Here is a 54,464-nt window from a genome sequence, read left to right on the forward strand (position 1 = left end):
TCGTCTTTACCGGTGTCGGTGAGACACGAGGGAACCCCACGACGGGCACGTAGCGCCAGCTTGCGAACCACGACTAGAGTGGAACCGCGTCATGGCTACCTCGGTGTCGTTCGCTGTCCGTCGTTCAGGACGCTGGCTCGGCCCGGACGTTCACGTGAAACCGTGCTGTCTCGGTCGCAGCATTGACCGACCGAGGCGAGTGTTCCGGAGTGAGACGTGTGTTCTGCGGTTACCACACGACGACGGCCACGACGAACCCAGCGAGCATCGAGAGGGTAAGGACGACCTGCACGACGACGCTGGCGAGGATGCCGACGGTGGTGTAGGCGGCGGCCCTGGCCGCGTGTTCGTGGTCGCCTTTCTGGTAGAACTCGACGAGGAAGACGGTCCCAGCCACGCCGACGATGATGCCGATTGGGCCAGCGACGAACATGAGGACGAAGCCAGCGAGCCCAGCCAGTGCGGTCGTGGTCCACGACGCGCCGCTGGCTTTCGTCGAGACGATGTCCGCGAGTTGGTCGACCGCCACTGCAAACAGGCCGACGGCGACGAGGGCACCGGCAGCGAGCGTGCTCAGTTCGTCGCCGAACCACCAGTAGCCGAGGACGCCCGCGACAGAGACGAGCGGGCCGGGCAGCGACGGAACCGCGCTACCGACGACGCCGAGGACGAGCAGCGCGAGGGCGACGAAGAACGCGAGATCGAAGCCGCCGAGAATCGCGAGTGGCATGCTCGCCAGTATTCGTCTTCGACGGATGACTCTTTCTCCCACTGACAGACCGTGTGCATTTCGCCACGCGAACCACCTTCTCGGCAGATGCCTCACGCCGGTGAAAACCGCAGGCGAGCGCGGTCTTTCACGGACGTACATTTAAGTTACTGCCGTCGGTTGTGACTAGGTGACAATGGCCATAGACCCGAACTTCGAGGACAACAGAAGTGTCGTCGACGAACACAACGGACACGACGTGTGGGGGCCGGTAGACGAGCCGGAGGAACTGGGTATCCACGGGACCCACGTCGCGGTCGACTTCGACATCTGCATCGCCGACGGTGCCTGCCTCGAAGACTGTCCAGTGGACGTCTTCGAGTGGGTGGACACGCCGGGGCATCCGGAGTCGGAGATAAAGGCCGACCCGATGCACGAGGCGCAGTGCATCGACTGCATGCTCTGTGTCGACGTCTGTCCGGTGGACGCCATCGACGTGGACGCCGGTCGACAGGGACGGGCGTGAGGTGATTCTGGGATGCACATCGCAGTTCTGACGAAAGGCGTACCGGACTTCCGCGAAGGGCAGGTGTCGTTCGACGAGAACGGCCACCTCGAACGCGGGAAGACACCGACCGTGATGAACCCGAACGACAAGTTCGCGCTCCGTGCCGCCTTGCAGACGAAGGTGCGCCACGGCGGCGACGTGACACTGCTGTCGATGGGGCCGCCGGGGTATCAGGGCATCCTCGAAGAGGGGATGCGCGACGTGTACGCCGACGACCTCGTACTGGTGTCGGACCGCGAGTTCGCCGCGGCTGACACGTGGGCGACCTCCATCACGCTCTCGGCGGCGCTGGACCACATGGACGAAACGCCGGACATCGTCTTTGCCGGGTTCAAGACGGCCGACGGCGAGACGGGCCACACCGGGCCACAGACGTGCTGGTGCATGGACTGGCCCATCGTGACCCACGTCATCTCGCTGGACGTGGACGAAGCGGAAGGCACGCTCCGGGCGAAGCGACTCGTCGAGGGTGACGTGGACGAAATCGAGACGGTCGAGGCACCGCTGCCGTGTTTCGTCGTCACCGACCCCGACTTCGAGCCGTCGTATCGGCGTGCCGAACACCGTCTGATTCACAAAGACCTCCGCGCGGAGACGAAAGCGCGGGCCGAGGACTACGAGGACCACTTGGAGATGTGGGACCACGAGGCGCTGAACCTCGACCCGGACTTCGTGGGCCTCGACGGTTCGCCCACCATCGTCTCCTCGGTAGACCCCATCCCGAAAGCGCCCGCAGAGCGCGAGGCGACGATGGTCACACCGGACGACGAGGCGGGCATGGAATCGGTACTCGAAGAGCTGACGCCGTTCGTTGCGGGTGACTGAGCATGACAGATTTCGACCCTGGGGAGTACGAGATTTCGGAGTTGGGACCGGCACTGAAAGACATCGAGGACGTGGAAGAACTCGAAGCTATCCTCGAAGCGGAGGCGGCCGGAGAGGACCGCGTCGCCGCGAAGAAACTCATCGAGAGCCGCATCGAGAAGTTCACCGCCGACGGCGAGGAAGTCGACGCCGACGCGCTCGACCCCGGCGACATGACCGTCGCCGACATCGGGAACGCGGTGCGTGACATCGACGAGATTGCAAAACTCGAAACACTCCTCGAAAAGGAGGAGAGCGGCGAGGACCGAAAGAGTGCGAAGCGCCTCATCGAGAAGCGCATCGACGACCTCTCCGAGAGCGACGGGGAGGGAGACGGCGAAGAAGCCGAGGTCGAACCCGACCTCCCGCCCGAGGAGAAGTACCCCGAACTGCACCACCCGACCGCGGACAAGAAACACGTTCGCGCACTGGACGACGGCACCTACGGCGACATGTGGGTGTACTGTGAGACCCAGCGCGGCGAGTTGCTGGACGTGTCTCGCGAGATGCTCGGGAAGGCTCGCGAGCTGATGGACGACTACAACGACGACTACGGCGAGGACGAACGAGTCGTCGCCGTCCTCATCGGTGAGGAGGTCAGACCCCACGCCGAGGACTGCATCGCCTGCGGTGCCGACGTAGTCGTCTACACCGAGGAAGAACGGCTGCACCGGTTCCGACACAAGCCGTACACCGAGATCTTCTGTGAGATGGCCCGCTGGGGCGGCGACCCCGGCGAGGGCAACCCCGAAGACTCGGACTGGCGGGACTACGAAGAGCCGCGCTACACGCTGTTCCCGGCGACGAACAACGGGCGTGACCTCTCCGCGCTCGTACAAGGCGAACTCGACTCCGGCCTCGCGTCGGACTGTTCCGGCCTGTACATCGACAGTGCGGAGATTTCGAACCCCGTCAAGACCGGCGCGCCCGGGACGACGCGGACGTTCGAGCGCATCCTGCACATGAAGCGCCCGGACTTCTCCGGCTTCGAGTACTCGACCATCCTTTGCATCGACAACCCGCACCGCGAGTTCCATCCGCAGGGTGGCTCGGTCATCCCCGGCAGTTTCGAGATTCCGGAACCGAACCCCTCGCGCGACGGCGAAATCATCGAGCGCGAGGTCAGCCTCGAAGATGGCTGGTTCCAGGTCGAAGTCGAGGACGCGGACGTGCTCGACACCGGCGTCGACCTCACCGGGAACGACGTCATCGTGGCCATGGGCCGCGGTATCGGCGACGACCCGACTCACGGCATGGAACTCGGCCTCGACCTCGCGGACTGTTTCGAGGACGCCGACGTGGGTGTCACTCGGGGCATCGTCACTGGCTCCTACGAGTTCGACGGTCACGTCGAGGAGTACACGAAGGAAGAACGCCAAATCGGCGAGACCGGCCAGGTCGTCGCCCCAGACCTCTACATCGCCGCGGGCATCTCCGGGGCGGTCCAGCACAAGGTCGGGATGGACGAATCGGAGGTCATCGTCGCCATCAACACCGACCCGGACGCGAGAATCAGAGACTTCTCTGACTACTTCATCGAAGGAGACCTATTCGACGTGTTACCACGACTCATCGAAGCCGTCAAGACCGGAGAGTTGAGTGCCGCAGTTGCCGACGCCGCCATCGCCGGAGGTGACGACGATGACTGAGCGAGAACACTACGAGGCGGTCGTCGTCGGCTGCGGTCCCGGTGGGGCTGCCGCCGCGGCGCGACTAGCCGACCACGGTGTCGAGACGCTCGTCCTCGAACGTGGCGTCGACGCCGGTTCGAAGAACGTCTCCGGCGGCCTGCTGTACGCCGAGGACTCCGCGCCGTACACCATCGACGACCTGTTCCCCGACTTCCGCGAGGAGGCCAGCGAACGGGAAGTCACGGAGTACTACATGGACAACCTCGCTGGCGGCCGGGTCAAGACGTACGACCTCACGCGTCTGCACGAGCACGACACCCAGTGGTGTGACGCCGTGTTGCGCCGCAAGATGGACTCGTGGCTGGCCGAGCAAGTCCACGAGAAGTGCCGCGAGCACGGCGGCGGTGTGCTTACGGAAGTCCGTGTCAACGGTCTGCTGCGCGAGAACGGCGAAATCATCGGCGTCACCTGCGACGAACTCGACGACATCGAGGCCGACGTGGTCATCGCCGCCGACGGGGTAAACTCCGAACTCGCCCGCGAAGCTGGCTTGATGGACTGGGAAGACCCGGACGAGTACTTCCAGGGCGTCAAGGCCGTCGTCGACCTGCCCGACGGCTTCGTCGAAGAGAAATTCGGCATCGGCGAAGAGGAGGGCGTCGCGCGCCTGTTCTCCGGTGACCTGTTCCAGGACGTGCGCGGCGGCGGGTTCATGTACACGAACCACGACACGCTCTCGATCGGGACGGTGTTCCACCTCGACAGTCTCGTCGCCGAGAACGCCGAGCCACACGAACTGCTGGACGCGTTGCTCACGCACCCGCACCTGTCGCAGTGGATGCCCGAGGAGTACGTCGAACTGGAGTACTCCGCGAAGTTGGTGCCGGACTCGAAGAAAGCCGCCCTGAAGAAGCCACATCGCGACCGTCTGCTGGTCGTCGGCGACGCCGCCGGCCAGATGCAAGCGCAAGGGCCCATCATCAAGGGGATGAACCACGCGGTCACCGCTGGCGCACTCGCCGCCGACGGGTTCGTCACCGCACGCGGTCGCTCGAACGTCACGGCGGGCCAGCGCTACACCCAGATGCTCGAACGTGAGGGCGTGATGCAGAAGCTGAAGCCACGGGCCTACAGCGCGACGAGCAAGGTGAGCGAGCGCGACGCCGTCTCGGGAATCGTCGAGACGGTCGCGAAGTCGCCCGTCGGCAAGTTCGTCCTGAAGCGTGGGTCGAGTCAGCGACTCGTCGGCCGCGCGTTCAACTCCCCACGGATGATGTCGATGTTGCCCGACATCCGGCCCGCCTACGTCACCCTGCCGACGCTCATCGGCGAGGTGCAGGGTGAACCAATCGAGGGCGAGAGCCACGTCGAACCGCCGAGCCTCGAAGAGCGCATCGGTGACCTGACGTACGACACCGACGTTGGGAACCCGCACATCCGGGTGACCGACGCCTCCTTCGAGGCGAGTGGGTCGGCCGTCACGGCCTGTCCCGTCTCCGCCGAAGGCTTCGGTGGCGGCTGCTATCGCTCCGAGACGGTGAAGCGAAACGGCACCGAGGAGAAGGTCGTGAGCCTCGACACCCAGCCCTGCGTCGAGTGTGGCACCTGTGCAGTCGTCGCAGAGACCGAGTGGGAACACCCGCCCGGTGGCAAGGGCGTCGAGTTCAAACAGGGCTGAGTCGTGGCTGGACCTGCTGGCGGTGAACCAGCCGATGGCTGCGAAGGCGGCGGCACCCGCGTAGCCGAGGCCGACGTGGACGAGAGCCCGGCCGTTACCGTCCGCGTCGACGAACTGGTCGCCGACGTGGCTGCGGCCGAGTCGGCGTTTGAACCGCCAGCCGACGGCGAGGCCGAGGCGCAGGCTCTCGACTACTGCCGGGAGGGCGTCGGCCCGACCGTCTTGCTGTACGCCGACTGCCGAACCGGTGGCCCACACCTGCCCGCCGCAGAGTGTCGGCGACTCGAATCGGTCCTGAACCGCTGGCTCGACCTCTACGCCCGCTGTTACGGCGTCGAGATGGACTGCGCGTTCGCGCTACAGACCGCGGCTGAAGTGTTCGTCCAGACGCACAACGCCCGCGACGTGGCGCAGTTGTTGACGACGGTGCCGGACCGACACTGACGGCGAGGGAACTGTCGCAGCGACCGTCTCGACGCTCTTCTTGGTCGAGTAAGGGAGTTGCTTATTCCCGACAATCGCGTACTCGTTCCGATGACATTGCGTGAGAGAGTCGACCGAATACGGGTGTTCGTCCTCTTGCTGGTCGCGTTCACCGCGTTCTCGCTCGTCGGACTGGTCTTCTCGCTCGGAATTGGCGGCGTCGTCCTCGCGTTCTGCTGTTCTCTGCTCGTCGTCTATCTGTGGGAACGACGCCGAATCACCCGAAAGCCAACTCTCGCGGGCCCGATGACCGAGGAAGAAGAATTCGCTTACGCCGGAGCCACGCTCGAAGCCGGTCTCACGTTCTGCTGGCTGGTCGTCCTCTTCGTCGGCTTCGCGGTCGTCCTCTCGGCCCTGACGACGAACGTCCTCGTCGTCCTCGGTGGCGCACTCGCGCTCTCGTTCGCGAGCGTGTTCTGGTGGCAGCGCCGGGTCGCGATTCGCACGGCACGCGGCGCAAACGTCGGGCGCTGACGGCGCGACGGACGAAATTCTCACACATGAAACTCACGAACAACCATTAAGTATTGGGGGGTGGTAACAGATACCATGAAACTCACCGACAAGCTGAGCTTCGACCACGAGGACCGCCAGCAACTCTACGAGTACGTCGAGAGCCACGGAACGGTGAAGCGAAAAGACGTCGAGAAGGCGTTGAAGCTCGACCCACGTGCGGTGAGACACCACGTCGCCATCCTGAAGCGTGACGGCTATCTGGTAGACGAAGACGGGGTACTCAGCGTCGCCTTCGAAGACGAGTCCGCGGCCGAGGAGCACCACGGGGAGAGCGTCGACTTCATCATTCGGCAAGCACACCAGTCGGACCTCTCGGGGCTCATCGGCGCGATTCGTCACGTCGCCGACGAGGGGACCTACATCGAGGCCGAAGAGGTCGCCGACATCCTCGACCACGAGGAAGTCCTGCTGCGGCACAACGAACTCGAATCACGGATGTTCTTCGTCGCCACGGTGAACGACGAGGTCGTCGGCTGGGTCCACATCCGTGCCCCGGAACTGGCGAAACTGCACCACACTGCCGAGTTGACCGTCGGCGTCCTCGGCGAGTACCGGGGCAACAACATCGGGAGTCACCTGCTCGAACGCGGCGTCAACTGGGCGCAACAGAACAACTACGAGAAGCTGTACAACAGCGTCCCGGCGACGAACGAGACGGCCATCGCCTTCCTCGAAGAACACGGCTGGGAGACCGAAGCGGTCCGGGCGGACCACTACAAGATCGACGACGAGTACGTCGACGAAGTGATGATGGCCGTCTCCGCCTGAGCGACGACACCTCGATTTTTCCGCGACCGCTTAGGGCCACGCCGAGTCGCAGCCATCGAGCGGTTCCGCAACTACGCCGTCCTGTTGCACCTGTGCCCGAGCGTGTGCCACGCAGACGTCGCGGTTCGCTGCCCACGGGATGTGCAGTCGGACCGCAGCGTCCTCGTCACAACCGTCTGTTTCGCACTGCATGGCTGTGGCTACGACGCCGACGCTAACAAGTCATGCCCCGTCTGCACGGTGGAACGTCAGTTTCACGCCCAGTCCACCGAGGCTACTCTCCTCGAAGGAGAACCGGCCGCCAGCGACGGTGACCAGCCAGTAGACGAACCAGAGACCGAGACCGCTCGTGTGTTCGAGCGGCGTCTCCTCGCCGGAGAGGAGCGCGGCCTGCTCGTCCTCGGGCATCCCGTCGCCGTCGTCTTCGACGAGGAGTTCGACCCACTCGTCGTCGCTAGTCACGCTAATCCGAATTTCCACGCCGTCGTCTTCGACGCCATCGTGACTCCGTTCACGACCGGACCCGTCCGCACTTGGTGCCGTGGCTGTTGCCCGCTGGTCGCCCCCACTGCTCGCACGGGAGGTGGTCTGTTCGACAGCGCCGCCGGACTGCGTCTGGTGGGCCGTCGACCCGTGTTCTACCGCGTTCTCGATGAGTTCCGTGACCGCGGTTCCGAGGTGGACGGTCGCGTTCGCCATCGCGTTCGGTTCGAGGTCGGTGTGGATGTCGACCGCGGGGTAGCGCTCACAGACTGCGCCGACGGCTGCACGGACGACCTCAGTCACGTCGATGGGTCTGTCCGCGTCGTCCAGCGCTTGCTGGATGTTACGGGCTTTCTCGCTCGTGTCGACCAGTTCCTCGGCGTGCTGGATGATGCGGTCGAGGAGGTCTCGGTCGGTCGGGTCGGTCGCCCCCTCGCGGAGTTCGTGCGCGTAACTGATGACGACGTTCAAGCGGTTACGCAAGTCGTGGCGGAGGACGCGGTTGAGGACCTGAATCTGCTGTTCGCGGTTTCGTTGCTCGGTCACGTCGCTGGCGGTGACGACGACCCGCTGAACCACGCCGCCGTGGACGACTGGGTGGGGCTGGATGTGGTAGATACCGCCGTCGACGTCGACCGTAACCGACTGTGAGTGCCCGCGAAGGGCCCGACGACAGCACTCGACCAGCGGTTCGTACTCGGCGAAGTGTTCGTCGTACCGTTCGCCAAGGGCGTCGTCGAGGGCGAAGGTGCCGGTCGGCGTGTGCCCTTCGACGGTCGAGAACCGCCCGTCAGCGCCGATGACGAACAACACGACGGGCAGGTTCGTGAGCAGTCGCTGGAGGTGTAGTTCGCCGCGCTGTGCCTTCGTTCGGGCGACTTCCAGCGCCGCGATACGGTTCCGGAGCGCGTCTCGCATCTGACTCATCTGGGTCGCGAGCGTCCCGAGTTCGTCCGAACGAGTGAGGTTCGGTTCGAAGTCGTAGTCGCCTTCGGCGTAGGCCGTCGCAGTCTCGGTGAGCCGACTGACTGCCCGGGTGGTGTTTCGCCCGAACGTCAGTGCCACGAGCAACACACCGAGGATACCGAGACCGGCCACACCGGCGATACCGACCTTGATACGGTCGATGACGGCGTACGCACTGGCCGCTGGCGCGTGCTTGATGACGACCCAGTCGGTCCCTTCGACGGGGGCGTACGCCGTCACCACGTCGTAGCCGAGTTCACGCTCTTTGAGCGAGTCGTACTGGAAGCCAGAACGGCCGTCGATGCCGCTGACGAGTGCTTCGGGGATGGCGGTCTCGTTCTGCAGGTACGGCTGGAGTCGTCTGTCGGGGTCCTCCGAGAACACCACGGTACCACGCGAGTCCACCACTGTCGTGGTCGTCCCCGGGATGGGCGACCGGAACGTCTCGGCCATGTCGCTCACGTCGACGAGGACGACCAGTGCCCCGTTCACGTCGCCGGTCGGACTGACGAAGGCGACGACGGTCCGGCCACGCGGCGTGACGTACGGCTCCGAGACGAACACGTCGTCGAAGCTCCGATACCGTAGCCGAGAACTCCACGGGCGGTCCCCGAGACTCTCGTTCTCGGCCCCGGCGACCGTCGTCGCCACGATTCGCTGGTCACGGGTGTCGATGTAGTGTAGCCCGACCACGTCCGGGTCTGAGGCGTCGAGCTGTCGTTCGAGGTAGTCGGTCACCTCGGTGGTGTTCCCCGTCCGGAAGCGACTGTCTTCGGAGACGAGTCGTGCGTACTGCCGATTGCTTGCGAACCACTCTGTGAGGCCGTCGGCCTCGGCTTCGGACTGTGCGACCATCTGTGAGCGCACGTCGTCTCGCACGGCGTCGGCCGTGACGACCCACACACCGACGCCGAGAGCCGCGATGAGCAGGACGACGATGCCGAGAATCACCGCGAGTCGGAGCGAGAACGACTTCTCGATGCGGTCGAGCGGATGCAGTTTCACGGGACGATTCCCTCCGTTCTGAGGACGGAGAGCGCCACGTCGCGTGGCCGCTCACCCTCGACGACGACCCGAGCGTTGAGTGCTCGCATCTCTTCGACGCTCTCGATAGCGGGCCCAAGCCGGTCGAGGACGTCGTCCAGGCCATCGACCCGCTCGACGACGGTTCGGTGTACGACGGGAAGTGGACTGTACAGCGGGAAGAAGTCGCGGTCGTCGTCGAAGACGTGCAGATCGTACTGCGATATCTGCGGGTCAGTCCCGAACCCCATCGCGACGTCGATTCGTTCGGTGACGAGGAACTCGTAGGCGAGGACGAGGTTGACGACTTCGACGTGTGGGTCCCAGCGGTCTCTGACCGACGCTTCGACCTCGTAGTGGTCGAGAAAGCCCGGCCAGCCGTCTCGGCGCTGGTAGAACGACGGACCGACGGCGGTCGGAACGGTGGCTCCATCGGAGACGTACTCCACGAGGGCAGAGTGGTCGGTTACACCGGTCTCTTCGACCCACTTCGGACGGGCGACGAAGACGTAGGGATTGTCGAACGAGGCCGGTGAGAAACAGCGCAGGTCGTTGTGGTCGGCCATCTCTGTCCGGACGCGTTCGTACAGAACGTCCGGGTCGTCGATTCGGTCGGTTCGGTCGTGTACTGGTGGATGGACGTGCCACAGGGTCCCGGTGTACTCCCAGTACGTGTCGACACTCCCGTCGACGAGGGCGGTCCAGATGTCGCTGGTCTGTCCGTAGCCGATTTCGTGGACGGGCTGACGGTCGAGGACTCGATTCACCGCCTCGTAGGTCATGAATCCCAGGATGCGGTTCTCGACGAAGTTCTTCGACCCGACGCTGAGCCGTCGCATGTCCGGTGGACTGCCGGGAGTGCCCTCGCTCACGCACCCACCGAGTGCCGGAACGACGACGGCGCTCGACGAGCGAGCAATGAACGCTCGCCGCGAGCAGCGCACCATTCGAGAGGCTAGGGAGTCACAGCGTTAGTACTTCTTGGGGAAAATGGCAGTATTCGAGTCTAATACGTCGATACTCCCCAAAATTACGTTCGGAGCGACAGTCAGTTCTCGTCGTCGTGTCGCCGCCGTTCTCGCTGGGCCGTCTCGTCGCCGTACGCGGCGACCAGTGGCCGCAGCGCCTCGCCGAGGGCGCGCATCGCGAGCCGCGATGAGTGATAGCCGAGGTCGGCCGCGACCGTCTCCGCGTCGTGGGCCTGCAGCACCCGCGAGACGAGGACGCGCTCGTGTTGCGGCGACAGGTCGGGTGCACCCGGCTCGGGGTCGACGAGGTGTTTCACGACCAGTTCGCGGAACGGGCCGGGGGCCACGTCGTACAGGCCCGCACCGTAGGCGGTCCCAGCGACGGCTCGCCAGGCCATCTCGTCGAGGTCCAGCGAGACTGTTGCCTCGCAGGCGGCGAGTGCGACCCGACCCTCGTCCGGAGCCATGTCCCGTAGTGCGTCCGTCAGGACGCCCGAAATCCGCCGTGCGAACCAGTCTGCGTGCCGGTCGTGTAGGGTCTCGCCGTCGGCCGAACACGGGGACAGCATGACCGCGGAGTACTCGCCGCTCACGTCGTTTCTGGTCGTCGAGAGGTGGACCGTCCCGTAGTCGTTTCGCGACCAGAAGTCGAGGAGTTCGGGTGTCGCGCCGTAGCCGACACCGAGCCAGTCCACGTCGGCGGCGAACTCGTCACGGATGGCCGACAGCAGGTGCGAGCCGAGGCCAGCCGAGCGAACCGCGTGATGGGTCGCGATGCGGACGACGCGCTGGCCGACCGTCTTTCCGGCGGCTTCGTCGCGCAACTGGCTCGTCAGCACGTCGGGAATCATGTTCCCGTTGATGCGACCGCCTTCGTAGCAGTCGGCGCGGGTTTCGGCGTCGAGGCCTCCTTCTCTCGCGAGGAGTGCAACAGAGACGACGTGCCCGTCGTGGGTCAGGGTTCGCACGGCGAGGTTCGGCGCGTCGAGCAGACGGGCGAGGTCGTCCGGCGCGGTCTGGTAGTGTGCGAGGACGAGCAGACCGAACGTCTCGCGGAGGAGCGTCGGGTCGGCGAGCAAGTCCTCGGCACTGGGTCGGCCGTATTCGACCGAGTCGGGCGTGGCGTCGACGACGAGCGGGTCGACCGGCGGACTGGCCGCGAGGCCGAGTGCATTGAACGACCACACTTCGACGGGGTCACCGGCGGCGTAGCGAATCGGGTCGGTGAGGAACGCCTCGCGGACTTCGTGGTCGCTCTCGTCGAGATGGTCGCGGAACCGGACCGCGAAGCCGCGACCGGCTCCTTCGTAGCCGTGGACCGTGGAGGCGTAGGCGACTCGGTCCGCGGCGAGCGTCTCGTCGAGCAACCGAACCGAGATAGCCGCGGCTTCGTCGACGACGAGGAGGTCTGGTTCTGCGGCAGTCTCGGCGGCGACCTGCGGCGGTTCGTACCTGACCGCACCGCCGGTCGTCGTCACGAGGTGCGTGTTCTCGTCCGAGTGGTCGCCAGCGACACCCAGTTCTTCGAACAACTCGCGAGCACGGTCGAAGCCCTCCGCGGCGTTCTGGTAACTGGGTGCAGTCACGAGTACGTCTTGGCCCGCGGCCGCGTACGCTCCGGCGGCGATGCCTGCGGCGCTCGACTTCCCGCGGCCGCGGTCGGCTTCGAGAACGAGTGCGCGTGGCTTCGAGTCTCCAGCGAGGAACTCGAAGTCGTGGACTGCTTCGACCTGGTCGCCGGTCAGGCAGGCGTCGTAGGCTTCGTCGGGGAAATCGTGGTCGGCTGGCGTCGGGAGTTCCGCGTCTACTCGGCTGCCATCACCTCGGCCCTGGCGAACGAGTCGTGGTGCTGGATGGGTCAACCCGTCAGCTTCGACCGTATCCGTGTCCACGTCCACGATTGCGATGCCGCGATGTCCCCGCAATGTCTCGACGAATCGCGCTCGGAAGTGACCCGTCACGTCGTCGGTCGAGAACGGCGGGACGGCCATCCCGGCGTCGAAGCCGTCGCGGTGGACTGGCCAGTCGTCGAGTGGCGGTGCGAGCAACACGAGCAGGCCGCCACCGTCGACCGCACCGACGACCTGTCCGAGCGCGTTCGGCCGAAACTCGTCGTGGGCGTCGACGACGATACAGTCCGTGGTCGTTCCGAGCAGTTCACTCGCTCGCCGCGGCGCCACCTGTCTGCACCGGAGGAAGTCGCGTTCGCCCACCAGTGCGGTCGCGGTGATGGCGACTGGCAGCTCGTCGAGGACGGTCGATACGGTATCGTAGCACTGCTCGCGCTCGCCGGTGAGGACGAGCAGCCGTCGCTCGTTCTCGGCCCGTGCCTCGTCGTGTAGCGCGGTCGCCGCCGCGACGACCGCCGTCGCCTCGCCCGAACTCATTGCTCGCGGATTGGCGTCGGCGCGAGAAGTGCGTTGTCGTTGGATGCTGGCGGTGAATCGAATTACTGTCCGCTGGTCACCACGTGTACACATCGCTGGCTGCTACCCGAAAGCAGCCCTCCGAGACCGAAAACCCAGACAATTGATGTGTTCCCGAACCGCCCCGAACCCCGTCGTCTGGCGGCCTAAATCGTGGATAAGGTTATATCTCCTCGCGCCTACTCTCAGTCATGCCTGGGGGGCAACAGAACCTGAACAGTACCGACTACGAGGCCATCGCCCGGCGACTCGTCGATGAGGGGCACGACGGCGGTAACCCGACCGTGTTCTACGAACACATCGCAGCGGACTGCGTCCTGATGTCCGACCCGAGTCGCTATCTCGGCGCGAACGAACTGGCCGACCGCATGCTCCGGTTCCACCGCGCGGTGCCGGACGTGGAAGAGACCATCGACAGCGTCCACGTGGACGGCGACATCGTCGTCGTCCGAACGACGCGCACCGGGACGTTCGAGAACGAGTGGCGGCTCGTCGTCGACGACGAAGAACTCGTCTTCGACCCGACCGGCCAGTCGTTCACCGCAGACCTCGTCTACACCGGCCGCTTCGACGGCGACAAACTCGTCGAAATCGACGGCTCCGGCCACAACGACCTCTGGTTCGCGATGGGCATCGTCCCGGACCCGTTCTCGTTCGCTCGCTGACCACCTGCTGTAAGCGGCACCGTCACGCTGATTCTGGCCGCGTGCTGGCGTTTCGCATACCTGCGAACGTTTGAACACCCTTATAACGGACCGTCGAGTATGGACGTGATACGCCCTACGCGGGGTTGATGATGCTCCTAGCCGCACAGGAATCCGGCCGCCTCCGTCCCAGCTGGCGGCCATGCGGGATTCACCCGCGACGGCAGGGGAGCGCGAGCCCACGCGTGGGAGTAGGTGAGCAACCATGCCAGTATACGTCAACAAAGAGATCCCAGCCGACCTCGCCGAGGACGCCCTCGAGGCGCTCGAGGTCGCCCGAGACACAGGAACCGTAAAGAAAGGAACGAACGAGACGACGAAAGCCGTCGAGCGCGGCAACGCCTCGCTCGTCTTCGTCGCCGAAGACGTCACGCCGGAAGAGATCGTCATGCACCTCCCCGAGCTCGCGAACGAGAAGGGGATCGGTGTCGTCTTCATCGAGACGCAGGACGACGTCGGCCACGCCGCCGGTCTCGAAGTCGGTAGTGCCGCCGCGGCAATCGTCGACGCTGGTGAGGCCTCGAACGACGTCGAGGACATCTCCGGCAAGCTCGAGGACCTGTAGAGGTAATCCATGAGTGCCGAAGAGTCCGAAGACGGCTCCACCTCCGCGGAAGTCATCGAGATAGTCGGCAAGACCGGCATGCACGGCGAAGCCATGCAGGTCAAGTGCCGCATCCGCGAAGGGGAAAACCAGGGTCGCATCATCACGCGAAACTGCCTTGGCCCCGTGCGCGAAGGCGACGTCTTGCAGCTGCGCGAGACCGCCCGCGAGGCCGACTCCATCGGAGGTCAATAAATGGTAAAAACGCGAGACTGTGAGTACTGTGGCGACGACATCACGCCCGGCACGGGCACGATGTTCGTCCACACGGACGGCACGACCGTCCACTTCTGCTCCGCGAAGTGCGAGAAGAACGCGTCGCTCGGTCGCGAACCGCGCGAACTCGAGTGGACCGCACAGGGCGCGAAGTCAGACGCACCGACGGAGGAATCCGAAGAATGAGTGACCACGAGCGCACGTTCGTCATGGTCAAGCCCGACGGCGTCCAGCGCAACCTCACCGGCGAGATCATCTCCCGCTTCGAGGACCGTGGCCTCAAACTGGTCGGCGCGAAGTTCATGCAGATCGACCAGGAACTCGCCGAGGAACACTACGGCGAGCACGCCGACAAGCCGTTCTTCGACGGCCTCGTCGACTTCATCACGTCCGGTCCGGTCATGGCGATGGTCTGGGAAGGCCAGGATGCCATCCGCCAGGTCCGCGGCATGATGGGCGAGACTGACCCGGCCGACTCCGCCCCGGGCACCATCCGTGGTGACTTCGGGCTGGACCTCGGTCGCAACGTCATCCACGGCTCGGACCACGAGGACCCCGGGTCGAACGAACGCGAGATTTCGCTGTTCTTCGACGAGGACGAACTCGTCGACTACGAGAAAGAGACGGCGACCTGGCTGTACGAGTAAGCCAGTCGTCGGTTCTGCGTTTCTTCGTTCTTTTTCGGTCGCTAGCGGTTGCTGTGGTGTGTTCGGTCGTGACTTCCTGGTTGGGTTCTGTTGTTCGTGGTCGTAGTGCATCAGTTGGGCAATCGTCGACGATTGCCGACGAAACATGACCGCCGTGTGTGGCTGTCGTCGTCGCTGACGGTCGGTTCGAGAAGCAGTTCACTAGCGCCGGCGGAACATGACCGCCATGTCCTAGTGTCGTCGTCGCAGGCGGTCGGTTCGGGAACCAGTTCACAACTCCCGACAGTACATGACCGCAGCCACGCCCTCCCCAACCGATTCGCGGTGTTTCGGTCACTCCGTTCCCTCTACACCGCTCATCCCTCGCGCGATGTCGAGTCGCGGTCTTCGACACGCGACTCAGCGCGCGCCAAAGTGTTCGCGTCTGTCCTTCCGCACCCCACGAACAAACTATAAATGTCCCGCTCGTTCGTGTACGTTATGAGCAGAGAGACGACCCGTCGCGCCCTCCTGACGGCCGTCCTCGGTGCCGGTGTCGGTGGGATGACACTCACGGAGGCACGGAGTTACCTCGCCCGGTTCGCACCGGGGTCGGGGACGGTGTGGGGAGCGGCAGATACGGGTAGCGAGGGGACGGTAGACAGTCCCTATGGGGCGGCAGCGGTGAGCTACGACGACGACGGGGTACCACACGTCGAGGCCGACTCGGAGGAGGCGGCCTACTACGCCGTGGGGTACTGCCACGGGACGGACCGCTACTTCCAGATGGACCTCTACCGCCGGCTGATGGCGGGTGAGCTGTCGGCCGTCGTGGGCGATGTCGCACTGGACTCGGACGTGTTCCACCGACAGCTCGACTTCCGCAGCGCCGCCGAGGCGACGTGGGAGCGCGTGCAGGGGACCGAGACGGGCCACGTCGTCGAGGCGTACGTCGAGGGTGTCAATCGTGCGCGAGAGCGCGAGGAGACGCCCATCGAGTATCGACTGCTCGACTTCGAGCCGAGAGAGTGGACACCAGTGGGGTCGCTGCTCGTCGAGAAACAGATTTCGTGGGGCCTGACCGGGACGTTCAGGACGCTTCGGAAGGCACTCGCTCGCGACAAACTGGGTGGGGCAGCCGCCGAACAGCTCTATCCCAGAATCATGGACCACGACGTACCCATCATCCGGGACGGTTCGCCCGAGTCCTCGGTCGACGCCGCGGACGCCACGGTACCGGATTCGGAGATGGTCTCGTGGCTGGCCGAATTCGACACCCGGCCGGGCATCGGGTCGAACTCGTGGGTCGTCTCCGGCGAGCAGACTGCGTCGGGGACACCCATCGTCGCGAACGACCCACACCTGCAGTTGACCGTGCCGCCGGTCTGGTACGAACAGCACGTCGTCGGCCCGGACCCGGTCGATGTGCGCGGGGTGACGTTCCCGGGCGTCCCGTTCGTCATCATCGGGCAGAACCACGGCGGGGCGTGGGGCTTTACGAACACCGGCGCGGACGTCATCGACTTCTACAGCTACGAGAAATCTGGTGACGGCGGCTATCGCTACGGCGACGAGACGCGCCAGTTCGACAGTCGCACGGAGACCATCGAAGTGGCCGACGGCGAGGACCGCGAGATTACGGTGAAGCAGTCGGTTCACGGCTCCGTTCTCACTCAGTTCCCCGACGGCGACGGCTTCCGCGTGGCGGACGAAATCGGCGTCGCGTGGACCGGACTCTCGGGCACCCGGACCGTGGAAGCGGTCCACATGCTGAATCGGTCCGGCGGGATGGACGAAGCGAAAGAAGCCCTCAAATTGTTCGACGAGCCGACGCAGAACTTCGTCTACGCCGACGAGGCGGGCAACACGCTGTACTGGGTCACCGGCAAGATTCCCATTCGCACGACGGAAGGCGTCGAAGTGATGGGGACGCGAATCTTCGATGGCTCCGCCAAAGAGGGCGAGTGGGGCGACGGCTACACGCCCTTTGGCGAGTCTTCGTGGGACGGGTTCGTCCCCTTCGACGAGAAACCGCACGTCGAGAACCCGGACTACCTCGCCACGGCGAACCAGCGCCTGACGAACGACCCCGAACACTACCTCTCGGAAGGCTACGCCCCGCCGTTCCGCGGCGCGCGCATCTACGACCGACTGGACGCCCGAGCCGAGAGCGACGAGTCGATGGACCCCAGTTTCTGCAAACGGGTCCAACTCGACGTCGTCGACCCACGTGTCGACCTGTTCCGGCCCGTCCTCGCCGACGCGGCGGCCAGCGCCGACACGGATGGACTCACCGTCGGCGACGACGGGCGGAACCCCTTCGAACTCCTCCGGTCGTGGGCAGTGGGGATGCAACCCGACCAGCTCGCGCCGCTCGTCTTCGACCGGTGGCTCCGGGCGTACCGCGAGACGGTGTTCCGAAGTCGATTCGACGAGGCGGGCTTGCCCGAGGACTTCTCGCTCCCGAACGACTGGGTGCTCGGCACACTGCCCGAAGACGGCGACTGGTTCGCCGAGACAGATGGTGACAGGACCGCACTCGCCACCGATGCGATGCGCGAGGCTGTGACCGAAATCGACGACGAGGGCTGGCGCGACTACGGCGACTGGAACCGCGTCAGGTTCACGCATCCGTTCGACCAGGACTTCCTGAACTACCCGAACCTGCGCACGGCAGGCTCGCCCGGCACGGTCAGAAACTTCCACAGCGAGGCGAGTACGGGCGCGAGTTGGCGGATGGTCGCCACGTTCGACGGCGAGTCACAGGCCATCCTCCCCGGGGGCAACTCGGGTGCGTACTTTTCGGACCACTACGACGACCAATTGAAACGGTGGGCCAACGGCGACTACAAGTCGATGACTCGGTCGGTGCCCGACGGGACGACGCTCCGGTTCCCGGCTGCCGGTGGGACGGGGTCGTCGGGCCGCGACGAGAGCGACGAGGCGGCGAACGACCTCGGTGCTGGCGAATCTGCGGCCGACGTGGAGGTGCGTGACCGATGAGTGCTACCGACGACGAGCGACGCGGTTTCGAGGACCTCTCGCTCGCCGCCCTCCGCGAAGATAGTTCGTACCTGCAGAACGTCGTCTGGGTCTTGCTCGGTCTCACACTCGTCTGGTTCCACTGGCTCGGGCTGGTCGTCGCCGGGGCACTCGTCGCCCTCCCACAGCGAACGTTCGCCCGGGGCGTCGGTGCTGGCGTCGGATTCGGCGTCCTCGTCGTCCTCTTGTTCGTCGGTCAGTTCGCACTCGTGGGGGCTACTGAGGCGTACGTCGACATGGGTGTGGTCGCTGTCCTCCCGGTCGCCATCGGTATCGCCCTGCCGACGCTCGGGTCGTTGGTCAGGGGCATCGTCTAGCCCAAAAGCGTGCACGAACTGTTTCATCGAGTCGGTATGTCACATTTCCGGCAAACAGAGCCAAGTCCCCCGCCACACACCTCTACACCGACCGACAGGTATCCGTGACGGGTCACGCCGTCAACCACCGCCGATGACGACCGGAAACCCGTACACGGTGACGCTCATCCTCGTCGCCGTCACGACGCTCGTGCTGGCTGGCTACGCCTATCGAGCGCGGGCAGTCCCCGGGGCCGTCCAGTTCGCCGTCCTCTGCATCGGCATCACCATCTGGACCGGTGCGAACGCGTTCCGAATCGGTGAGACCGAGTTCTCGACGTTCAGATTGCTGGCGAACGTCGAGTGGGTCGGTATCTTACTCGTCGGCCCCGCGTGGCTCCTGTTCACGCTGTCGTACACCGGCCACCGGGAGCGAATTTCGGGGAGACTGCTCGCACTGCTCGCGGTCCAGCCAGTCGTGACGCTCCCACTCGTGTTTACGAACGGTCGCTACCACACCCTGTTCCGCACGGTGAACGGGTTCGAACCGGCCGGCCCGGGACTGGCGGCGTGGGACGTCACCCACAACGTCGCTTACTGGGCGGCCATCGTCTACGTCTACTGCATCGTCTTCGTCGGCTCTATCGTTCTGATTCGGCTCTCGATGCGCGCCCCGCAACTGTACCGCGGCAGGATGAGCGCACTGCTCGTCGCCGTCGTCGCGCCGGCGCTCGGGACGATCCCGACGCTGCTCGACGCCCGGCCAATCGAGGGACTGAGTATGGGGCCGCTCTCGTTCAGCCTCTCCGTCGTCGCGCTGGCAGTTGCGCTGTTCGGGCATCGACTGTTCGGCGTCGTCCCAATCTCGCCCTCGGTCGTCACGGACGCGGTCGTCGAAGAGATGACTGCAGGCGTCATCGTCCTCGACGCACAGGGGCGAATCGCCGAGACGAACCCTGCTGCCGACCGCGTCCTCGACGCGAGCGACCCGACGGGTGCGTCAGTCGAAGCGATTCAACCCAACCTCGCCGCAGTGCTCGACGACGACGGCGAAGACAAACTCCTCCTCGACGACGTCGCCGGCCGCGAGCGGTACGTCACCGTCGAGGCGACGCCCGTCCATCGGGCCAGTGGCCTCCTCGTCGGCCGCCTCGTCACGCTGCACGACGTGACCGACCGGGTGCTTCGCGAGCAACGACTCGACGTGCTCAACCGCGTCTTGCGACACAACGTTCGCCACGAGACGAACATCATCCTCGGTCACGGTGACCTGCTCGACGACGGCCTCGACGCCGAAGACCGAATCCACCTCGCCGCGATGTGTGATGCGGCCGAGAAACTCGTCGACTGGTCCGACCGCGCTCGCTACGTCGAGCGAGCACTGGACGACGTGGCTGCGAAACGGCGGGACATCCCGGTCGGGGCGACCATCGACCGGGCGGTCGAACGGGTGCGCGAACGCCACCCGAACGCGACCATCGTGACGCCCGTCAGTGCGACTCAGGAAGTCCTCGCCCACACCACGCTGGAGTGGGCCCTGTACGAACTCATCGAGAACGGCGTCGAACACAACGACAGCACAGACCCGGCCGTGACCGTGAGCGTCGACGCGACGCCGACGGCGGTGACCATCTCCATCGCGGACACCGGCCCGGGGCTGCCGCCGGAAGAACGTCGGGTCGTCGAATCCGGCGAAGAGACGCCACTCGAACACGGCTCCGGGCTCGGCCTCTGGCTCGTGAACTGGACCGTTCGGGCCGTCGGCTGCCAGATAGACTTCGCGGAGAACGACCCGCGCGGCACCGTCGTCCACGTCACGCTGACTCGTGCCTCCTGAAGGCTTATGACCCGGTGTGGGCCACACACCTGTATGAGCGACGAGTTAGAAGCGAACCGGCGGATGTGGGACGAGCGCGCCGCGCATCATCCCGACACGGACTACTACGACGTCGAGGGCTTCCTCGACGGCGACACCTCGCTGTGGGATCTCGAACGTGATGAACTCGGACCCGACATCGACGAGGGCACGACGATGCTCCACCTCCAGTGTCACTTCGGTCTCGACAGTCTCTCGTGGGCCCGCAAGGGAGCCGACGTGGTCGGCGTCGACTTCTCGGAAGAAGCGGTCCGAAAGGGAACCGAACTCGCCGAGCAAGCCGGTCTCTCAGAGCGCGCCGAGTTCGTCGAACACGACGTGTTGACGCTCGACCTCGACAGAGAGTTCGACGTGGTGTTCACCTCCTACGGCGTCCTCGTCTGGCTGGACGACATCGACGCGTGGGCCGACACGGTCGCCAGTCACCTCGCCCCCGGTGGGACGTTCTACATCGCCGAAGGCCACCCGCTCGCCGGGACGTTCGAACACGTCGAGGGTGACACCGCGACGCTCGCGTACTCGTACTTCAAGGGTGAGGCCGAGCACTTCGACGTGCAGGGGAGTTACGCCGACTTCGACGCCGAGTTCGAACAGACGGACATGTACGAGTGGGGTCACTCACTCGGCGAAGTCGTGACCGCACTGGCGAGTCGAGGGTTACAAATCGAGTTCCTCCACGAGTTCCCGTGGTGTACGTGGAAGCGCTTCGAGGGCATGACCGAGGACGAACGCGGCCGCTGGTGGCTGCCCGACGACGTGCCGGTCGAACTGCCACAGACGTTCTCGATAAAAGCGCGAAAGTAGTGGCGGTAGCAGATAGTGCCACACCTATTTAACGTGTCGATAAATAGACTTTTTCGTGCGCTCCAAAATCAAAGACGTCGTCTATAGCGAACCTGCTGGGAGGCTCACTGCGTTCGGAATGTTGGCTGGCTCACTCGTACTGGCGAGTACCTACATCTACTACGACCTTCTACACGATGTTTCCTCCATTCATCTGCTCGTCATGGCGGTCGGATTCGCGCTGTCTGGATTCGCCGAGGCCATTTCAACAGAGCGCCGACAGGTAGCAGGTGGATTGCGTGTCACCGCGATTCTCCTGTTGCTCGGTCTTCTCAGCCTCACTATCTTCGCTCCCGACGTTATTTTCGGGCCGTAGTAGGGGAACCTCGTCGCCGCTCACCAGGAACCTGCTACACAGAGGTACTCGCTTTCGAACGAAGACCGTCGCAGTAGTCCACAAAAAATCGGTAGACAGAATCGGCTCGTCTCGAATCGACGCGCTCAGTCGTCCGCGCTGGGTGCGGCACCGGGGGCCGAGACCTCTATCTCACCAGCGTCGAGTTCGGCCTCGATTTCGCGCGTCGCCTGCACGAGGTTCGCCATCTTCCCGTAGGCGACCTCGCGGGGCAGGAGCTTCAGGCCGCAGTCGGGCGAGACGATGAGGCGTTCCGGCGGAACGACTTCGAGACCCTTCCGGATGTTCTGCTTGATCTCCTCGACGGACTCGACCTCGGCGACGTGGGCGTCGACGACGCCGAGTGCGAGGTCCTTCGTGAACTCGTCGTTCGTGAACACGTCGAGTTGGTCGTAGTCACCGTTACAGAGTTCGAGGTCGAACTCGTCTACCGGATAGTCGAGAATCTCGGGGTAGATACGCGAATAGTCGCCGTAACAGACGTGCAGACCGATACGCACGTCTTCGGGGATATCGTCAGCGATGCGTTCCAGACACTCACCGACGATGGCGTGGTCGTCCGGCGTCGTCGCCAGTGCCGGTTCGTCTATCTGGATGTAGCGCGCGCCAGCCTCGACGAGTTTCTCGATCTCCTCGTTGACGAGGTCGGCGAGGTCGTAGGCGAGTTGCTCGTCGTCGTCGTACGCCTCGTTGAACGACCAGTTAGCGAGGGTATAGGGGCCGGTGATGGGCACCTTGACCGGCGCGTCCGACACCTCGGCGGTGAACTCGTACTCGTCGACCAGCCAGGTCTCGTCGTATTCGACCTCGCTGACGACGGATGGCTTGTCGAAGTAGTTGTGTCCCCACACCTTGACGGGTCCGTTGAACTCGTAGCCGTCGATGCGGTGGGCGAAGAACTCGACCATCTCGGTGCGGCGCATCTCGCCGTCGACGACCACGTCGATACCGGCGCGCTCGTGCTCGTCCGTGATGAGCCGGGAGGCGTCGTCTTTCGCCTCCTGCCAGTCGTCTTCGTCGAACTTCGAGTCGGGGTCTTCGAACTGTTCTTTCGCGCGGTTCAGCCACTTCGGCTTGGCGTAGCTCCCGACGACGGTGGTCAGGATGTAGTGGTCGTTCGGGTGGTCCTCGGGTTTGAACTGGTCTCTGTTGGGGTTGGCTGTCGGGGTCGTCATGCTGTCACCTCCGCGTCGGCGAGGGCGACTGCCTCGGCGACGGCGGTCACCTTGTCTTCGAACTTCGCGTAGGGCAGGTGGAACAGGCCGGTGTTGGGCGTCACGTAGGCCGTCTCGAAATCGGTGACGGGCAGGTTGTCGAACACCCAGTCGACACGGTCCCGAACCGCTTCGGGCTCTTCGACGAGCGTGTTCTGACCGTCGAGCAGGCCGAGCGCCACGTCGTCGGTGGTGCCGTACTCCTGTGCGTTGTAGAGGTTCTGTTCGTGGTCGGAAACGAAGTCGTAGCCCACGGCGTCCACGTCGGCGTCGAGCAGGTGGGCGTACACCTTCTCCTCCAGTGCGCCCCAGTACGGGAAGACGACGACCTCGGTGTCGATGGCGTCGGCCACGGTCGTGACGGCCTCGGGTACCTCCGCGTCGAGTCCCTCACCGGGCGCGTTCTCGACGAGCGAGGGTTCGAGCAGGAACAGCGTGTCGACCTCGGGGAAGGCCTCGGCCTCGCCCGCGAGGAAGTCAGCGACGGCGTGCAGGAACGCCGTCTCGTCGCCGTAGTACTCGTCCGTGGCGAGGTCGGCCAGCGAGTACGGGCCGGGCAGGACCGCCTGCAGGCCGTCGTCGACGAGTTCTGCGGTCGCGTCGAGTTCGGCCGCCACGTCACCGTCGAAGGTCAGTTCGTCCTGCACGACGGGTTCGCGGTAGAAGTTGTTGTTGTCGTAGTAGCGCACGATGCCGCGGGTCTCTACGCTGTCGTGTACCGTGAGCGGGTGCGCGAGCATGTCGTCCCAGCGGGACTGGCCTTCGCCGACGAGGTCGAGGCCAGCCTCTTGCTGTGCCTGGACGACCTCGGCGCGCGTCTGCTCGTAGACGGACGTAATCTCCGGCCCTTCGTCGCCGGAGATGAGGTCGTGCTTCTGGTGGCCTTTCAGGTCGGACAACTCGGACTTCGCCCAGTCCGGGAGCGGGAACAGTCCGGGTGTCGTCGAGACGAGTTCAGTCATTCGTACCCGTCGCTTGGAAATGCGGGCCTATAATATTTGCGAACCCAACAAATGCACAGTGGTAATTTCTCAGCGAACCAGCTTGAGGACGGTCAGCGTCTCGAACGGGAACGACTCGTCGCGCAAGGCGACGGCGCTGAATCCGTTCTCGGCGGCGCGGTCGACGACCTCGTCGACGCCGGTCAGACTCGATACGAGGAGGTACACCGCACCGTCGGATGAGAGGACGCGACCGACCGAATCGAGGAACGGGTCGACGACCGCGCGGCCGTCCTCGCCGCCGGTCAGCGCGACTTCCATCCAGTCGTCGCGAGCGGCTGCGGCGTCTTCGGGCAGGTACGGCGGGTTGAACAGGACTGCATCGAACACGCCGTCGGCGAACGGAGAGACGAGGTCGGCTCTGACGACCGACACGCCGTGGGTCGAACGCTCACGCGCCTGTCTACACGCGTGCGGGTTCAGGTCCGAAGCGACCACGTCGCAGTCGGTCTCGGCGGCGACCTGTTCTGCGACGTAGCCCGACCCGGTGCCGACTTCGAGCGCGAGGCCGCCCGAAGCTGATTCGTCACTGCACGCCGCCAGGTCTGCGACCGCCGTCTCGGCCAACAGATGTGAGTCCTCGGCTGGCTGGTACACCTCGGTCTCGACGCCACGACGTTCGGCGAGGTCTTTCGCCACTACTCGTCACCCCCGCGTCCGCCGTCGCCACCGTCGGGCGAGGCGGTCGCCTCCTCCGCAGTGGCTGCTTCTACCGACTCACCAGCGACCTGGAAGCCGCCGGTCTCTTCGCGCCCGGACAGTTCGCGCTGCGGGTAAGGAATCTTGATTCCCTCGGCGTCGAACGACGTCTTCAGCGCGGTCACGGTCGCGGTAATCGCGCGCCATTTTCGCCGCGCGCTGGGCTTGTCTATCCAGACTCGCGCACCCAGCACGACCGAGGAGTCGGCGAACCGTTTCACCACGACCTGTGGCGTCGGCACGCTGAGAACCTCGTCGATGTCCGAAAGCGCGTCGCCCGCTACGTCGACCGCGTGGTCGACATCGCTGGCGTAGTCGACGCCGACCTCGATTTCGAGCCGTAGTCGGCCCTTTCGCGAGCGGTTCACGACCTTCTCGCTACTCACGATGTCGTTGGGAATCATCACGTACTCGCCGTCGAACGTCTGGATGCGCGTGTTCACGATGGAGATGTCGCTGACGATACCCTCGCTGTCGCCGACTTCCACCCAGTCACCGATTTCGAACGGACGCGCGAACATCAGGACGAACCCGGCGAGCACGGCACCGAGGGTCTGGCGCGCGGCCATACCGACGACGATACCCGCGAATCCTGCACCGACGAGCAGGCCGGTCAACTCGATGTTCCAGATGCCGAGGACGACGAGCAGCGCGACGATCCACAGCATGACCTGGCTGACCCGGTAGGTGAGCCGACGCTGGTGGTCGGTGACGGCATCCGAGGTCTTCAGGAACTGCTCGACGACTCGCTTGACGACCCGAGAGACGAGGTGGGCCGCGAGCAAGACGACCAGCGTGATGGCGATTCTCGGGATGTCGTCTCCTGAGATCAATCGCGTGTCGCGCAACGCGACGGAGACGTCTTTCGCCATCGCCCACACCCCGATGACGACAGTGGCCGCGGTCAGGAACGTCGCCGCGATGATGACGATGGTCAATAGGTCGGCGGCAGTGTTGCCGAAGGACGCTCGCAGTCGGCCCTGCACTTTCGTCGTGAGATAGCCGATGCCGACGAGGACGGCGACGGCGACGAGCGTGACCGCGATTTTCAGTACTGGATTGTCCACGACGGTCGCGAGCGAGTCGATTGGCTGGATGAGCCACTCCCAGTTCGCCCCCGTCTGTACCACGGTGGCTGGGACGATGGCTGCCTCAGGCATCGGTGTCATCACGCCCGACATCGGCCGCGAGCGTCGCCAGTTCGGCGAACGTCGCCGGTGGCAGTTTGCCAGCCCGTTTCCCCATCAGTTCCTCGTCGGCGGCCGCGACGACCGCGTCCGCGTCGTCCAGCCCGGAGATGTGCGCCGTGTTCCGAATCGCGTTTCGCATCGTCTTCCGACGCTGGGTGAACACCGCCTTGACGAAGTCGAAGAAGAACTCCTCGTCGTCGACCTCGTAATCGGGGTCGCGTGGGACACAGCGGACGACCGCGCTCTCGACCTGCGGCGGCGGCGAGAACGCTTCTTTCGGGATGTTCTCGACGATTTCCACGTCGGCGTAGTGCTGCGTGGTCACCGACAGTCGGCCGTAGTCGCTGGTCCCCGAGTCGGCGACCATCCGCTCGGCGAACTCCTTCTGGTACATCAGGACGAGCGGGCGGTCTTCGGGAAGCAGTCGGAAGGATATCTCACTGGAGACGCCGTAGGGCAGGTTCGACACCGACGCCGTGAAGTCGGGGAGGTCGACCTGCAAGGCGTCGCCCTCGACCACGTCGAGGTCGCCCGCCTCGATCTCGTCGGCGAACTCCCGTTCGAGGAACGACACCATCTTCGGGTCACGCTCGATGGCGGTCACGTGGTCACCCACGGCGAGCAGTCTGTCGGTCAGCGCGCCGTTGCCGGCACCGATTTCCAGCAGGTGACTCGTCTCTGCGTCCTCGGGCAAATAGCCCGTCAGTCGGTTCAGGACGCGGTCGTCGACGAGGAAGTGCTGGTCACGGTTCGGGTCACCGCGTACACCGGCTCGAGACAGCAGTCCGTCGGGGTCTCTCATCGATTACGGCGGTCTAAGGTATCGATGGGGGTAAAACTGCCTACTCGCTTCGCCGCCCGACGAACGTCTTGTACTTCAGGTCCTCGTCGCGCAACTCTTCGATGATACGCTCGACGAGGATGCCCTTCGGGTCGTGGAGGCCTTTGACTCGCTCGTCGAGTTCCTCGAAGCTCTCGAACGGCTTTCGCTTCCGCTCGTCGAGTATCGAATTTCGTAGTTTCTTCCCGATGCCTGGGAGCAGGTTCAACTGGTGCAACCGAAGCGTAATCGGCTGGGCGTCGTTGAAGAAGTCCACGAAGCGCTGCTCGTCCGCCTCGACGACCTCTTCGACTACGTACTCCAGTTCTGCCTTCGCGCCGCTGGAGATATCGTCGTACGACACCGTCCGAACGCGCTTGACGCTCTCGGCCGGAGGCTCGACGGCGAGATGGTCGTCGATGCTCACCTCGGGCGTCTCCGAGAAGCTGATCTCGAACAACCGGAAGTCGTCCGTGCCGAGGGCGTACGCGACCGGGTCCTTCCCGAATCCTGACCGTCCGTCACCGGAGCGGCCGTTCGGGAAGATGTCGAGGACGACGGCCTGCACCTGCTGGTGCTCACCGTGTTCAGAATCGGTCATTCTAGCTGTATGATAGGGGGAGCGGCTATTTAAAAGATGGGCGTCAGGCGTACTTCGCGACCGTGTTCAAAATCTCGTCCAGCTCGTCACCGGAGAGCGAATAGCGCTCCTGTGCGTACACCGCACGGAGTTCTGTTCGGTCCTGTGGGAGCAGGTTCGCGATTTTGTAGGCGGTCGGCTCGTCGACCTTCTCGAGTTCGAGCAGTTCGTCGACGAGGTCCAGCGAGTCCTCCGCGGACATGATGCTGAACCGGTTGACGTGTTCGATGGCGCGAGCGAGTTCGTAGCGCATCTCACGCTCTTCGTCCAATGCGCGCTCCTCCTCGATATCGGCGAGGAGTTCCTTCGTCTCCGAGACGGTGAGGTACTCCTCGTCGAGCTTCTCCTTGAATATCGTCATACGATTACTGCTGGGCCTTCAGGTGTGCCGGTGCGGAGATGAGCTTCTTCTCCTTGCCACCGTCGGTGATGAGGACCTGGAACGCAGAGCCCTGTTTCCCGACGACCTCACCGGTCTGGCCGTTGAAACGCGGGTGGAAGCGACCCTTCGCGACTGAGGGGTCGATTTTGAGGTGGACCTTCTGGCCCTCCTCGAAGTCCTGAATTGCGCGCTGCGGCGGGGATGTGCCGCGCTCTCGGGGGTGGTTCTTCAGCTTGTTACGCGTCCCTTTGAGGGGTCCGTGCGAGTTGGGCATAGTCGTACGACCCTCTTGCTCCGTCGCCGTAATAAAACGCACGTTGTTCGTTCGCCACGACGGGGGTGTGAGTGCCGCCCGGCGGCGTGCCGACGCCGAGGGCTAGCCGTCGCTGCCGCGAGGCGGTTCGTGACCAAGGGTCCTAGTATGTCGGGCAGTGGTATACGTCCTAATACACTATTCGACAAACATAGGGAAAATAGTAATAAGAACAACCGAATATCTTGATTAGAGAGAAAGTAATGGACAGAACGAGAGCAAAAACCTCGTCTGGCGGCCGTCTGTCTTCGCCAGCCGCCGATAAATACGGTCCCCACGATCTCGACGCTCCACCAGCCCCCACGTTCGTCGACGAGGCCGGCCGCGACATCGGCTTCGTCTCGCGCGACCACCTCACCGAGAACGACGTTCGCTCGCTTACCGGGATGTACGTGACGTTCGACGCGCAGAGTCGCGCCCACGGACTCCCACCGACGAGCGAAGCGTCGATTCGTGACTGGCTCGACGTCCTCGGCGAGGGCTACCAGACGCTTGCGTTTCACGAGGACCGCCACATCGGCCACGCGGTACTGGTCGGTGCGGACGACGGCTCGTACGAACTGGCCATCTTCGTCGACCCGGCGCACCAGCACGCGCGCATCGGGACGCGACTGCTCGACGAGTTACTGACCTACGCGGCCGACGAGGGCGTCGAGACGGTCACGCTGTTCGTCGAGCGGCGCAATCAGGTCGCCATCAACCTCTACCGGCGGATGGGCTTCGAGGGCAAACACGTCGGTACCGGCGAACTGGAGATGCAGTTGTCGCTCACCGACGACAGCGACGTCCCAGCCTCTGAATGGGACACGGCAGCGTGAGGGTCGACGAACGCGCCAATGCGGCGGCCATCACTCCCGCTCGGCGAACTCGCCCGACGGCCACTGTTGCGCCAGTTGCTCCGCCCGGTCACCGCCTTCGGAACCGTGGTCTGCCTCGGCGTCGGGGGCTTCGCGACACTCGGCGGCGTCGGCGTCGTCGACGCGCTGTTTTGGCTCCTCGACCCCGCGGGCATCGAACTCTACTACATGACCCGCGACGGGCCGGTGTGGCTCCTCAAACTCTACGCCATCGTGGTCGTCTCGGGGCTGGTCGTCGCCGGTCTCTGGATGGGCGAGACGTTCCTCTCGGCGACGTTCGGCGGCCAGATGCGGACTGAACTCAGGCAGGTACAGATGACACGAACGATTTCGACGCTCGACGACCACGTCGTGGTCTGTGGCTACGGGATGTTCGGGAAGACAGTCGCGGCGAGTCTCCGTGAGCGCGACCGAGACGTGGTCGTCGTCGAGTGGCAGGACGAACAGTGTCGGCTGGCGCGAGAGGACGGCTTTCTCACGGTCGACGGGGACGCTCGGCGCGAACCGACGCTCCGCGACGCGGGTATCGAACGCGCCGACAGCGCCATCGGAGCCATCGACGACTCACACGTGAACGTCCAGATAGCTATCGCAGCGAGCCAACTCGCACCGACGGTCAGCCTCGTCGTCAGAGTCGGCGACGAGATGGACGAACCACTGGCCCGCCGAGCAGGTGCCGACGAGGTCGTCATCCCCGAAGTCGTGAGTGGCGAACAGGTCTCTCAGGGGCTCTGACGACGTACTGTCGTGCAGTCGACGAGTACACATCCAAGACGTTCACGCTTTCCAAATTTTGTCTGACGTTTTTATCACGCCATACTGTAGCATACATCATGTCCCGCTACCGACTCGCCACACTCCTCGGCGCGCTCGCCGTCGCCGTCGCAGTCGTCACCAACACCGGGTTAGCGAGCCCGTCGACCGCGACGGATGCGGTCACACAGCAGCTCGCGGGGCGGAATCCACTGTTCGTCGCGACCGTGGCCGTCTGGTGTCTCGCGGGCGTGTTCATGGTCGCAGTCTTGCGACTCGACCCGGAACCGCACGGGAACGACCACTGACTCGGCTGCCTTTTTCGACGCTATCGCGGCTGCAACGCAAGAGTAACCAGTCTCGCGGTCGATGGGCCGAGCATGAACGACGACGAGGACTTCCGCATCGAGACGCGCTCGATCCACGCCGGACAGGAGCCTGACGAGGAGACGGGCGCGCTCATGACGCCCATCTACGCGAACTCGACGTACGAACAGGACGGCCCGGGCGACCACCGTGGCTACGAGTACTCTCGTACGGGGAACCCGACACGGACCGATTTAGAGGCGAACCTCGCGAGCCTCGAATCCGGCGAGTTCGGTCGCTGTTTCTCCTCCGGGATGGGTGCCATCAACACCGTCCTCAACCTGCTCGAAGCCGGCGACCACGTCGTCACCGGTGAGGACGTCTACGGCGGCACCCACCGCATCTTCACGCAGGTGTACGAGAAGTACGACCTCGAGTTCTCCTTCGTGGATATGACCGACCTCGACGCCATCGAAGCGGCGATGCAGGAGAACACGGAACTGCTCTGGCTGGAGACGCCGACGAACCCGCTCATGTCCATCGTCGACATCGAAGGCGCGGCCGCGGTCGCGCACGAGTACGATGCGCTCTGTGCCATCGACAACACGTTCGCGACGCCGTACCTCCAGCGCCCGCTCGAACTCGGCGCGGACATCGTGAGCCACTCGCTGACGAAGTACCTCGGCGGGCACTCCGACGTCGTCGGCGGTGCGCTCATCACGGACGACGCCGACCTCGACGAGGAAATCGGCTTCTACCAGAACTCCGTCGGCGCGACACCCGGCCCACACGACTGCTTCCTCGTCCTGCGCGGGACGAAGACCCTGCCTGTCCGGATGGACCGCCACTGCGACAACGCCCGCGACATCGCCGAGTGGCTGGACGACCACTCGGCCGTCTCGAACGTCTTCTACCCTGGTCTCTCCGACCATCCCGGCCACGACATCGCTGCGGAACAGATGGACGACTTCGGTGGCATGCTCAGCTTCGAAGTCGACGGGACGCTGGAACAGGCCAGTACTGTGGTCTCCGAGACCGACGTGTTCACCCTCGCCGAGTCTCTCGGTGGGGTCGAGAGCCTCATCGAACAGCCCGCAGCCATGACGCACGCGGCCATCCCGAAGGAGGAGCGCCTCGAAGCCGGCCTCACCGACGGCCTCATCCGCGTCAGCGTCGGCATCGAACACGTCGACGACCTCACGGCCGACCTCGAACAGGCGTTCGACGCGGCCGACCTGTAAGGGCGACCGCGGAGCGTCTGCGATTGCTGGGGGCCGAACGACTTTGCCGCCACGCGACCCACTTTTCGCATGGTACCCGATAGCATTCACGTCCTCGAACTCACGTATTCGTTCGACGACCACGACGTGACGCTCTGCCCAGTCGCCGTCGAGACGGATCATGGCCTCCTCCTGCTCGACACTGGCCTCCCCGGGTCGGTGGACCAGTTGCGTGACGAACTCGCTGCCGTGGACTTCGACCTCGACGACCTCTCGATGGTACTGCTCACGCACCACGACGGCGACCACGTCGGGTCGCTCGCCGAACTCGAAGCCGAAACGCCAGTCGTCGTCACCACACACGAGGACGAAGCGCCGTACGTCGACGGGCGTCGCCACCCGCTCAAGGCCGACGAAGACGAAGACCGATACCCGCCCGTCACGGTCGACGTCGAACTCACCGGCGGCGAGACGTTCCACACGGCCGCTGGCCCGATGTGGGTCGTCGAGACGCCGGGGCACTCACCCGGCCACGTCTCGCTCTACTTCCCGGACGAACGCTTCCTCGTCGCCGGCGACGCACTCACCAGCGACGACGGCTTCGGCGGGCCGAAGTCCCACTTCACGCCCGACATGGCCACGGCCATCGAATCGGTCGGAACGCTCGCCGAACTCGCGGTCGAGACGGTCCACTGCTTCCACGGCGGGACCGCGGACGTCGACAGCGACGACATCCGGGCCCTGTACGAAGGAGACGCCTGAGCTACTCGACCGACACGTCGTCCGAGAACACAGAGACGCGTCGCTCGCCGAGGGAACTGGAACGAGTGAAAAGTGAAGTGAGCCGACTTAGATGCGGCCGACTTCGTCGACGCCGACGGACTCGACGCCTTCGACACCAGTGAACGCCTCTTCGACGGCTTCCGTCCCACCGGCATCGTCGGGGACGATGACGGTCGGGAAGAGGGCGATGAGACCGAACGCGACGTCTTCACGGTCGACGCGGTTGATCTTCGCACCCTCGGGCAGGGAGCTCTCGAGACGCTCCTGCAGTTCGTCGAGGTCGATGTCGGGACTGTTCGGCATGACCTTCATGCGTGCGGCGACTTTTCCCATGATTACGGTCCCTCGAACTGGCAGTTCGGGCAGTTGTACAGGTTGCTCTGCTTTCGGCACTTCGCGCAGCGGTAAATCTGTGTACCACAGTCGGGGCACTTGAACGCGGCCGCGTTCGTCCCGGAGATGTTGATCCCACAGGAGACGCACTTGCGACGGGCGCGCTGTTCGGAGTCGCTCATATGGGCGTGTTTTCCGCTGGTCGGATTTAACGATTGTCTTTCGATTTCACAGGGACTGACTTACGTCAGTTCCCGCTCAGACCGCGAGGGGGACGAGTAACACGCCCATGCAGTACACCCGTCTCGTGCCGAGTCGAACCGGGACGAGGCCGACGCCGGTGGCCACGACGAAGGTCACCAGACCGACGATGCCCGCGAACAGCCACGAGAGGGCGACGAGCAAACAGAGCGCGGCGACCGACAAGCGCCGCGGGTCGAGTGACCCGACGACGGTCAGGTAGTGGTCGCCGACTGTGACGACGAGCGCCGTCGCGACTGCGCCAGCGATGACGACTGCCACGAGTGCGAGGCCGAGCGACGGGACACCACCGGTCTGGTCGACCGCGACGAGGACGCCACTCCGCGGTGTGCCGAGGGAGACGAGCGCGAAGAGTCCGAACACGGCATTGGCTGTGTTGACACCGCTCGTCGCCACGATGTAGCCACGGTCGCCCGCGTCACCAGGCAACGTCGCCAGTGCCGCCGTCGCCGCGATGGCGCTGGACACGCCGGGCAGGTAGCCGACCGCGCCGCCGGCCAGTGTGCCCGCACCGGTCGCCACCGCGACGGTCCGCGGTTCGGTACACAACTGTGCATCGTCCTGCGGTGGGACACCACCACCGGATAGCGCGTCGAGCAACACCGGCGCGCCGAACAACCCCGCGAACAGCGGCGTCAACACGCTCGCCGGGAGCATCGCCGCCGGTTCGAGCGGGAGCGTCACGATGCCGAGTCCGCCGGCCAGGCCGAGCACGACGAGGCCCGCGACCCGTGCTCGCCACGTCGCTTCGGTCAACAGCGTCAACACGACGATACCCACCAGAACGAGCGAGAGGTTCGCCCGAATCGTCGGATACGCCGCAGTCATCACGGCCGTCGCCGGGACCGCGAGTGGGAGCGACGCGGCCAGTGCCCCGGCACTCCCCAGCGCCGAGAGTCGCAGGGCTTCGCGGCCACGGCCACCCAACACGAGGGTGTGCGCCGGTAGCGCCGATGCCGCCATCGCCGCGTCGGGCACGCCGAGTGCCAGCGCCGGGACCACGTCGAGGAAGGTGTGGGTCACCCCGGCGGCGAGCATCGCACTGACCACACACGACGACGGCGCAGGTACCGACGGCGCGACCGCAGCCAGCAACAGCGCGAAGTTGTTCGCGTGTAACCCCGGCGTCAGCCCACTCGCAGTGCCCAGCGCGATGCCCGCGAGAATCGAGGCGAGGACGTATTCTGGAGGCGCTGGGGCGACCATCGCCGACTGTGGCCGCGGCTTTGGGTATAAACTGCTGGACGAGTCGAAGTCGGGAGTGCGCCGGCGACGATGACCGAATTGCGGCGTGGCGCGCGCTGGCGAGTGTGTCGAACGATAGTGAGACCACGAGTCGACATCGCGCGAGGGATGACGAGCGGAGCGAGGAATTGGATGGGGAGGGTGTGGCTGCGGTCATATACACCAGCATTCGTGCTGTCGGTCTCGGTGTTGGAACCGGCAAAAGCACACGAGTCACCGTTTACACAGGTCAGCAGAACCACCAACGCACGCGAGAGTCGTCACTACCCGACTAGCACGCGAAAGAATGAATATCTGATTCGAGTCGCGACGAATTTAGCCGAAGAGGTTGCCCAGGCCCTCGCCCGAGGCTTCCTCTTCCTCGTCGTCGTCGTCGTCGTCGGCCGTGTCCGGCACGTCCGAGACTTCTTCCTCGTCGCCTTCGTCGTCGCCACCCTCGTCGGCACCGGCGGACGCGCCACCAGCGGCTGCGCCGCCAGCGGGGACGGCTGCGGCCTCTGCGACGGCCTCCTCGATGTCGACGTCCTCGAGTGCGGCGACAAGCGCCTTCACACGGGACTCCTCCACGTCGACGCCAGCGGCGTCGAGCACGGCGGTCAGGTTGTCTTCGTTGATCTCCTCGCCCGATTCGTTCAGGATGAGTGCTGCGTAAACGTACTCCATTGTTATTATCCGAACATGTTGCCGAGACCCGCTGCGCCATCGTCCTCGCCGTCGTCTTCGTCGTCGTCGGCGTCGTCCGCGTCTGCGGTCTCGGTCTCGTCTTGGTCGTCAGCCGATTCGTCTGCGGAGGCCTCCTCCGTCGAGGCTGCGGGGGCGGAAACGCCCTGCAGTTCCTCGGGGAGTGCCTCCTCGTCGTCGATGTTGGCCGCGAGCGCGCGAAGTTGCGCGTCGGCCTTCCGGATGAGGTCGTCCGCGAGGTCCGGGCTCTCGATTGCGGCGTGCAGGCCGAGGCTCTTGGCCTCTCCAGTCGCCTTGGCGATGAGGAGTGGGGCCGTCTGAGCCGTCGGGTACACGGCGTTGACAGAGAGGTTCCGGGCGAACGCGGCCGCGGTCTGGACGTCGCTCCGGTAGGCGTCCACGTCGATGTCGAGGTCCTCGGGGTCGAACACCACGCCGTCGGAATAGACAGCGCGGAGGTCGAGACCCACTTCCTTCGGCTCGATGCCGAGTTCGCTCAGGACGTTGGCGAGCTGTTCCGAAACTTCCTCGCCAGCGTCGAGCACGTGCGAGTCCTCGGTGACCTGGATGGAGCCATCCATGATGCGCGCGGCTGCGCCGATCTGCTGGAGCTCACCGACGAACGGACCCGGGTCGACACCGGTGTCACCCTCGGGAACGACGATGTCGTTCGGGGCGATTTCGCCGGCGTTGATGGGTGCGGGCGTCTTCGAGTCTTCCAGCGTCTTGAACAGCGCGAACGGGTTGCTGTTCGTGCCGATGAGGCCGACCTGACCTTCGATGTGCTCGGAGAGCACTTCGATGCCGTCGTCGACGTCGTCGAGCGCGCGGCGCAGGAGCGTGTTCCGGCTCATCCGGAGCTTGGTGTCCGGGTAGAGGTCGGCACGCATCGCCTGCAACTGGCGGCTCGGGATACCGGCGACGTTGACGATGCCGACGGACTCGTAGGACTCGACGAGTTCCACGAGTTCCGCGACTTCGTCTTCCTTCCACTGCGGAAGGTTCTCGGTCTTGCGTTCGGCTTCGGCGCTCATGCGTTAACCTCCACGGAGGGACCCATCGTGGTCTTCACGTAGATGGAATCCACGTTGAGGGGTCCCTTTTCGAGGTTCGCGTGCAGTCGACGAATGATGACGTCGATGTTGTCCGCGATGTCCTCCGCACTCATGTCTTCTGCGCCGACACGGGTGTGGAAGGTACGGCGGTCGCGGCTGCGAAGCTGCACCGTGTTCTTCATCCGGTTCACCGTCTCAACGACGTCTTCGTCGAGGCCGAGCGGCGTCGGCATCTTACCGCGGGGACCAAGTATGGTACCGAGGTGACGAGCGACGTCTTGCATCATGTTCTCCTCTGCGATGAAGAAGTCTGTCTCGTCGGCGAGGTCCTTTGCACGGTCGTCGTCGTCGCCCAGATCGGCCAGTTCGGAGCCGCTGAATACCTCGTCAGCGACATCCTCTGCACGAAGGCCCGTTTCGCCTTCGGCGAAGACCACGATTTGGGTCTCCTGACCGGTTCCGGACGGCAGGACGACGGACTCGTCGACACGTTGCGACGGATCGTTAAGGTCTAGGTCGCGCAGGTTAATCGCGAGGTCTACCGTTTCGCGGAAGTTCCGCTCAGGGGCCTCGTCGAGTGCGCGAGTGACTGCGTCTATTATGTCCTGGTCTGCCATCGTTCACCTCCGTAGTACGCGTAGTGCTTCTACGGGTCAGTGAAACAGGCAAAAGCCTGTCTCGTCTTGGCGGTAGCCCAGCGTGAACTTAAAGCCGTCGAACCAGAGATGCCGTTTTCGCGTCTCTGCCCGGGTGTGTTACAGGCTGACGGCAAGCGTGTCGGTCTGGGAGCAGGTGGCCGACACGGAGCCGACGCTACTGGTCGAATCGGTCCGAGAATCGAGAGAGGAAAATCCGCGAACGATTATTCGTCGTCGAAGTGCTCGTCGTAGTCGCCTGCGTCCATCTTCTTCTTGAAGTCGCGCGGGTTCTCGCCCTCGATGGTGACGCCGAGCGACGTGCAGGTGCCGACGACTTCCTTCGAGGCGTTCTTGAGGTCGTAGCTGAGCAGGTCCGTGGACTTCTGCTCGGCGACCTTCTTGACCTGGTCGATGGTCATGTCGGCGACGAAGTTCTCCTGCGGCTCACCGCTGCCGGTGTCGAAGCCGACTTCGTCCTTGATGAGTGCGGCCGTCGGCGGCACACCGATGTCGATGGTGAAGCTGCCGTCGTCCTCGTAGTTGACGGTGACGGGCACTTCCATGCCGTCGAACGCGGCGGTCTGTTCGTTGATCTCACTGACGACTGCCTGCACGTCTACAGGTGTCGGGCCGAGCTCCGGGCCGAGCGGCGGGCCAGGGTTGGCCTTGCCACCCGGGACGAGTGCGTCGATAGTTCCAGCCATATGTGACAGGTGCTTCGCGGCGTTTTTAACCCTTACTTTTTGCGAGAGCCAGCGTCGACGGCCACGACGGGGGTGTCGACGTGTACCACGCCCGGCAGTCGATTCCTGAGTAGAAAGTGTTTTATTGAACTAACTGTTGAGAAAGTGGAAAGGTGATTCTCGATGGACTTAGCAACAGACAGAGACGCGAGGGAACGAGATGCAGCCATCAGCACGCAGTCCGGCGGGTCGTTCAGACCGTTCGACCCACAGCCAGAGGCAGTCCGCCTCGCTGACATCGCACACGGGACAGCGAACGTCTGCCGGGCAGCAGGGCAGTCGCGCTTCTTCTACAGCGTCGCCCTGCACTCGGTGTACGTGAGCGACGAACTCGGTCGGATGGGCGAGTCGTCGACGGTGCAGTTGTACGGGCTCCTCCACGACGCCTCGGAGGCGTACATGGCGGACGTGCCCGGGCCGCTGAAACCACACCTGCCGAACTACCGGCGCGCGGAAGCCGGCGTGCAGGCGGTCGTCTGGGAGGCGTTCGACTTGCCCGAGCCGACATCGGCACAGTGGACGGCCGTGAAGACGGCCGACGACCGACTCCAGCGCTACGAACTCCCCGAACTCATCCCGTCGCAGGACTGGGAAGGCGAGCGCCCCGACCTCGGCTACGACCTCCGCCGCGACGACCGCGAGAACGTGCCAGCGCTGTTCGCCGAGCGCGCGGCGACGCTCATCGGTGAGACCGCTGCCTCGCTTCCCTGAGTCAGTGTCCGCGCAACTTGGTCCTCCGGCCGTAGTTACTCGATTTCTCTAACCGTCTCGGTGCGCCACTGGCCGAACGCATCGGTGACGTGGGATTCGTCGAAGCGTTCGATGCAGGGCACGTCGTACGGGTGAAGGGTCTCGATGCGTTCGACCAGCGAGTCGTAGCACTCGTCGGTGGTCTTGACGAGGAGTATCACTTCGTCGTCGTCGTGGACCTCTCCGTCCCAGCGATAGGTGGACCGACAGTGCACCTGGTTCACACAGGCGGCGAATCGTTCGCCGACGAGGGTTCGGGCCAGTTCGTCCGCCGAGTCCGGCGGTGCGGTGACGTAGACAGTGGGCATGGTCGACTCCTCGCGCGCTGGCGCGAAAAAGGTGATTTGTCGTGTGTCGTGGAGTCCGTTTGCCGTATCCACGACGTGCTGTGTCGGCCTCGACCGACCGCCTCGTCACTCGATGGTTTCGCTGTCACCGTCACCGACTGACCTGCGCTCTCGTGGCTCGGACGGCTGTTCGGCCGATTCCGGGCCTCGGTCCGCTGGATGCTCGTCGTCGGCACGCTCACCGGTCGTACGCACCCCGCGGGCAACCCCGTCGGCGACGACCTTGTACAGCAAGCCGAACAGGCCACTGAAGAAGACGACGACGCCGACGAAGACGAGCAGCGACCCGAGAATCGGTAAATCCGCATCGAGTAAGAACAGGCCGACGAACACCGGAACACCACCGACGACCACGACGGCGGCGACCCGTTCTGCGAGCGACAGTCCGTAGTCCACGGCCTCGTCTGGACCCACCTCGTGCATAGCGCGACCGAGGAGTGGTGTGTAGAAGAAAGTTCGTGCCGAGCCGGCGTTCGTGCAACTCAGCCGTCGATAGGGCTGAACGTCCCGTCGATGTTCCACTCGTGGATGCAGTGTGGATTGCCGACGTCGCCGTCGGTGATCCGCCACGCCTCCACGTCGTCGTCCCAGTGTTCGTTACGACCACACCGTTCGCACTCGCGTGCGGTCGGTTTTCGCAGCGTCGTCATACCACTGCATAGGACGCCGCGGAATATAATGCCCCATCCTCTTGGTCATTGATAGCATACTACGTCCACGGCGAGGCGACGGCGGTATGTCACGAGTGTGTCAGACGGTCCACGAGTCGACGCTGACCACCGACCGTGGCCCGACCGACATCGTACCCACGCCGACGACTACTATCATGTCACCGAGAGCCACTACAGAGTTCTTGCTCGAATCACCAGCGTTCAAAGAGGGTGGAAAGATTCCGGCCACGTACACTTGTGAAGGGACCGACACGTCGCCCGAACTCGCCATCGGTGGCGTGCCCGACGACGCGGCCTCGCTCGCGCTCGTCGTGGACGACCCGGACGCCCCCGGTGGGACGTTCGTCCACTGGTTGCTGTGGAACCTGCCGCCGTCCACCATCCGACTCCCGCGTGGCGTGCGTCAAGGTCCGGCAGTCGCGGCACTGGATGGGGCGCGACAGGGGACGAACGGCTTCAACACGGTTGGCTACCGCGGTCCGTGCCCACCACGTGGCGACGGGCCCCACAACTATCGGTTCACGTTGTACGCCTGTGACACCGAACTCGACGTGCCTGCCGGGGTGAAGTCGCCGAAGCTGATGGCGGCCATCGAGGCGAGCGAGATCGAGCACACACGTCTCACGGGAACGTACGAACGCGTCTGACGTGCCATATCGCCGCCCCCACGACCACTTCCGACGCGGCCGATTTCCAGGTTGCCCGCGCCAGTCGCTATCGCCCAGAAACGAGCTACCCATCGTCTGTGAAGCACGATACCGCCCAACACACCGGTACTTCCAAGACGACACCGGGTGACGTTCTGTATGTCATGATAAAACTGGTGAACCTGCTTGTTCGCAGGGACGGGATGAGCCACGAGGAGTTCGAGGAGTACTGGTACGAAGAACACGTCCCGCTGGCGAAGGGGTTGCCCAACGCCCGCAAGTACGTCACCAGCACACCACTGGACCCGGTCCGCAGCGAGTACGACGGCGTCGTCGAACTCTACTTCGACGACATGGCCGACCTCAAAGCCGCGTTCGACTCCGAAGTCGGCGAGGAGGTAATGGCCGACCTGCAGAACTTCACCGACCCTGACGAGGGACCGACGCTGTACGTCGAAGAGACCGTGCAGCACGACGAGGACGCATGAAGACAGCTGAACGAGTCGTCGAGGGACTCGTCGCACTCGACACCGAGTTCGTCTTCGGCTACCCCGGTGGCCGCGTCATCGAGGTGTTCGAAGACCTCGCCGAGCATCCCGAAATCACGGTCGTTCGCCCGCGCGACGAGCGCGAAGCGAGCGTGATGGCGGAATCCTACGGCCGAATGACCGGAAACCCGGGCGTCCTCGCCGGACAGGGCCCGTGGATTGGCAGTCTTGGCAACATCGGCCAGATGGAGGCGCGACTCGCCTCGTCGCCGATGGTCGCCATCACGGAAGCCTCCGAACGCGGCGACTACTCGACGCTCGCACCCTATCAGCAGTCCCGCGGCGACTACGGCGGCCTCGCGCTCCCGAAGATTCTCGACGGTGTCACCAAGGAGTGGTGGTTCCCGCGCACGCCCACGGAGACGGTTCGCTCGGTCCAACTCGCGTTCAAGCACGCGACTGCTGGACGACCCGGTCCGACCGCGGTCATCCTCGACGGGAACGCTGTCGCGGAAGAGTTCCCCGAGGACGCCACGCCCGCGGTCTGGGACGAATCGGAGCAGGTCAAGAACTGGCAGGCACAACCGACCGACCGCGACGTCGACGCCGCGGTCGAGGCACTGCAAGACGCGGAGCGACCCGTCATCGTCTCCGGGAACGGCGTCCACGCCTCTGGCGCCTACGACGAACTGCTGGATGTGGCAGACGCCTACGACGCGGTCGTTGCCACGTCCTACCTCGGCAAGTCGACGATTCCGGAGACGCACGAGCGCGCCGCTGGCGTCATCGGCTCCTTCGGCCACGAAGGCGCGAATCTGGTCGTTTCGGAGGCCGATACGCTGCTCGTCGTCGGTTGCCGGATGAACCCGATGGACACGAACTGGCAGGCAGAGTCGTTCATCCGCCCGGACGAACAGACCATCATCCACGCCGATATCGACACGCGCAACGCTGGCTGGGTGTATCCGGCCGACGTTGGTCTCATCGGCGACGCCGCCGAGTCCCTCGACGCGCTGGCCAACGCCGGCGGCTCGACGAACGAGTGGGCGCTCGACCGCGCGGCACAGGCCCGCGCCGACTTCTCGGTTCCCGAGTGCCAGTCCGACGACGTGCCCATCAAGCCCCAGCGCGCCTGCAAGGACATCCAGCAGGTCGTCGACTCGGACACCGTGGTCACCGCAGATTCGGGGAACAACCGCTTCTGGCTGCTGAACTACCTGCAGACCCCCGACACGGAGACGTACTTCGGCTCCGGCGGCGTCGGCGGCATGGGCTGGGCGGCCCCGGCCGCGGTCACGGCCGCACTGCTCGGCAAGGACGCCATCTGTGTCGCTGGCGACGGCGGCTTCACGATGACCATGACGGCCGTCGAGACGGCGGTCGACCACGACGTGGCCCCGACCTTCGTCGTGCTCAACGACACGAGTCTGGGGATGGTCCGCCAGATGGACGACTCCATCCCCGGCGTCGAGTTCCACGACACGGACTTCGTGCAGGTGGCCAAGGCCCTCGGCGGCGACGGTAAGCGCATCACCGAACCGGACGACCTCGTGCCAGCACTCGAAGACGCGAAAGCGAGCGACGTGCCCACCGTCCTCGACGTGCGAATCGACCGCGACGAGGAGATGGTCGAGTCGCTTCAGTCATCGTTCTACGAACAGGTCGGCGGCCTGCACGAGTAGTCCGCAGGACTCTCGACGTTCTTCTTTCAGTCCGAGTGGCCGCCAGCCGCCGTGCCCGTCGGTGTCTCTGGGACCGTCCCGTTTCGCGGCGCGCGCTTTCGCAACAGCCACACGACGACGACCATCGGGACCGCCGCGACCGCGGCCGTCGCGCAGACGATTCCCCAGTCCGACAGCCCGAGCGGGACGGCGTGGAACGCTCGCTGCAACGGCGGCAGGTACAGCACGGCGAGTTGGGCCAGCAACGCGCCAGCGACTGCGACACCGAGCCACGGGTTCACCTCCGGCTTGCCCGGAATCCACCTGACGACGAACAGCTTCACGAACTCCACGACCACGAACGTCGTGAACACCATCGTCACGACGTACTCCGTCGCGTTGTCGGCCAATCCGTTGGTGAACACGGAGAGCGTGAGCGTCGGAACACCGGTGCCGTCACCCGCGAGCAACCACGTGGTCAACCCGAGCATGACGACGCTGGTTGACAGCCCGATGCCGGCGATGGCGCGGCGCATCTGCCCGTCGAGGATGCCCGCTGCGCGGTTCCGGGGCGGGCGGTCCATCACGTCGCCGCTCTCGGGGTCGACGCCGAGGGCGACCGCCGGCAAGCCGTCGGTGAGGAGGTTTATCCAGAGCAACTGCGCCGGTGGGAGGATGACGACGCCGAACAGCGACGCGACGAAGACGAGAATGACCTCCGCGAGATTCGCAGACAGCAGGTAGGCGACGAACTTCCAGACGTTGTCGAAGATGGTTCGGCCGTTTCGGATGGCCGAGACGATGGTCGCGTAGTTGTCGTCTAGCAGCACGAGGTCGGAGGCCTGCTTTGCGACTTCGGTGCCGCGCTCGCCCATCGAGATACCCACGTCTGCGTGTTTCAGCGCGGGCGCGTCGTTCACGCCGTCGCCGGTCATCGCGACCGTGTGGCCGCTGTCCTGTATCGCCTCGCAGATGGCCACTTTTTGTTCGGGAAGGACCCGCGCGAACACCTCGTGTGTCTCGACGGCCTCGCGCAGTTCGGCGTCGTCCATCGCCTCGATGTCGCTGCCGGTCACCACGTCGCCCGAGAGCCCGACCTGTGCCCCGACCACGCTGGCCGTCCGGCGGTCGTCGCCCGTGATGAGTTTCACGTCGATGCCGGCGGCCTTCGTCTGCGCGATGGCCTCGGCTGCTTCGGGCCGGGGCGGGTCCTGCATCCCTTGCAGACCGACGAACACGAGGTCGGCCTCCGGGTCGGCTGGGTCGCCATAGGCGAAGCCGAGCACGCGCAGGGCGTCGTCCGCGAAGTCGTCGACACGAGTCCGGATTCGCTCACGGGCCGCCGTGTTCAGTTCGACAGGACCATCCGCCGTGAGCAGTCGCGTCGACCGCTCCAACACCGTCTCGGGTGCGCCCTTCACGAAACTCACGCCGTCGTGGACCGTCGTCATCCGGCGACGGTCGGCAGAGAACGGCACTTCGTCGCGGCGTGGCCGGGCTTCGCGGAGCGATTCGGTATCGAGTCCCGCCGCGCTCGCCCCTTCGACCAGCGCGACTTCGGTCGGGTCACCGGCGTCGGCCGTCGCGTCGTTGCACACAGCGCCGATTTCGAACAGCAGGTAGGTCGGTGCCATCGTCGTCGGCTCGGCCGTCGCCGACTGTGCCGCGTCCAGCGTGGCGTCCTCCGGCGCGAACGTCTGGTCGTCGACCCACGCCCGCGTCACGGTCATCTTCCCCTGCGTCACGGTGCCGGTCTTGTCCGTCGCCACCACGTCGACCGACCCGAGCGACTCGACCGCGGGGAGTTTCCTGACCAGTGCGTTCTGGTTCGCCATCCGGCGAACCCCGAGTGCGAGCGTGAGCGTGACGACGGCGGGTAAGCCCTCTGGCACAGCCGCGACCGCCAGCGAGATGGCCGTCAGTCCGGCACGGACGTACGAGGCCCCACCGGCGACGAGGACCGCACCGATGATTCCGGCGAGGACGAGGACGGCCAGCCCGATGGTTCGGCCGAACGAGTCCAGGTCGGCCTGTAGTGGCGTCTGTCCGACCTCGACGCGGCCGAGCGCGGCGGCGATTTCCCCGACTTGCGTGTCCATCCCAGTCGCGTAGACGACCGCGCGACAGGAGCCGCGAACGACCGTCGTCTGCTTGTAGACGAGATTGTCGCGCTCTTGAACAGGCGTGTCGGCCGGCAATACGCCCGGTTCCTTCGACACGGGCAGACTCTCACCCGTGAGCGCGGACTCGTCGACGGCGAGGTCGGCCGCCGAGACGAGTCGGGCGTCGGCCGGGACCGCATCGCCCGCTGTGAGGACCAACACGTCGCCGGGGACGACTTCAGTCGCCGGAATCGTCCGTCGCTCGTCGTCCCGCAGGACGGTCGCTGTCGGAGCCGCGAGGTCACGTAACGCCTTCAGGCTCTCCTCCGCGCGGTAGTCCTGTGCGAAGCCGAACAGCCCGTTGGCGACCACGATACACGCGATGAGTGCCGCATCGACGGGGTCGCCCACGACGGCGGCGACGCCCGCGGCCGCGACCAGTACCCAGATGAGGACGCTCTCGAACTGCGCGACGAGGATGGCGAGCGGTCCACGGGACTCGCCTTCGACGAACTCGTTCGCGCCGTGTTTGGCGAGTCGGGCGGCCGCCGCTTCGCTCGAAAGCCCCGTCTCGGCGGTGTCCTCGTCGGCCAGTACCGCGTCCAGCGGGCGGTCGTGTGCGGCCACGGGAGACGGTTCTCTCGTCTCCCTCTTTAGCCTAGGCTGCGGTGGTCCCTCGACAGCCACCAGTTCAGCCGGTCGGTCGCACCCCCGGTCAGCCGCGGAGCAGTTGCCGAACAGCCCAGAACAGTCCACTGGCCTGATTCGAGAGCGTGTAGACGACACCGTCACTGGGCGTCTGCACGGCGTCGAACGTCACGAGTTCTGTGATAGGGACCGACACGACCTCGCCCGTCGCTCGCCGTCGGCCACGTGCGTTCGTCACCCGCAAGAGCGTCACCTCCCGGTCACCCTTGCAGCCGACGACACGGTAGACACCCGGGTTGCCCTCGAAGTCCGCCGGTGGTCGGTAGTGCTCGTACGTGGTCGGCACCCGACCCAGTAGGTGACCGAAGAGCGTGACTCTGTGGGCTGGTGCCAACAGGGCGACAACAGGGTGTCCTCGACCGACTGAAGTGTCTCGTGTGCCAATGGCTGGCGGACGGGAACCTTTTTGCGGTCACTGGCAGAATTTGCGCGCAATGGCAGACAGCACGGTACTCGTCACTGGTGGTACGGGATTCATCGGGTCGTACGTCGCGAAAGACCTCGTCGACCACGGCCACGACGTGGTCGCCTACGACCTCTCGACCGACCCGCGTATCCTCGAAAAGCTGGGTATCGCCGACGACGTCGAGATTCGTCGCGGCGACGTGAGCGACTCGACAGACGTCGTCCGTGCCGTCAAAGAGACCGGCGCGACACACATCGTCCACCTCGCGGCACTCCTGACCAACACGGCGCGTGACAACCCGCGCGCTGCGATGACGGTCAACATCGAAGGCACGAACAACATCTTCGAGGCTGCTCGCACGCTCTCGGACCAGGTCGAGCGCGTCGCGTGGGCCTCCTCCGCAGCCATCTACGCCCCACCGACCAACTACGACGACGGTGGCGACTGGTGGGTCACCGAGGACGACCTCGTCTACCCCGACACGCTCTACGGCGCGACCAAGGAGTACAACGAACACCAGGCTCGCGTCTACTACGAGGACCACGACGTGTCCCACGTCGCGATTCGCCCGACTGTCGCGTACGGCCCCTACCGCGAAACTGGTGGCTCCGCGTTCCTCGCGAACATCATCGAGAAACCGGCTGTCGGCGAGTCGTTCTCGGTCGAGTACGGCGACCAAGAAATCGACTGGCAGCACGTCGAGGACATCGCACAGGCGTTCCGCCTCGCCGCGTTCACGCCCGACGAAGACCTCAGCCAGCGCGTCTACAACGTCCGTGGCGAACTCGCCTCGATTCGCAAGGCCGCAGAGACCGTCGAGAAAATCGTCCCCGACGCCGACATCGAAGTCTCCGACGAGGGCGAACTCCCGTGGACCCAGCGCCTCGACATGACGAAGTTCCAGGAAGACACCGGCTACGAGGTCCAGTACGACCTCGAATCTGGCTTCCGCAAGTACATCGACGTGCTCCGCGAGGAAGCGGGTCTGGACCCGCTCTGAGGACAGCAGACGAAATCGCGCGGTTCCCTTTTCACTCCGGCCGGTTCGGATTCGACAACTGGTACAGCAGTTCGTAGTCACCGACGTTCTCGCCGTCGACGAGTACCTCGCGCATCACCTCCTTGTGTTCCGCGTCGATGGGATGGTCCGATTCTGCGAAGGCGTCGAAGACGCGGTCCATATCGTCGGCTTGCATGAAGTACACGAGAAAGTCGCCGTCGTCGGTGTGTTCGACGAACGCGGCTTCGTGGTGCATCCCCTCCTGTTCGAGGGTTTCGAGTGCCTCGTCCTCACGGTCCTGAATCTCCTGCGTCCACTCGCGCAGGTGGTCGGTCTTCCCCGGTTCGATGCGCTGTTTCGTGAGGACCACGTCGGTCATACATCACCCTCGTCGAGTGAAACGAAAAATCTCGTGGTCCAACAGGTCTTTGCTGGACGAACGCTACTACGTGCTACGAAGGTGCCAACTCCTCTCATAGTCCGGGCCGTCGGTGACGCGGGGGAATAAAAGTTGGTAAAATAACATAATTCTCCTGTCTAGAACACCAAGACCTATGCTCTTCACCGGGGCGTATCTGAGTGGAAATGGTGGCTGGACTGGACATCGGGACGGCGGAACTGGTGGCTGCGCTCGGGGAGGACGCCGGCGGGTCGGTATCGACATCTGACGCGGTCGTCGCGTCTGTGGCGGTAGACACACTGGCTGACGCTGGGTTCGACCCGGCCGACTGCTGCTGCATCGAACGCAACGGGACGGTCTACGTGCTCGGCGACGACGCGCGAGCGGTCGCCGCGGAGACCGACACGGCTGTCGAACCACTTCTCTCCCACGACGTACTCGTCCCACAGGAACACGACGAATCGATGCTGTCGACGCTCGTGGGCGAACTGCTGGGCGATGTGGCGACCGATGGCGGCCACGTCTGTTACACGACGCCCGGCCCGTTCCGGGACGGCGAACAACCGCTCGACGCGCACCGCGAGACGGTCGCGGCGGCGTTCGAGGGACTCGACTGCGACGCGGCCCCGCTGAGTCCCGGGCTGGCAGTGGTCTACGGCGACGGGGCAGCCGGTTACACGGGTCTCGGCGTCGCGGTCCGTGAGGCGACGACGAGCGTCTGTCTGGCGTACTACGGCGTGCCGGTCTGCTCGTTCACGCTGGCGAAGGGACAGACGTGGCTGCACGAGACTGCGGCGGCGACCGCGGGCGAATCGGTCGACGCGGTGGCCGAGGCCGCGACCGACTTCGCGCTTGGTTTCGACACCGGGACGACCGGTATCGAGGGCGCGCTCGCCGAGGCGTACAATCAACTCGTCGCCGAGGTGAGCGAGACGGTCCAGACGGAAGCGACCACGAGCGACATCCAGTCCGGTGCCTCCGCGCCTGTCGTGCTCGCTGGCCCCGGTAGCGTCCCCGGCCTCGAAATCTTGCTCGGCGGGCAACTCGACGCGGCCCCGCTGCCCTTCTCGGTCGCGGACGTTCGCCGCGCAGAGGACTCTGACACCTGCGTGGTCCGTGGCGCGCTGGCCGCGGCCGAAGCCGGTGTCGACGGCTACGAAGGCGTCGCGTGGGCTGGCGACGATAGCGTGGCAGAAGCCGAAGACGCTGGCGACACTGACGACCGGCTCGGCGTCTCGCGCGCTCCCAGCGGAGCCCCCGACGAGGCGAGCGAGAACCGCGCCATCGAACAACTGTTCGAACGACTCGGCGACCGCGATGACGAACTCGCGTCCATCCGCGACGACCTCGAAGCCGTCGGCGACGACCTCGCCGCACAGCAGGAGGCGAGCGCGCTGGTGACCGACCTCGAAGCGGTCGAGGCTGACCTCGACACACTGGCGACGGACCTCTCGACGTTGGACGAGCGAGCAGCCGACGACACCGACCTCGCGGCCCTTCGCGAACAGACCGACGACCTCGACGACTCACTCGCGTCGCTCACCGAGCGACTGGACGAATTCGGCGACGAGTTCGACACACTGGGTGCGGACGTGGGGACACTGGACGACGACCTCACGAGTCTTCGCGAGTCGACAGCGACGGCCGACGCACTGGCCGACCTCGCCGAGACAGTCGACGGACTTCGGGGTGGCCTCGACGCCCTCGACGACCGTGCAGCCGACGCCGAGACGGTCGCAGACCTTTCAGCAGCCGTCGACGACGCGGACGAAGCGAGCGAAGCACTGGCAGAGACGGTCGAGACGCTCGACGCGGAAATCGCCGCACTCCGCGACGACCTCGACTCGTTCGACGACCGGACTGCCGCCGCCACAGACCTCGAAGCACTCGAAGCCACCCTCGACGACGTGGAGGCGGACCTCGCGGCGCTGGTCGAGCGAGCCGACGCCACCGACGAGACGACGACCGAACTCGGTGAGACGACGGCCGACCTCGGTGAAACGACCACCGACCTCGACGAACAGGTCGCTGGCCTCGACGGCCGAACCGGCGAACTGGACGATCGTGTGGCTGGTCTCGACGACCGCGCCGACGCGGTCGACGACCGATTGGACGACCTCACGACGCGCGTCTCGGACGCGACCTCCGGCCACGAACAGCTGGGTGCCGACGTTGCCGAACTACGCTCGGACCTCGACGCGACCGAAGACCGGGTCGACGAACTGGCAGAGACGGCCGCGGAAGCAGCAGCAGTCGAGGCACTCGCAGAGACGATGTCGGACTTCGAAGCCCGCCTGACCGAGGCGACGGCTGGGCGTGCCGACGCCGACGACGTGCAGGCCCTTCGCTCCGACCTGCTGGACCTCGACATGGCCGTCGCCGACCTGCAGGAGTCGGTCACCGAGACCAGACAGCGCGCGGTGACGACGGAGACAGTCGAGTCGCTCGGCGACGACCTCGACTCGCTCGACGACCGGACCGAGAGTCTGGCCGACCGAACCACGGCCCTCGACGACCGACTCGCGACGCTGGCCGACGAGGCTGCGACCGAGGACACGCTCGCCGACGTGACCGAGGACGTCACCGCGGTCGTCGAGACGGTCGACTCGCTGAGCGACGAACTCGACATCGTGGCGACGACCGCCGCGGATGCGGAAGCCACCGCAGCAACAGCGACCGAGGCCGCGACCGATGCACAGGCCCGGGCCGAGACAGTCGCCGAAGAGAGCGCCGACGCAGAGACGGTCGACGACCTCGAAGCCGACCTCTCGACACTCGACGAACAGGTGACCGAACTCTCCGAATCGGTCCCGTCGTCGGCCGAACTCACCGACCTTCGCGAGCGAGTCGACGACGTTGCTGTAGAGAGCGCCGACGCCGAGGCCGTCGCAGCCCTCGCAGAGAGCATCGAGTCGCTGGAGGACCGACTGGCCAACCTCAACGGACGGCTGGCGGCAGTCGACGACATCGAAGATTCGGTCGACGACCTGTCGTCGGCCGTCGACTCGCTCCGCGAGGACACCGCATCGGCGGACGAACTCGCAGCCGTCGAAGACGACCTCGCCGACCTCCGGGCGGAGACGGCCGACCGAGACGAAGTCGCCGCGGTCGCCGACCGCAAGCAGCCAGGATTCGCGGGGCTGTTCGGTGCTGGACTGGCCGGCGGTGGCATCGTCGGCGGCGGACTCACGCTCGTCCAGGCGAGTGGAAGTAACGCGGAGATGGCAGGTGCTGGCGCGTTGTTGCTCGGAGTAGTGCTCGCCGGCGTCGTCTACTGGCAGGACGAGACCGGCGCAGCAGTACAGAAAGAATAACGGGCTGGAACGGCCCGATTCTCGCGGTTATTCTCGTGGCGTCGCGACGTTTCGCAACTCGCCACCGCACTTCGGACACTCCTTCTCGCCGTCGTGGTCGACGCGCAGGCCGCAGCGAAGACACTCGTATTCGATTGCATCTGTCATGATAACTCTTCTAGGGGTCCATCCACGTTAAGGGTTGCCACGATTCTTGCGTCGTGGTAGCTCGTTACGTCTCGGCCGACTCGACTGTGTCCCGTGATTACTCCTGTGTCTGGCTGTACTTCGCGACCCACTCTTTCAGCGTGATGCCCATCGCCGACTGCGTGATGGCGTTCGAGGACGCCGAGTTTGCGGACTTGACGAGTTCGGCTTCCATCGTCCGTTTGGGCACCTCACCGAGGAAGTGCGGGATCGCTCGCTGCACCGTCAGCGGGACGCCGACCTCGTGCGCCAGCGCGTAGCCAGAGATGGAGTGCGGAATCTCCTCGCTAGCGTAGTGTTCGCGGTCAGGCTCGTCGAGTGTCTCGTCGTCGACGAAGTCGACGTACTCGTAGCACTTGCCCACGTCGTGGAGCAGGCAAGCGGCGACGACGACATCGAGGTCCGGGTCGGCCCCGTGGAACTCGCGCTGAATCTCGGCGGACTCGATGGCGATTTTCGTGACGCCACGGACGTGCTCGACGTTCGTGACCTCGTGGATGTTCCAGGCGTACGGAATGTCGGCGATGTCGCGCCAGCCGCCGCGTTCCAGACCCAGACACCACGCCTCGATGACCTGCTCGCGCAGGTCGTCGTCCTCGATGCGCTCCAGTTCGGGGAAGGCGTCCCGGACCTGCGCGTCGAAGTCCGGTGTGGACATTCAGTATCCCTCTTTGTCGCCGACCTCGTTCTTCTGGACCGTCTCCTGACCGATGAAGCGCGGGCGCTTCTCGATGGCGAGGAAGTTGTCCACGTCCTCACGGGCCTTCGCGGCGACTTCGCGGGTCGGGTCGTAGTCGCGCGAGCCTTCGCTGCCGAGTGCCTCGTGCAGGTCGTCGAGCGTCTCGAAGTACAGTTCGGCGACGCCGTCGAACTCGGTGTTCTCTGGGTCTGCCGGGTAGACGGTCTGGTAGCGAACGACGCCTTCGATGTCCTTCGCCAGCGGCGAGTGGTTGTTCTCCCAGTAGTCGCGGAACTCCTCGTGGCTCATGCCGTCCTTGCGGACGAGGAAGGCCGAGTGCTTCCAGAGGCCGTCGGTGTCGCCGTCGACCTCGTCTTTCCACACTTTCTCCTCGCCGATGAATCGGGGTCGGGCCTCCACGTCGAGGAAGTTGTCCACGTCGTCGCGGGCCTTGGCGGCGATTTCGCGGGTCGGGTCGTAGTCGCGCGAGCCTTCGCTGCCGAGGGCTTCGTGCAGGTCGTCGAGTGTCTCGAAGTACAGTTCGGCGAGCCCGTCGAACTCGGTGTTCTCCGGGTCGGCCGGGAGGACGGTCTGGTAGCGGACGACGCCCTCGATGTCTTTGGCGATGGGCGTGTGGTTGTGCTGCCAGTAGTCCACGAACTCGTCGTGGCTCATGTCGTCTTTGCGGACGAGAAGGGCGATGTGCTTGTACATACGGGTGGCACGTCGAAGGCTCCGGCAATAAAACCCAACGAACCGCCTAACGGTGATAACCATCGTTTTCGCAAGACGCAGACACGATATCGACGTTTCACGAATCGGGAATCACGTATAAATGCAGTCCATGTGGGGGCGAACGGCTTTACCCGATTTTTAATAATGAATCATCTATGGCACGGGATACCAATGACCGGGTGGTTCAGTCACGAAATAATCGGTCCCTGGGTGGGGGGCGCTCGCGCCGGACCTTCTTGAAGGCAGCCGCTGGCACGGGCGCAATCGGCCTCGCAGGCTGTCTGGGGAATATCGGCGGTGCAGGTGGCAACACCGACTCCGTCACATACGGCGTCGTCAGTCCGATGTCGGGCGCGTACTCCAGTCTCGCACCGGGACAGCGAAACGGCGCGAAGTTGGCGATACAGACGCTCAAGGACGACGACGACTTCGACTTCGACATCGAGGCCGTCTACAAGGACGGCAAGACGGAGGACACAGCGTCGGTGCAGGCGGCGACGCGCGCTATCGAGCAGGACGACGCGACGTTCATCATGGGCGCGATTTCCAGTTCGGTCGCGCTCGCGCTGAACGAACTCGCGGCCGACGAACAGGTCATCTACAACCCCGGCGGGGCCGCGGTGCCCGTCACGGGGAGCGGCTGTAACGAGTACGTGTTCCGGGCGGAGACGAACACGGCACAGATCGCCGAGGCGGTCTCCGACTACACGGTGAACAACCTCGGGTCGAACGTCTGGTTCCACATCGCGGACTATGCCTACGGCGACTCGGTCCAGAACCGCGTCCGCTCGCGGATGGAGGAGGCGAACTCGAACCTCAACGTCGTCGGCGAATCCGCGTCCGAACTGGGGTCGTCGAACTTCGACTCCTACATCAGCCAGATTAGCAACTCCGACGCAGACGTGGTCGTCGTCGGCATGACCGGCAGCGACCTCGTCTCCTTCACGAGTCAGGCAGTCGACGCCGGCCTCTCCGAGGACGTCGAAATCATGGCACCGACGATGACCTTCCAGGTCGTTCGCGGCGCGCTCGGCCCGAAGGCGTACGGCCTGTACGGCGGCGTCCGCTACGTCGCAGACATCGACAATCCGCAGAACAACACCTTCCGCGAGAACTACATGGCGATGGACGAGACCAGCGCGCCGCCGGACAACTTCGCCCGGGTCGGCTACCAGTCCATCATGATGACCGCAGAGGGCATCAAGGAAGCCGGTTCCACGAACGTCGACGACGTCATCGACGCGCTCGCCGGCCTGGAGATGGACAGCATCCTCGGCACGAACCAGTTCCGGGGCTGTGACCACCAGGCGCTCAACCCGACCTGGATGGGTCAGTGTGTCGAACCGGACTCCGGCGAGATGGCCGACGTGGAACTCCTCTCGAAGGTCGAAGGCCCGGACGCGATGATACCCTGCGAAGAAACGGAGTGTTCGCTGTAAGCAACCGATGTTCAGCCTTCCACTGGTGAGTGCAGGGGCCGTCCTCGACCAGGTCATCAACGGGTTGACCGTCGGGATGGTCTACGTGCTCCTCGCAGCAGGCCTGTCCATCATCTTCGGCGTGATGGACGTCATCAACTTCGCCCACGGTGAGTTGCTGGCACTCGGTGCCTACCTCGCGTTCGCTATCACTGCCTCGGGCGTCGGGAACTTCTGGGTCGCCTTGCTCGTCGCACCACTCATCGTCGCCGTCCTCGGCGCGGGGATGGAACGGTTCACCATCCGCCCGCTCTACGGCAGGAACCCACTGTATCACATCCTGCTCACGTTCGGACTGGTGCTCATCTTCGTCGACGCTATCGAGTTGATTTGGGGCACACAGCCACTCGGGACGCTCGACACGGGCAGTCTCTCTGGCACGGTGACGATTCTCGGCTTCGAGAAGCAACTGTACAGCTACTTCGTCATCGTCGCTGGCGCGCTCGTCTCGACGGGCGCGTGGCTCGCGCTCGAACGGACGCGATTCGGTCTCGTCGTCCGCGCCGGGTCGATGGACCGCGACATGGTCCGCCACCTCGGCATCGACATCGACAAGTACTACACGCTGGTGTTCGCCTTCGGCGCGTTCCTCGCCGCCGTCGGCGGCGTCATCCTCGCTGGCCGGCAGACCGTCGGCCCGAGCATGGGCGGTTCGGTCATCATCCCGGCGTTCATCGTCGTCGTACTGGGTGGCCTCGGGTCGTTCCGCGGTGCGGTCGCGGGTGGCCTGCTCGTCGGCGTCGTCCAGACGCTCGTTCGCTGGCAACTCCCGTTCTTGGAGGGACTGGTCGTCTTCATGCTGATGATCGGCGTCCTACTCGTCCGCCCGCAGGGGCTGTTCGGGAGCCCAGAGTGGCACGACCCCGGCGAAGGCGGCGAACTACTCACCGGTGCTGGTGGCGGGTTGCTCACGTCGAAACAACGACGGGCACTCGGCGGGACAGTCCTCGGCTTACTCGCGTTGGCCCCACTCGGCATCGGCGTCCTGTGGGGCTCGTTCTTCGTGAACACGTTCATCGTCGACATCCTCATCTGGGCGCTGTTCGCGCTCAGTCTGGACCTCGTGATGGGCTATACGGGACTGGTCTCGCTCGGGCACGTGCTGTTCTACGGGCTCGGTGCGTACGCGACGGTGTTGTTCGCGCTGTACCTCGTCCCCTCGATTTGGCTGGCCCTGCTGGCCGGCATGGCCGTCGCCGCGCTCATCGCGTGGATCGTCGGCTACCTCTCGATTCGCGTCTCGGGCGTCTACTTCTCGATGATTACGCTGGCGTTCGCCGAACTGTTCGCCAGTCTCTCACAGAAGATGCCCGGCTTGCGGGGCGAGTTCAACCCGATTCTCAGTTCCATCGGGCTGCCGACCATCCCGCCGCTGACGAACGGCGAGGACGGAATCGGTGCCGACGCGTTCTACTACGGCCTCACGTCCGGCCCGGAGTTCGGTGACATCGCGCTGCTCGGCGCTATCGAACTGCAGTACTACGTCATCCTCGGCCTCGTCGTCGGGTCGTACTTCGTCGCCCGGCGACTCATCGACGCGCCCTTCGGGAGCGTCTTGCAGGCGATTCGTGAGTCCGAACAGCGCGCCTCGTTCCTCGGGTACGACACGACCGCGTACAAGCGCCGGGCGTTCGTCGTCAGTGGCGCCCTCGGCGGCCTCGCAGGCGGCCTTCGCGCGACGCAAAACCTCGGTCGGGCCTCGCCCGGCTTCCTCGATTGGCTCCTCTCTGGCGAGGTCATCGTGATGACCTTGCTCGGCGGGATGGGGACGCTGTACGGCCCGATGATTGGGGCTGCAGGCTTCCTCTCGCTCGAAGAACTGCTCGTCGAACAGGGCATCGAACAGTGGCAGGGCGTCCTCGGTATCGTCTTCGTCTTGTTCGTCATGTTCGTCCCGCGCGGGATGGTCTCCATTCCGTCGCTGCTCAAACAGCGCCAGCGGGCCGCCACGAGCGGTGACGGCGGTGGCGGCAGTCCCGACGCCGACGCGACGGAGGTGTCCGACTGATGGCGAGCAGTGAACAGACTGGTGCCGAGCCAAAGACCGGCCAGCCAGTACTGGAGACGAACCACCTCACTCACCGGTTCGGCGAACTCGTCGCTGTCGACGACC

At 64.9% G+C, this 54,464-nt stretch carries 61 protein-coding genes (2 of these 61 only partly in view); 32 read left to right on the plus strand and 29 right to left on the minus strand.

Features of this window, described 5'->3' with window-relative positions; all coding sequences use genetic code 11:
• Nucleotides 1–53 carry the 3' end of a sensor histidine kinase gene (locus ACSC1P_RS01165; RefSeq protein ID WP_435358289.1) on the plus strand. The gene continues 1,936 nt to the left of window position 1, outside the view, so 53 of the gene's 1,989 nt are visible here — the last part of the coding sequence; its start codon lies off the left edge, out of view; it ends in the stop codon at nt 51–53.
• Between the two features lie 176 nt (nt 54–229).
• Here ACSC1P_RS01165 and ACSC1P_RS01170 read toward each other — a convergent pair whose 3' ends face one another.
• Nucleotides 230–730: a DUF456 family protein gene (locus tag ACSC1P_RS01170; protein ID WP_435358290.1), complete on the minus strand. Its 501-nt coding sequence runs from the start codon at nt 728–730 to the stop codon at nt 230–232.
• A 175-nt stretch (nt 731–905) separates the two neighbouring features.
• Between ACSC1P_RS01170 and ACSC1P_RS01175 the strand changes: the two genes are divergently transcribed.
• The 7 genes from ACSC1P_RS01175 (at nt 906) to ACSC1P_RS01205 (ending at nt 7,217) form a co-directional block, all read left to right on the plus strand.
• The gene (locus ACSC1P_RS01175; RefSeq protein WP_435358291.1) at nt 906–1,235 is read left to right on the plus strand and encodes a 4Fe-4S dicluster domain-containing protein; all 330 of its coding nucleotides are present in this window, start codon (nt 906–908) and stop codon (nt 1,233–1,235) included.
• A gap of 12 nt (nt 1,236–1,247) precedes the next feature.
• Nucleotides 1,248–2,102, plus strand: coding sequence for an electron transfer flavoprotein subunit beta/FixA family protein (locus tag ACSC1P_RS01180; protein WP_435358292.1), 855 nt, complete (start codon nt 1,248–1,250; stop codon nt 2,100–2,102).
• Between the two features lie 2 nt (nt 2,103–2,104).
• On the plus strand, nt 2,105–3,790 hold the full coding sequence (locus ACSC1P_RS01185) for an electron transfer flavoprotein subunit alpha/FixB family protein (RefSeq protein WP_435358293.1): 1,686 nt from the start codon (nt 2,105–2,107) through the stop codon (nt 3,788–3,790).
• Nucleotides 3,783–5,450: an FAD-dependent monooxygenase gene (locus ACSC1P_RS01190; protein ID WP_435358294.1), complete on the plus strand. Its 1,668-nt coding sequence runs from the start codon at nt 3,783–3,785 to the stop codon at nt 5,448–5,450. Before ACSC1P_RS01185 ends, ACSC1P_RS01190 begins: the two co-directional genes overlap by 8 nt.
• 3 nt (nt 5,451–5,453) lie before the next feature.
• Nucleotides 5,454–5,894 (plus strand): DUF8055 family protein, encoded by a 441-nt coding sequence (locus ACSC1P_RS01195; protein ID WP_435358295.1) that lies wholly within the window; start codon nt 5,454–5,456, stop codon nt 5,892–5,894.
• A 90-nt stretch (nt 5,895–5,984) separates the two neighbouring features.
• Nucleotides 5,985–6,407 (plus strand): hypothetical protein, encoded by a 423-nt coding sequence (locus tag ACSC1P_RS01200; protein ID WP_435358296.1) that lies wholly within the window; start codon nt 5,985–5,987, stop codon nt 6,405–6,407.
• Nucleotides 6,408–6,482: 75 nt separating this feature from the next.
• Complete coding sequence (locus ACSC1P_RS01205; protein WP_435358297.1) at nt 6,483–7,217, plus strand: GNAT family N-acetyltransferase; 735 nt, start codon at nt 6,483–6,485, stop codon at nt 7,215–7,217.
• A gap of 30 nt (nt 7,218–7,247) precedes the next feature.
• Here the strand turns inward: ACSC1P_RS01205 and ACSC1P_RS01210 are convergent, their stop codons facing one another.
• From ACSC1P_RS01210 to tmcA, 4 genes are all read right to left on the minus strand, one after another.
• The gene (locus tag ACSC1P_RS01210; protein WP_435358298.1) at nt 7,248–7,409 is read right to left on the minus strand and encodes a DUF8014 family protein; all 162 of its coding nucleotides are present in this window, start codon (nt 7,407–7,409) and stop codon (nt 7,248–7,250) included.
• A gap of 30 nt (nt 7,410–7,439) precedes the next feature.
• Nucleotides 7,440–9,671, minus strand: a complete 2,232-nt coding sequence (locus ACSC1P_RS01215; RefSeq protein ID WP_435358299.1) for an ATP-binding protein — start codon at nt 9,669–9,671, stop codon at nt 7,440–7,442.
• Complete coding sequence (locus tag ACSC1P_RS01220; RefSeq protein ID WP_435358300.1) at nt 9,668–10,636, minus strand: ABC transporter substrate-binding protein; 969 nt, start codon at nt 10,634–10,636, stop codon at nt 9,668–9,670. Before ACSC1P_RS01220 ends, ACSC1P_RS01215 begins: the two co-directional genes overlap by 4 nt.
• Before the next feature lie 101 nt (nt 10,637–10,737).
• Nucleotides 10,738–13,044, minus strand: coding sequence for a tRNA(Met) cytidine acetyltransferase TmcA (gene tmcA / locus ACSC1P_RS01225; protein ID WP_435358301.1), 2,307 nt, complete (start codon nt 13,042–13,044; stop codon nt 10,738–10,740).
• A 230-nt stretch (nt 13,045–13,274) separates the two neighbouring features.
• On the opposite strand from tmcA, the gene ACSC1P_RS01230 reads away from it, so the two are divergent.
• From ACSC1P_RS01230 to ACSC1P_RS01275, 10 genes are all read left to right on the plus strand, one after another.
• The gene (locus tag ACSC1P_RS01230) at nt 13,275–13,748 is read left to right on the plus strand and encodes an ester cyclase (protein ID WP_435358302.1); all 474 of its coding nucleotides are present in this window, start codon (nt 13,275–13,277) and stop codon (nt 13,746–13,748) included.
• A 244-nt stretch (nt 13,749–13,992) separates the two neighbouring features.
• On the plus strand, nt 13,993–14,352 hold the full coding sequence (gene rpl7ae, locus ACSC1P_RS01235; protein ID WP_435358303.1) for a 50S ribosomal protein L7Ae: 360 nt from the start codon (nt 13,993–13,995) through the stop codon (nt 14,350–14,352).
• 9 nt (nt 14,353–14,361) lie between these two features.
• Nucleotides 14,362–14,586 (plus strand): 30S ribosomal protein S28e, encoded by a 225-nt coding sequence (locus ACSC1P_RS01240; RefSeq protein ID WP_435358304.1) that lies wholly within the window; start codon nt 14,362–14,364, stop codon nt 14,584–14,586.
• On the plus strand, nt 14,587–14,793 hold the full coding sequence (locus ACSC1P_RS01245; protein WP_435358305.1) for a 50S ribosomal protein L24e: 207 nt from the start codon (nt 14,587–14,589) through the stop codon (nt 14,791–14,793).
• The gene (gene ndk / locus ACSC1P_RS01250) at nt 14,790–15,254 is read left to right on the plus strand and encodes a nucleoside-diphosphate kinase (protein WP_435358306.1); all 465 of its coding nucleotides are present in this window, start codon (nt 14,790–14,792) and stop codon (nt 15,252–15,254) included. Before ACSC1P_RS01245 ends, ndk begins: the two co-directional genes overlap by 4 nt.
• Nucleotides 15,255–15,734: 480 nt before the next feature.
• The gene (locus ACSC1P_RS01255) at nt 15,735–18,236 is read left to right on the plus strand and encodes a penicillin acylase family protein (protein ID WP_435358307.1); all 2,502 of its coding nucleotides are present in this window, start codon (nt 15,735–15,737) and stop codon (nt 18,234–18,236) included.
• Nucleotides 18,233–18,592, plus strand: coding sequence for a hypothetical protein (locus tag ACSC1P_RS01260; RefSeq protein WP_435358308.1), 360 nt, complete (start codon nt 18,233–18,235; stop codon nt 18,590–18,592). The genes ACSC1P_RS01255 and ACSC1P_RS01260 overlap by 4 nt, the downstream gene beginning before the upstream one ends.
• A 133-nt stretch (nt 18,593–18,725) precedes the next feature.
• Complete coding sequence (locus ACSC1P_RS01265) at nt 18,726–20,408, plus strand: histidine kinase N-terminal 7TM domain-containing protein (protein WP_435358309.1); 1,683 nt, start codon at nt 18,726–18,728, stop codon at nt 20,406–20,408.
• A gap of 33 nt (nt 20,409–20,441) precedes the next feature.
• The gene (locus ACSC1P_RS01270; protein ID WP_435358310.1) at nt 20,442–21,251 is read left to right on the plus strand and encodes a class I SAM-dependent methyltransferase; all 810 of its coding nucleotides are present in this window, start codon (nt 20,442–20,444) and stop codon (nt 21,249–21,251) included.
• A gap of 55 nt (nt 21,252–21,306) precedes the next feature.
• Nucleotides 21,307–21,606, plus strand: coding sequence for a DUF8011 family protein (locus ACSC1P_RS01275; protein ID WP_435358311.1), 300 nt, complete (start codon nt 21,307–21,309; stop codon nt 21,604–21,606).
• 125 nt (nt 21,607–21,731) lie between these two features.
• Here the strand turns inward: ACSC1P_RS01275 and ACSC1P_RS01280 are convergent, their stop codons facing one another.
• From ACSC1P_RS01280 to ACSC1P_RS01315, 8 genes are all read right to left on the minus strand, one after another.
• A complete protein-coding gene (locus ACSC1P_RS01280; RefSeq protein WP_435358312.1) occupies nt 21,732–22,820 on the minus strand; it encodes a methionine synthase in 1,089 nt (362 codons plus the stop codon).
• Entirely contained in the window at nt 22,817–23,821 is a 1,005-nt protein-coding gene (locus ACSC1P_RS01285) for a 5-methyltetrahydropteroyltriglutamate--homocysteine methyltransferase (RefSeq protein ID WP_435358313.1), read from the minus strand. The genes ACSC1P_RS01280 and ACSC1P_RS01285 overlap by 4 nt, the downstream gene beginning before the upstream one ends.
• A gap of 69 nt (nt 23,822–23,890) precedes the next feature.
• The gene (locus ACSC1P_RS01290; RefSeq protein ID WP_435358314.1) at nt 23,891–24,499 is read right to left on the minus strand and encodes a HemK2/MTQ2 family protein methyltransferase; all 609 of its coding nucleotides are present in this window, start codon (nt 24,497–24,499) and stop codon (nt 23,891–23,893) included.
• Nucleotides 24,499–25,719, minus strand: a complete 1,221-nt coding sequence (locus tag ACSC1P_RS01295) for a mechanosensitive ion channel family protein (RefSeq protein ID WP_435358315.1) — start codon at nt 25,717–25,719, stop codon at nt 24,499–24,501. Before ACSC1P_RS01295 ends, ACSC1P_RS01290 begins: the two co-directional genes overlap by 1 nt.
• A complete protein-coding gene (locus ACSC1P_RS01300; protein ID WP_435358316.1) occupies nt 25,712–26,551 on the minus strand; it encodes a 16S ribosomal RNA methyltransferase A in 840 nt (279 codons plus the stop codon). The genes ACSC1P_RS01295 and ACSC1P_RS01300 overlap by 8 nt, the downstream gene beginning before the upstream one ends.
• Before the next feature lie 40 nt (nt 26,552–26,591).
• Nucleotides 26,592–27,170, minus strand: a complete 579-nt coding sequence (locus ACSC1P_RS01305; RefSeq protein ID WP_435358317.1) for a DUF655 domain-containing protein — start codon at nt 27,168–27,170, stop codon at nt 26,592–26,594.
• 43 nt (nt 27,171–27,213) lie between these two features.
• Entirely contained in the window at nt 27,214–27,570 is a 357-nt protein-coding gene (locus ACSC1P_RS01310) for an RNA polymerase Rpb4 family protein (protein WP_435358318.1), read from the minus strand.
• 4 nt (nt 27,571–27,574) lie between these two features.
• Complete coding sequence (locus tag ACSC1P_RS01315; RefSeq protein ID WP_435358319.1) at nt 27,575–27,865, minus strand: 50S ribosomal protein L21e; 291 nt, start codon at nt 27,863–27,865, stop codon at nt 27,575–27,577.
• A gap of 242 nt (nt 27,866–28,107) precedes the next feature.
• Here ACSC1P_RS01315 and ACSC1P_RS01320 point away from each other — a divergent pair, with 242 nt between their 5' ends.
• From ACSC1P_RS01320 to ACSC1P_RS01340, 5 genes are all read left to right on the plus strand, one after another.
• Nucleotides 28,108–28,722, plus strand: coding sequence for a GNAT family N-acetyltransferase (locus ACSC1P_RS01320; protein ID WP_435358320.1), 615 nt, complete (start codon nt 28,108–28,110; stop codon nt 28,720–28,722).
• A gap of 18 nt (nt 28,723–28,740) precedes the next feature.
• The gene (locus ACSC1P_RS01325) at nt 28,741–29,496 is read left to right on the plus strand and encodes a potassium channel family protein (protein ID WP_435358321.1); all 756 of its coding nucleotides are present in this window, start codon (nt 28,741–28,743) and stop codon (nt 29,494–29,496) included.
• A gap of 98 nt (nt 29,497–29,594) precedes the next feature.
• Nucleotides 29,595–29,822 (plus strand): hypothetical protein, encoded by a 228-nt coding sequence (locus ACSC1P_RS01330; RefSeq protein WP_435358322.1) that lies wholly within the window; start codon nt 29,595–29,597, stop codon nt 29,820–29,822.
• Nucleotides 29,823–29,894: 72 nt separating this feature from the next.
• Nucleotides 29,895–31,061 (plus strand): cystathionine gamma-synthase, encoded by a 1,167-nt coding sequence (locus ACSC1P_RS01335; RefSeq protein ID WP_435358323.1) that lies wholly within the window; start codon nt 29,895–29,897, stop codon nt 31,059–31,061.
• Between the two features lie 69 nt (nt 31,062–31,130).
• Nucleotides 31,131–31,802 (plus strand): MBL fold metallo-hydrolase, encoded by a 672-nt coding sequence (locus ACSC1P_RS01340; RefSeq protein WP_435358324.1) that lies wholly within the window; start codon nt 31,131–31,133, stop codon nt 31,800–31,802.
• A gap of 87 nt (nt 31,803–31,889) precedes the next feature.
• On the opposite strand, the gene ACSC1P_RS01345 is transcribed toward ACSC1P_RS01340, so the two are convergent.
• The 7 genes from ACSC1P_RS01345 to ACSC1P_RS01375 form a co-directional block, all read right to left on the minus strand.
• A complete protein-coding gene (locus ACSC1P_RS01345) occupies nt 31,890–32,156 on the minus strand; it encodes an elongation factor 1-beta (protein WP_435358325.1) in 267 nt (88 codons plus the stop codon).
• 2 nt (nt 32,157–32,158) lie between these two features.
• Complete coding sequence (locus ACSC1P_RS01350; RefSeq protein WP_435358326.1) at nt 32,159–32,338, minus strand: HVO_2753 family zinc finger protein; 180 nt, start codon at nt 32,336–32,338, stop codon at nt 32,159–32,161.
• Nucleotides 32,339–32,414: 76 nt separating this feature from the next.
• Nucleotides 32,415–33,623 carry a tripartite tricarboxylate transporter permease gene (locus ACSC1P_RS01355; RefSeq protein ID WP_435358327.1) on the minus strand — a complete coding sequence of 403 codons (1,209 nt, stop codon included), beginning with the start codon at nt 33,621–33,623 and terminating at the stop codon, nt 32,415–32,417.
• A gap of 354 nt (nt 33,624–33,977) precedes the next feature.
• Nucleotides 33,978–34,325, minus strand: coding sequence for a 50S ribosomal protein P1 (gene rpl12p, locus ACSC1P_RS01360; RefSeq protein WP_435358328.1), 348 nt, complete (start codon nt 34,323–34,325; stop codon nt 33,978–33,980).
• A 5-nt stretch (nt 34,326–34,330) separates the two neighbouring features.
• Nucleotides 34,331–35,377, minus strand: coding sequence for a 50S ribosomal protein L10 (locus tag ACSC1P_RS01365; RefSeq protein WP_435358329.1), 1,047 nt, complete (start codon nt 35,375–35,377; stop codon nt 34,331–34,333).
• Nucleotides 35,374–36,015, minus strand: a complete 642-nt coding sequence (locus tag ACSC1P_RS01370; RefSeq protein ID WP_435358330.1) for a 50S ribosomal protein L1 — start codon at nt 36,013–36,015, stop codon at nt 35,374–35,376. The genes ACSC1P_RS01365 and ACSC1P_RS01370 overlap by 4 nt, the downstream gene beginning before the upstream one ends.
• A 245-nt stretch (nt 36,016–36,260) precedes the next feature.
• Nucleotides 36,261–36,740: a 50S ribosomal protein L11 gene (locus ACSC1P_RS01375; RefSeq protein WP_435358331.1), complete on the minus strand. Its 480-nt coding sequence runs from the start codon at nt 36,738–36,740 to the stop codon at nt 36,261–36,263.
• 162 nt (nt 36,741–36,902) lie between these two features.
• Between ACSC1P_RS01375 and ACSC1P_RS01380 the strand changes: the two genes are divergently transcribed.
• Entirely contained in the window at nt 36,903–37,490 is a 588-nt protein-coding gene (locus ACSC1P_RS01380) for a hypothetical protein (RefSeq protein WP_435358332.1), read from the plus strand.
• A gap of 35 nt (nt 37,491–37,525) precedes the next feature.
• On the opposite strand, the gene cutA is transcribed toward ACSC1P_RS01380, so the two are convergent.
• From cutA to ACSC1P_RS01395, 3 genes are all read right to left on the minus strand, one after another.
• Entirely contained in the window at nt 37,526–37,837 is a 312-nt protein-coding gene (cutA, locus tag ACSC1P_RS01385) for a divalent-cation tolerance protein CutA (RefSeq protein ID WP_435358333.1), read from the minus strand.
• A 105-nt stretch (nt 37,838–37,942) separates the two neighbouring features.
• Nucleotides 37,943–38,299, minus strand: a complete 357-nt coding sequence (locus ACSC1P_RS01390) for a hypothetical protein (RefSeq protein ID WP_435358334.1) — start codon at nt 38,297–38,299, stop codon at nt 37,943–37,945.
• Between the two features lie 59 nt (nt 38,300–38,358).
• Nucleotides 38,359–38,526: an HEWD family protein gene (locus tag ACSC1P_RS01395; protein ID WP_435358335.1), complete on the minus strand. Its 168-nt coding sequence runs from the start codon at nt 38,524–38,526 to the stop codon at nt 38,359–38,361.
• Nucleotides 38,527–38,612: 86 nt separating this feature from the next.
• Here ACSC1P_RS01395 and ACSC1P_RS01400 point away from each other — a divergent pair, with 86 nt between their 5' ends.
• The 3 genes from ACSC1P_RS01400 (at nt 38,613) to ACSC1P_RS01410 (ending at nt 41,364) form a co-directional block, all read left to right on the plus strand.
• Nucleotides 38,613–39,194: a YbhB/YbcL family Raf kinase inhibitor-like protein gene (locus ACSC1P_RS01400; protein ID WP_435358336.1), complete on the plus strand. Its 582-nt coding sequence runs from the start codon at nt 38,613–38,615 to the stop codon at nt 39,192–39,194.
• A 164-nt stretch (nt 39,195–39,358) separates the two neighbouring features.
• Complete coding sequence (locus tag ACSC1P_RS01405; RefSeq protein ID WP_435358337.1) at nt 39,359–39,682, plus strand: EthD family reductase; 324 nt, start codon at nt 39,359–39,361, stop codon at nt 39,680–39,682.
• On the plus strand, nt 39,679–41,364 hold the full coding sequence (locus ACSC1P_RS01410; protein WP_435358338.1) for a thiamine pyrophosphate-binding protein: 1,686 nt from the start codon (nt 39,679–39,681) through the stop codon (nt 41,362–41,364). Before ACSC1P_RS01405 ends, ACSC1P_RS01410 begins: the two co-directional genes overlap by 4 nt.
• Nucleotides 41,365–41,390: 26 nt before the next feature.
• On the opposite strand, the gene ACSC1P_RS01415 is transcribed toward ACSC1P_RS01410, so the two are convergent.
• Together ACSC1P_RS01415 and ACSC1P_RS01420 are read right to left on the minus strand one after the other, a co-directional pair.
• Nucleotides 41,391–44,072, minus strand: coding sequence for a cation-translocating P-type ATPase (locus ACSC1P_RS01415; RefSeq protein ID WP_435358339.1), 2,682 nt, complete (start codon nt 44,070–44,072; stop codon nt 41,391–41,393).
• 88 nt (nt 44,073–44,160) lie between these two features.
• Nucleotides 44,161–44,439 carry a hypothetical protein gene (locus tag ACSC1P_RS01420; RefSeq protein ID WP_435358340.1) on the minus strand — a complete coding sequence of 93 codons (279 nt, stop codon included), beginning with the start codon at nt 44,437–44,439 and terminating at the stop codon, nt 44,161–44,163.
• Nucleotides 44,440–44,587: 148 nt separating this feature from the next.
• Here ACSC1P_RS01420 and ACSC1P_RS01425 point away from each other — a divergent pair, with 148 nt between their 5' ends.
• Nucleotides 44,588–45,559, plus strand: coding sequence for an NAD-dependent epimerase/dehydratase family protein (locus tag ACSC1P_RS01425; protein ID WP_435358341.1), 972 nt, complete (start codon nt 44,588–44,590; stop codon nt 45,557–45,559).
• 31 nt (nt 45,560–45,590) lie between these two features.
• Here the strand turns inward: ACSC1P_RS01425 and ACSC1P_RS01430 are convergent, their stop codons facing one another.
• Nucleotides 45,591–45,938: a DUF6176 family protein gene (locus ACSC1P_RS01430; protein ID WP_435358342.1), complete on the minus strand. Its 348-nt coding sequence runs from the start codon at nt 45,936–45,938 to the stop codon at nt 45,591–45,593.
• A gap of 206 nt (nt 45,939–46,144) precedes the next feature.
• Here ACSC1P_RS01430 and ACSC1P_RS01435 point away from each other — a divergent pair, with 206 nt between their 5' ends.
• Nucleotides 46,145–49,273 (plus strand): disk-shape morphogenesis protein volactin, encoded by a 3,129-nt coding sequence (locus ACSC1P_RS01435; RefSeq protein WP_435358343.1) that lies wholly within the window; start codon nt 46,145–46,147, stop codon nt 49,271–49,273.
• Nucleotides 49,274–49,300: 27 nt separating this feature from the next.
• Here ACSC1P_RS01435 and ACSC1P_RS01440 read toward each other — a convergent pair whose 3' ends face one another.
• The 3 genes from ACSC1P_RS01440 to ACSC1P_RS01450 form a co-directional block, all read right to left on the minus strand.
• The gene (locus ACSC1P_RS01440; protein ID WP_435358344.1) at nt 49,301–49,420 is read right to left on the minus strand and encodes a rubrerythrin-like domain-containing protein; all 120 of its coding nucleotides are present in this window, start codon (nt 49,418–49,420) and stop codon (nt 49,301–49,303) included.
• 97 nt (nt 49,421–49,517) lie between these two features.
• Nucleotides 49,518–50,117: an HD domain-containing protein gene (locus ACSC1P_RS01445; protein ID WP_435358345.1), complete on the minus strand. Its 600-nt coding sequence runs from the start codon at nt 50,115–50,117 to the stop codon at nt 49,518–49,520.
• Nucleotides 50,118–50,852 (minus strand): EthD domain-containing protein, encoded by a 735-nt coding sequence (locus tag ACSC1P_RS01450; RefSeq protein WP_435358346.1) that lies wholly within the window; start codon nt 50,850–50,852, stop codon nt 50,118–50,120. It abuts the gene before it with no gap.
• 176 nt (nt 50,853–51,028) lie between these two features.
• Here ACSC1P_RS01450 and ACSC1P_RS01455 point away from each other — a divergent pair, with 176 nt between their 5' ends.
• The 3 genes in view from ACSC1P_RS01455 to ACSC1P_RS01465 are tightly spaced (at most 7 nt apart) and all read left to right on the plus strand, a layout consistent with a single transcriptional unit that may run on beyond the window.
• Nucleotides 51,029–52,312, plus strand: a complete 1,284-nt coding sequence (locus ACSC1P_RS01455; protein WP_435358347.1) for an ABC transporter substrate-binding protein — start codon at nt 51,029–51,031, stop codon at nt 52,310–52,312.
• 7 nt (nt 52,313–52,319) lie between these two features.
• Nucleotides 52,320–54,359 (plus strand): ABC transporter permease, encoded by a 2,040-nt coding sequence (locus tag ACSC1P_RS01460; protein ID WP_435358348.1) that lies wholly within the window; start codon nt 52,320–52,322, stop codon nt 54,357–54,359.
• Nucleotides 54,359–54,464, plus strand: partial view of an ABC transporter ATP-binding protein gene (locus ACSC1P_RS01465; protein ID WP_435358349.1) — the 5' portion only. The gene runs 692 nt beyond the window's last position; the window shows 106 of its 798 coding nt (coding positions 1–106); its start codon is at nt 54,359–54,361; the stop codon falls past the right edge of the window. The genes ACSC1P_RS01460 and ACSC1P_RS01465 overlap by 1 nt, the downstream gene beginning before the upstream one ends.

The organism is Haloarchaeobius caseinilyticus, assembly GCF_051207395.1.
GTDB lineage: Archaea > Halobacteriota > Halobacteria > Halobacteriales > Natrialbaceae > Haloarchaeobius.

Excerpts from the sequence above, each read along its gene's own strand:
- ACSC1P_RS01170 (WP_435358290.1), bottom strand. The coding sequence starts at position 730 with ATGCCACTCGCGATTCTCGGCGGCTTCGATCTCGCGTTCTTCGTCGCC.
- ACSC1P_RS01175 (WP_435358291.1), top strand. The coding sequence starts at position 906 with ATGGCCATAGACCCGAACTTCGAGGACAACAGAAGTGTCGTCGACGAA.
- ACSC1P_RS01180 (WP_435358292.1), top strand. The coding sequence starts at position 1,248 with ATGCACATCGCAGTTCTGACGAAAGGCGTACCGGACTTCCGCGAAGGG.
- ACSC1P_RS01185 (WP_435358293.1), top strand. The coding sequence starts at position 2,105 with ATGACAGATTTCGACCCTGGGGAGTACGAGATTTCGGAGTTGGGACCG.
- ACSC1P_RS01190 (WP_435358294.1), top strand. The coding sequence starts at position 3,783 with ATGACTGAGCGAGAACACTACGAGGCGGTCGTCGTCGGCTGCGGTCCC.
- ACSC1P_RS01200 (WP_435358296.1), top strand. The coding sequence starts at position 5,985 with ATGACATTGCGTGAGAGAGTCGACCGAATACGGGTGTTCGTCCTCTTG.
- ACSC1P_RS01205 (WP_435358297.1), top strand. The coding sequence starts at position 6,483 with ATGAAACTCACCGACAAGCTGAGCTTCGACCACGAGGACCGCCAGCAA.
- ACSC1P_RS01210 (WP_435358298.1), bottom strand. The coding sequence starts at position 7,409 with ATGCAGTGCGAAACAGACGGTTGTGACGAGGACGCTGCGGTCCGACTG.
- ACSC1P_RS01220 (WP_435358300.1), bottom strand. The coding sequence starts at position 10,636 with ATGGTGCGCTGCTCGCGGCGAGCGTTCATTGCTCGCTCGTCGAGCGCC.
- tmcA (WP_435358301.1), bottom strand. The coding sequence starts at position 13,044 with ATGAGTTCGGGCGAGGCGACGGCGGTCGTCGCGGCGGCGACCGCGCTA.
- ACSC1P_RS01230 (WP_435358302.1), top strand. The coding sequence starts at position 13,275 with ATGCCTGGGGGGCAACAGAACCTGAACAGTACCGACTACGAGGCCATC.
- rpl7ae (WP_435358303.1), top strand. The coding sequence starts at position 13,993 with ATGCCAGTATACGTCAACAAAGAGATCCCAGCCGACCTCGCCGAGGAC.
- ACSC1P_RS01240 (WP_435358304.1), top strand. The coding sequence starts at position 14,362 with ATGAGTGCCGAAGAGTCCGAAGACGGCTCCACCTCCGCGGAAGTCATC.
- ACSC1P_RS01245 (WP_435358305.1), top strand. The coding sequence starts at position 14,587 with ATGGTAAAAACGCGAGACTGTGAGTACTGTGGCGACGACATCACGCCC.
- ndk (WP_435358306.1), top strand. The coding sequence starts at position 14,790 with ATGAGTGACCACGAGCGCACGTTCGTCATGGTCAAGCCCGACGGCGTC.
- ACSC1P_RS01255 (WP_435358307.1), top strand. The coding sequence starts at position 15,735 with ATGAGCAGAGAGACGACCCGTCGCGCCCTCCTGACGGCCGTCCTCGGT.
- ACSC1P_RS01260 (WP_435358308.1), top strand. The coding sequence starts at position 18,233 with ATGAGTGCTACCGACGACGAGCGACGCGGTTTCGAGGACCTCTCGCTC.
- ACSC1P_RS01265 (WP_435358309.1), top strand. The coding sequence starts at position 18,726 with ATGACGACCGGAAACCCGTACACGGTGACGCTCATCCTCGTCGCCGTC.
- ACSC1P_RS01270 (WP_435358310.1), top strand. The coding sequence starts at position 20,442 with ATGAGCGACGAGTTAGAAGCGAACCGGCGGATGTGGGACGAGCGCGCC.
- ACSC1P_RS01280 (WP_435358312.1), bottom strand. The coding sequence starts at position 22,820 with ATGACGACCCCGACAGCCAACCCCAACAGAGACCAGTTCAAACCCGAG.
- ACSC1P_RS01285 (WP_435358313.1), bottom strand. The coding sequence starts at position 23,821 with ATGACTGAACTCGTCTCGACGACACCCGGACTGTTCCCGCTCCCGGAC.
- ACSC1P_RS01295 (WP_435358315.1), bottom strand. The coding sequence starts at position 25,719 with ATGCCTGAGGCAGCCATCGTCCCAGCCACCGTGGTACAGACGGGGGCG.
- ACSC1P_RS01300 (WP_435358316.1), bottom strand. The coding sequence starts at position 26,551 with ATGAGAGACCCCGACGGACTGCTGTCTCGAGCCGGTGTACGCGGTGAC.
- ACSC1P_RS01305 (WP_435358317.1), bottom strand. The coding sequence starts at position 27,170 with ATGACCGATTCTGAACACGGTGAGCACCAGCAGGTGCAGGCCGTCGTC.
- ACSC1P_RS01310 (WP_435358318.1), bottom strand. The coding sequence starts at position 27,570 with ATGACGATATTCAAGGAGAAGCTCGACGAGGAGTACCTCACCGTCTCG.
- ACSC1P_RS01315 (WP_435358319.1), bottom strand. The coding sequence starts at position 27,865 with ATGCCCAACTCGCACGGACCCCTCAAAGGGACGCGTAACAAGCTGAAG.
- ACSC1P_RS01320 (WP_435358320.1), top strand. The coding sequence starts at position 28,108 with ATGGACAGAACGAGAGCAAAAACCTCGTCTGGCGGCCGTCTGTCTTCG.
- ACSC1P_RS01325 (WP_435358321.1), top strand. The coding sequence starts at position 28,741 with ATGCGGCGGCCATCACTCCCGCTCGGCGAACTCGCCCGACGGCCACTG.
- ACSC1P_RS01330 (WP_435358322.1), top strand. The coding sequence starts at position 29,595 with ATGTCCCGCTACCGACTCGCCACACTCCTCGGCGCGCTCGCCGTCGCC.
- ACSC1P_RS01335 (WP_435358323.1), top strand. The coding sequence starts at position 29,895 with ATGAACGACGACGAGGACTTCCGCATCGAGACGCGCTCGATCCACGCC.
- ACSC1P_RS01340 (WP_435358324.1), top strand. The coding sequence starts at position 31,131 with ATGGTACCCGATAGCATTCACGTCCTCGAACTCACGTATTCGTTCGAC.
- ACSC1P_RS01345 (WP_435358325.1), bottom strand. The coding sequence starts at position 32,156 with ATGGGAAAAGTCGCCGCACGCATGAAGGTCATGCCGAACAGTCCCGAC.
- ACSC1P_RS01350 (WP_435358326.1), bottom strand. The coding sequence starts at position 32,338 with ATGAGCGACTCCGAACAGCGCGCCCGTCGCAAGTGCGTCTCCTGTGGG.
- ACSC1P_RS01355 (WP_435358327.1), bottom strand. The coding sequence starts at position 33,623 with ATGGTCGCCCCAGCGCCTCCAGAATACGTCCTCGCCTCGATTCTCGCG.
- rpl12p (WP_435358328.1), bottom strand. The coding sequence starts at position 34,325 with ATGGAGTACGTTTACGCAGCACTCATCCTGAACGAATCGGGCGAGGAG.
- ACSC1P_RS01365 (WP_435358329.1), bottom strand. The coding sequence starts at position 35,377 with ATGAGCGCCGAAGCCGAACGCAAGACCGAGAACCTTCCGCAGTGGAAG.
- ACSC1P_RS01370 (WP_435358330.1), bottom strand. The coding sequence starts at position 36,015 with ATGGCAGACCAGGACATAATAGACGCAGTCACTCGCGCACTCGACGAG.
- ACSC1P_RS01375 (WP_435358331.1), bottom strand. The coding sequence starts at position 36,740 with ATGGCTGGAACTATCGACGCACTCGTCCCGGGTGGCAAGGCCAACCCT.
- ACSC1P_RS01380 (WP_435358332.1), top strand. The coding sequence starts at position 36,903 with ATGGACTTAGCAACAGACAGAGACGCGAGGGAACGAGATGCAGCCATC.
- cutA (WP_435358333.1), bottom strand. The coding sequence starts at position 37,837 with ATGCCCACTGTCTACGTCACCGCACCGCCGGACTCGGCGGACGAACTG.
- ACSC1P_RS01390 (WP_435358334.1), bottom strand. The coding sequence starts at position 38,299 with ATGCACGAGGTGGGTCCAGACGAGGCCGTGGACTACGGACTGTCGCTC.
- ACSC1P_RS01395 (WP_435358335.1), bottom strand. The coding sequence starts at position 38,526 with ATGACGACGCTGCGAAAACCGACCGCACGCGAGTGCGAACGGTGTGGT.
- ACSC1P_RS01400 (WP_435358336.1), top strand. The coding sequence starts at position 38,613 with ATGTCACGAGTGTGTCAGACGGTCCACGAGTCGACGCTGACCACCGAC.
- ACSC1P_RS01405 (WP_435358337.1), top strand. The coding sequence starts at position 39,359 with ATGATAAAACTGGTGAACCTGCTTGTTCGCAGGGACGGGATGAGCCAC.
- ACSC1P_RS01410 (WP_435358338.1), top strand. The coding sequence starts at position 39,679 with ATGAAGACAGCTGAACGAGTCGTCGAGGGACTCGTCGCACTCGACACC.
- ACSC1P_RS01425 (WP_435358341.1), top strand. The coding sequence starts at position 44,588 with ATGGCAGACAGCACGGTACTCGTCACTGGTGGTACGGGATTCATCGGG.
- ACSC1P_RS01430 (WP_435358342.1), bottom strand. The coding sequence starts at position 45,938 with ATGACCGACGTGGTCCTCACGAAACAGCGCATCGAACCGGGGAAGACC.
- ACSC1P_RS01435 (WP_435358343.1), top strand. The coding sequence starts at position 46,145 with ATGGTGGCTGGACTGGACATCGGGACGGCGGAACTGGTGGCTGCGCTC.
- ACSC1P_RS01440 (WP_435358344.1), bottom strand. The coding sequence starts at position 49,420 with ATGACAGATGCAATCGAATACGAGTGTCTTCGCTGCGGCCTGCGCGTC.
- ACSC1P_RS01445 (WP_435358345.1), bottom strand. The coding sequence starts at position 50,117 with ATGTCCACACCGGACTTCGACGCGCAGGTCCGGGACGCCTTCCCCGAA.
- ACSC1P_RS01450 (WP_435358346.1), bottom strand. The coding sequence starts at position 50,852 with ATGTACAAGCACATCGCCCTTCTCGTCCGCAAAGACGACATGAGCCAC.
- ACSC1P_RS01455 (WP_435358347.1), top strand. The coding sequence starts at position 51,029 with ATGGCACGGGATACCAATGACCGGGTGGTTCAGTCACGAAATAATCGG.
- ACSC1P_RS01460 (WP_435358348.1), top strand. The coding sequence starts at position 52,320 with ATGTTCAGCCTTCCACTGGTGAGTGCAGGGGCCGTCCTCGACCAGGTC.